Source organism: Metabacillus sp. YM-086, from assembly GCF_048059995.1.
In the GTDB taxonomy this organism is placed as follows: Bacteria; Bacillota; Bacilli; order Bacillales; family Bacillaceae; genus Metabacillus; species Metabacillus litoralis_B.
Genome location: NZ_JBLUOI010000001.1, coordinates 57,672 through 115,342, shown reverse-complemented (window position 1 = coordinate 115,342; position 57,671 = coordinate 57,672). Strand labels below are relative to the sequence as shown.

Here is a 57,671-nt window from a genome sequence, read left to right as displayed (position 1 = left end):
AAAATAAATCCAGCAAAAAACCAAACTAGGTAGTGTGATATTTAACAACATGAGCGGCTTATTAAAATATCGTTTATGATAAATGACAAAAATTAAAGCCGTTACAATTATTGCATACCACTCATTTTTAAGAATAAGAAATATAAAATTTTGTATAATCCCCCTAAATAACAGTTCCTCAAACAATACGACAAATAACATGCTAATCATAATCGTCGATAAGGATTCATGTTGAAATGTTTTATTTGTTTCATCAATAAATTTTGCAGGCATGATTACTGTTAACACGATACCAAAAATGATTAAGCCAATAGAAGTCATAATTGTGCTTGCCACTAGTTTAGAAGGGTTTTCTAAAGAAAAATAGTGTTCCACAGGTATTAGTTCTATTTTAATAAAAACAAATATTAATACTGAGAGAATAAGTGAAAATACTGCAAAAATTGGTGTAATATCTTTTAGGTTAAATTCTGCTTTAAAGTTTTTTTGATTTACAATATTAGGTGGTTCCATTTTTTACCTCTTCCTCGAAAATTTGACAGCACAAGAAGACAATTTTTTATAGAGATCGTCACCCTTTTTTCCTATAATAGATTAAAAACTCTTCCATCATAGCAGTTACTTCCTTCTTCTTTAGTGTCCTTAACCATTCAACTTGATCAATTGGAAGCTTCAATTTTAAAGTGATGTCTTCAAGAGGCATTTCCACTTTTCTTATCTCTTCTAGCGTAATTCCCTCCTCGATATCCGGAAACGAGGAATTGTTTTCGTCCAAAATTGAAAGACCTTTATATTCATTAAGATCATCAATGTCACAAAAAATATGTAATTGTGGTAACCTCCCTTGCATAACGGTCACACTCATAATCGAATTTATCATTCTTCCATCCTCTAATTCTATTTCAATAATAAGCTTGTCAACATGTTTATATTTATTGGCGACTATTTCACTAACGATGATGTTTAATTCAAGTGTAACCGTAGTATTAGTTTCAAAAAGATAAATGGCACTATTAAAAACGTGGATTTCCTCTCCGTCCAATGTCACTGATTTTACCTTTTCCATCCTTTGCTCCTCCATTATGTCGACCATTATGTATTTCTTCTTAAAATTATTATAAACTAAGAGTTTTTGAGTTGTTATAGAAAAAACAGTAATCAATAAATTTTAAAAATGATGAAACTATTTAAAGAGAATAGCGTACTAGTAAATGGGTATAGTTTCCAAGGAAGTGAGGAGAAAAAATGACGGTGTTAGAGGTAAAGCAGTTGAAAAAATCATTTGGTTCTGTTCATGCCGTTCAAGACATTAGCTTTTCGGTTCAAGCTGGTGAAGTATTCACCATTATTGGTCCAAATGGTGCAGGCAAAACAACAACATTAGAAATGATTGAAGGCTTGGTAACTCCTGATTCAGGTGAAATTATGTATGGGGAACTAAACTGGGAAAAGAACGGAACAGAAATTAAAAAGAAAATTGGTGTACAGCCACAGTCGAGTGCAATGTTTGATTTGTTAACACCTGAGGAAAATCTTAATCTTTTTGCTACTTTTTATGACAAGGCCCGATCTACAAAAGAAATTTTAGATCTTGTAAACCTTACTGATCACCGCAAAAATCATGTGAAAAAGCTATCTGGTGGACAGCGTCAAAGGCTTGCAATTGGACTTGCGATGATCAGTGATCCTGACATCATCTTTCTAGATGAACCAACAACAGGCCTAGATCCACAAGCACGACGAAATATTTGGGATATCATTTTACAGTTAAAACAACTAGGCAAAACAACCATTTTAACAACGCATTATATGGAAGAAGCTGAAAAATTAAGTGACAGAGTTTGCATTGTAGATCAAGGACGAGTTATTACATTAGACACACCATCTGCCCTTATCGAAAAGTTAACAAAAGAAAGAGAAGTAAGATTATCGTTTGTTGACGGTGAAGAAGTCGCTATAGAAGCAAATACATTTTCACAAAATCTTCAGTCAGTTTCTCGTACTGAACGTGAAGATTCATCATTAAGGATATGGACAGCAAATCCAGAAGATACACTTTATGACTTATTCGCATTTACAAAAGAAAAGAATTATCGAGTTGAACAGGTCTCCATTCGTGAAATGAGTTTAGAAGATGTATTTATTGAATTCACTGGCAAGGAATGGAGGGATTAGGATGAATCAATTCAAACAAATGTTTATTGCTCAATTAAAATTAACATTTCGAGAAAAGCAATCATGGTTTTGGGGCATCTTTTTCCCTGTTATTTTAATGGTTATTTTTATGTCTATTTTTAGTGGTAGCTCTGATGATGAATTTTCAGCAAGTGTTGCAATCGTGAATGAAAATCCTAATCCCACGTCAAACATGATGCTTGAGCAAATTACACAGCTAGATGTACTTGAACTTGAAACAGAAGACCCTGTAACACGAGAAGAAGCTGACAAATTAGTAAAGAATCAAGAAGTAGATGCAGCGATTGTCCTACCTGAATCAATTGATGCCTCCTCCCTTTTACTCGTTGTTAACAAAGAAGATGAACAAGGAGCAACAGCACAAGCACTTACAGGTATGCTAAATCAATTTGTTCAACAAACAAACCTAGTAGCTTCAGGTGTAACACCCGCTTTTGAATTACAAACAGAAGCCATTTCATCAGGTAATGCTGAATTAAGTTACACAGATTTTCTACTTACTGGAATGATTGCATTGGCAATTGCACAAGGTGGAATGTTTGGGATGGTTGGATTAGTGGAGATGCGTAGCAAAGGCTTAATCAAACGACTACAAATGACTCCGGCTAATATGAACCTTTTTGGTTTAAGCGATATGGTCATGAGGGTATTATTCAGTGTTGTTCAGATTATTCTCCTATCGCTCATTGGAGTATATATTTTTGGTGCAAACTTGTTTATCAATTTTCCAACTCTGTTAATCGTCTTTTTACTTGGTACCCTTTCTTTTACAGCTGTTGGCTATTTTATTTCCTCCTTCAGCAAAACGACAGAAGCTTATATGGGAGTAGCCAATATTGCAAACTTTCTTATGATGTTTTTAAGTGGCGTCTTTTTCCCAATCGAAACGATGCCGGAGTGGATTCGACCAATCTCAAATGTTTTACCACTTACCTATTTTGTTGAAGGCTTAAGAGAGAGTATGGTTTATGAAACGAGCCTCTTTACAGCTTCAATATGGGCTGGAATAGCTATTATGGTTCTTTGGGGAATTGTTACGTTTGTGATTGGGTCATTATTGTATAAACGGAAGTCGATTGTGGCTGTGAGATAGGGTTTTTAATAAGAACCTAGTTAAAAAAGCCAACTGAATTAGTTGGCTTTTTAGTTCTCAAATCGCACCAATAATAAGGGCGACAATTGCCATCACAATTGTTGTGCCAAATGCCCATTTAAAAATAAAGCGCTGATGATCCCCTAATTCAACCCCTGCTAAACCAATTAATAAAAAGGTTGAAGCTGTTAAAGGACTTAATGGGAAACCAGTTGTCATTTGACCTAAGATGGAAGCTCTGGCCATTTCGACCGGCGCAACTCCATATATTTCGGCTGACTGACTTAATACTGGCAATACACCAAAATAATACGCATCAGGTGTAAAAAGAAGGCTGATTGGCATGCTAATCACTGCAACAACTATAGCCATTGATCCTCCAATCCCCTCAGGAATAATATTAACCATTGCTAATGCCATAGCTTCGATCATACCTGTTCCACCTAGAATCCCAGTAAAAATTCCAGCTGAAAATATAATTGATACAACGGTTACCATTCCAAGTGCCTGACTCTTGACTTGTTCTTGTTGGTCGTTTGGTTTAGGATAATTAATAAGTAAAACAATAGCAAATGCAACCATAAACACTATTGGTAGAGGAAGCCAAACTTTTACAAGTGCGACAATTGTTAGGATGGTAATAACTAGGTTAATCCAAAATAATTTCGGCCTTCTCATTTTTCTTTCTTCATCTGAAAGCTCTTGATCATAATTGTATTCCATATCTGTAACACCTAATCGTTTTCTCTCTTTTTTACCAAGGATATAAGCAACAAAAAGCACCCAAATTATTCCTGCTATCATAGCTGGTATAAGTGGTGAAAAAATAGCCCCAGGATCTAATTCTAATGCACTGCCAGCTCTTGCTGTTGGCCCGCCCCAAGGCATAATATTCATTACTCCAGCACCTAATGCCACAACACCTGCTAGAACAAGTCGATTCATTTTTAATTTATCATATAAAGGCAAAAGAGCTGGTATTGTAATTAAAAATGTGGAAGCCCCAGATCCATCAAGATGAGTAACCATAGCAATAACCGCTGTTCCAATAACAATTTTTAATGGATCTCCTTTTACCAACTTTAATACTCTTGAAATAATAGGGTCAAATAATCCGGCATTATTCATTACACCAAAAAATAAAATAGCAAATCCTAACATAATTCCTGTTGGAGCTACACTTTGGATTCCATCTAACATAAGAGTTCCAATGTCGGAACTAAATCCTCCAATTAAAGCAAATACAAGTGGAACAACAATTAACGCGACAATAACAGATACTCTTTTCGTTAAAATCAATAATAAGAAAACGCCGATTGTTAAAAATCCTAAGGTCGCTAACATATGATTCCCCCTAACATATTTTAAGCGCTTACAAACTGTTGTTTACTGTCCTATTCATTCAATAAAGGAATTTCCATTTCCAATAAAGCGCTACTCAAACTTTTCCCGTGAGTATCTAGTGCAAGAGAGGTCGTTACCCCTCCTAGTAAACTATTTTTGCAAACAAAATTATAAGATTTAATAGATGATATGTCATAACGAATGACATCACCATCAAAAATGTCTTTAAAATGCTCCTTTACTCTTTCTACAGTTACGACCTGACCTATCCATTCGAAGTCACTTTCCTTAAATGGGATAAGTGAAAGGTTAGAGGTATTCCCCTTATCACCTGCCCTGCTATGTGCTACCTCATATAGTTTGATTCGCTTTCTGTTCATTCGTTATAACCTCCACTTGTATCTTTTTATCAACTAAATTTCTTTCTATAAAAGTTGAAACAACACCTAGACATTCTGTCGCTCTTTTTCTTGCACCACCGCCTCCATACGGTCCATTCGTGTATAGTGCTTCTACTTCATTTCCAATACTATGAGCTTCTTTTATATCTTTACAAAGAGCAGCTGCCCGTAGTCTTACTTCATAAGGTTGATCATTTCCTAAGTTTGTACGATGAACGGAGGAAATGCCAATCAGATCAATCCTTAAATCTTGAATCTTTTTACAAAGTCTATTATTTAATATACACTCCGCCATCTTAGCTCTTTGAACAGCTGTTGAACCTGCATATGAAATTTCCCCTTCTCCTAAATAACCTGCGTCATACCCAATAGATATTTTATAAGAACTAGGCTTTTTCGTGCCTTTCCCCCCCTCTACCCTTACTTCATTTTCAGCTAACTGAGTTAACTTAACATTAGAAAAATCTGCTGTTACATCTGGTGTTAGGTATTGACTTGGATCATGGACCTCGTATAGTAATTGCTCTTTAACAGTTCGTAAATTAACTACACCACCTGAGTCGGGAGTCTTGGAAATAATAGCTGTTCCATCACGTTCAATAATTGCATATGGAAAACCTATGTCTGCTAACCTATCAACTTCTTTTTCTCCTATATCTGCAAAATAGCCACCTGTAATTTGACCAGCACATTCAAGTAAATGTCCAATCACAGTACCCTGACCTATGGTTTCATAATCAGTTAGTGACCAACCATAGTAATCAATCATCGGCGCAAGAAATAATGATGGATCAGCAACACGTCCTGTAATAATAATGTCTGCTTTAGTTTGTAAAGCTGGTATAAGTGCCTTGGCTCCTAAGTAGGCATTAGCTGAGATTACTTGATAATCTTTAACCTTATTAGTGTTTTCAAGGATTTCATTTTCACTATCTAGCTCTTGTATCACATCATCACCTGTTACAACTGCAACCTTACAAGAAATATTCATTTCACTTGCAATATGAATAATCTTTTTAGCGCCAGCCATTGGATTGGCCGCTCCCATATTTGTTATGATTCGGAATCGTTTTTTATCCAATACTGGTAATAAGGCAGATATTCGATCAACAAGTAGAGGATCGTAACCCTTATTTTTATCTTTCCTTTTTTCTTTCTGGGCAATGGCAATTGTTCTTTCAGCTAAACACTCTAATACTAAATAATCCAAGTTTACTTTTTGAGCCAGTTCAACAGCGGGTTCAAGTCGATCACCTGAAAATCCAGCTCCACTTCCGATCTTTAACATTTTTTCACCCCAATAAGACTAAAAGTACACAAAATTGGTTTTTAGTACTTTTAATTAATTTGATTCTTGATGCAATTATTTATTTTCAAATATTAGACCAGATCCTTCCTGTAAATTCATGTACACCGATATATATGCAACTTCCATGCCAAAATAAAAAACGCATAATGAAAGCGTTTTTAAAATGTGAGTTTCTAAAATTTTAGAATTTCAAATAATTAATAAACCTCTTTTAATCGTCAATCAGTTGTGAATACTGTTATTCTAAATCCTTAGAACAACAAAAGTTCTTTTCTAATTTTTTAGAAATCATATAGTTGATACTTTTTCATTTTGTTATAAAGTGTTGCTAAAGACACCCCAAGCTCCTTAGCTGCTTTTTTCTTATCCTCCAGTTCAGAACCATATATTTGCAACACATCTGTAATGATTTTTTTCTCTGTCTCCTCAACAGCTGCTTTTAAAAGATTGTTAGAATTTCTTTTTGAGATACTGATATTTTCTCCATGAAAGCTACTAGGTAAATGTTCAGGTAGAATATCTCTTTCGTCTGCCATGCATACAGCATAATCAATTGTATTTTTCAATTCTCTTACATTTCCGATCCAATCGTAAGCTTTTAGTATTGTAAGGGTTGATTCGTGCAATCGATAATACCGTTCACTTTCAGAATGTACGTTGTGCTTGTATAAAATGAAATCAATAATGTCAGGAATATCCTGCTTCCTTTTACGTAGTGGTGGAATATCAAGGTGCAATACATTCAACCGAAAATACAAATCTTCACGAAATCGTTTCTTTTCAATAAGCTGTTTTAGATCACGGTTTGTTGCGGCAATTACACGAACATCAATTTGTCTTTCTCCTGCTTCACCAACTCGTCTAAGTGTTTTTTCCTGTAAAACTCGTAAAAGTTTAGCTTGAAGATCATAAGATAATTCACCTATTTCGTCTAAAAAGATTGTACCTAAATTTGCTATTTCAAATAAACCTAGCTTTCCTCCCTTTTTAGCACTTGTAAAAGTACCTTCCGTATATCCAAAAAGCTCACTTTCAATGAGCGATGCCGGAATGGACGCACAATTCACTGGGATAAATGGCTTTTCTGCACGAGAACTTGCATTATGAATTGCTTGAGCAAATAGTTCTTTTCCTGTTCCACTTTCACCTATAATTAAAACAGGTAAATTAGATTCAGCTGCTTTTCTTCCTAAGTGAACCACTTCTTTCAGTCCGCTTTCCGAACCGATAATTTGGTCGAATGTATATTTAGCTTGATATAAGGTGTCCATTCTTTCTTTCAATTGAGATAGTTTTTGTTTGTTTTTCTCTAGTTCTTTTGAAAGCTTATGAACTTCTGTTAACCCTTTACAAATTGAAACAGCCCCAATTATTTCGTTGTTTAATATAATTGGTGCCATGTCAACAACATATTCCACAGTTCCTTCTTTCCGATAAACCCCAATTCGTTCTTTTCCGTCTTTTAACGTTTCAATTAATTGAGCTTTTGGACGAACTAACCGAAGAGGTTTTCCAATAATTTCATTAGGCTGTACTCCTGTTATACGCGTATATTCAGGGTTAATTAATTTAACAATCTCTTTAGAATCTATTACTAGAACACCATCATGAATTGAGTGGAGTGTAGCTTTAAACCAGTCTAATTGATCTTCTAAGGAAAACTCCTTAAAGTTCTCATATAGCATGTCAAACCTCCTCAAATAAATCATATCTTTATCAATAAATTTTTTTGTATGTATAATCCTTATTCTAACAAGAAAAATTCACTTTTTTCACTAACATGATAAAAAGATTTATATTGACAGTTTAAAATTCTTCATAATACGATGTAACCGTTAACAAAAAATTCTGAATCTTATTTTTTGGAAATCGGAGGGGATTTTGTGTTAAAAAGAAAACTAAAATTTTTTATTAGTGCTACTGTAGTCACACTCTCTATGTTCTTCCTTTTCTCTCTTTCAGCATTTGCAGACAACGACCCAACTAATGGTGTTGTACAACCGCCATCTACCTCGCACAAATCTGGTCTATATTACAAGGAACAGCTCGTTACCTTATCAACTAGTACCCCGGCGACTAAAATCTATTACACAACAGATGGTAGTATACCAACTAAAAACAGTACTTTATATTCTGAGCCTATTTCAATCGATGAAGATGTAACGATTAAGGCTTTTGCTATTCGTGGTAACGTTAACGAAAAAGCACTTACAAGAAATAAAGGAAATACTAGTAGCAAAGTGGTCACATTCAATTACAAATTTGTAAATAGAAAGGATATTGCTGATAAGTTTCTAGAGTTTGAATATAATAACATGCCTTATCGTCTTTATATTCCAGAAAACTATGATCCTTCTGTTTCTTACCCGCTTGTCCTTTTTCTTCATGGAGGTGGTGAACGAGGAAGCGATAATCAGAAGCAATTGCTTGCAAATGATGGCGCTATCATATGGGCTGCACCTGAAAATCAATCCAAAAATCCAGCCTTTGTTCTTGCACCACAGGCAAGAAATCAACATGACGGTGGATTTGGAATTACTCGAAATTCGAATAATATTGTCGATTTGGCCAGAGTATTTGAATTTTCAGAAGACCTAGGAAAGGCCTACAATATCTTACAAAAAGTGATTAATGATTACAACATTGATCAAAATCGACTATATTCTACAGGTCTTTCTCAAGGAGGTTATGGAACATTTAATTTAAATATTGCGTACCCTAATCTTTTTGCCGCTATGGTCCCAATTGCTGGCGGTGGAAATCCTGAATCTGTACTTGTTTTAAAAGATAAACCAATTTGGGCTTTTCATGCGGAAGATGATGCAGTAATTCCTGTTTCACATACAAGAAATGCTATTGAGGTAATAAAAGAAGCGGGAGGAAACCCTATTTATACAGAGTATCCTGCAGAATTAGGCTATAATCACGGTTCATGGGTACCAGCATACAATAACAAGGATATGATTGATTGGATGTTTAGACAAGTTAAACAATAGTATAAGAAGTGCCTGACAAAAATTATCAGGCACTTCTTACCTAAACTGCTTTCCTCTGAAAATAAACCAAACCACCTATCGTAAAAATCACACACCCTCCAACAATAACAAACACCAGGGTTTCAATCGAAAATGTAAAACCGGATTGCTGCTCTAACACCATTCCTAAAAATGGTTGTGCCCAAGGGTACCATGGACCAAATTTTTCTGAGTTTGCAATTAATATGTTAGGTAGAGTTAAAATGACATTCAAAGCAACAGGTGCAGCAAAGCTGGACCATGCTGTAGAAACCCATAATTGCAAAGCGATAATGGGTAAACAGCCTAACCAGCCCATAAACAATCGAACAAGAACACCCTGCCAAGGAAAAGGGTCATTGTAACCATGTAAGTATCCTACGAGAAATAAGCCTACTAATAATAGTAGTTGAGTAAGGGCGACAAATAAGCAAACAATAATATACTTAGCACTATATACCTGAATTCGATTAACTGGTAATGCTAATAACTGTTTCCAGCCCCCCTCTGCGTGTTCGTACCTGCAGACAGCAGCGGAAAAAAGACCAGCAAGTAATGGTAAAAACAAAACAGCTTGAACCATAATCATGGTATAAAACGAGTTCATCCATTGATTACCGGGAAAATCAGTAAAAGTAAAATAAGCGGAGACAGTGGATAGAATGGGACTAATAGACAAGATTTGTAAAACCTTTGACTTTTTAAGTTTCATCCATTCTATATATAATAATTTTCCTAGCAATTACTGCACATCCTTTCGTTCAAAATGAACAACACTGGTAAGAAAAATGAGTCCGCCAACAACAATTCCTAATAACACACTAATTTCAGGTATTTCCCATTTATTTTGAAGCAACGGCCATTTCCAAATGAGCCATTCAGGACCTCCATATGAGTACATGGACACAACAGCACCAACGATGCCGACTGCTAGCGGTGTTCCTTGATTAACCGATGTGACTGAAAACCAAAGCTGTATGGCTAATATAGGCATTGCAGCGAAATACGGATAAAAGCTGTTGATTGCAACCTCTTTAAACGGTATATGTTGCTCCCAACCATAAAGGCTACCGAAAAACCATGTACCTATAAACATAAGAACTGTAGCAATAAACAATAAAATACTAATCATAATAAACTTAGAACAATACACCTTTACTCTGCTTATAGGGAGCGCTAGTACCTGCTTCCAAGCATTTGTTTCATGCTCAATATTTGCAGATAATGAGGCAAGTAGTGCTGTTCCTAAAAGTAAGGCTGGTGCGAGAAAAAGATTTATTTGCTGTAGTAGCTGCATCCAGCGATCATCTGACTGCCGAAGAAGATACTCATAACGAAGCATATAATTCAAAGTCGTTAATCCAAATATTCCAATCGGTCCTAAGAAAACAAGAATCCACATTCCAACTTTTAGCTTTTTAAAATCACTACGTAACAACCGAAGGATCATAAGCTTTTCTCCTCTTTCGTCATGTCTAAAAAAATGCTTTCTAATGACCTTTTCACTTCTTCTACTCGATAAACGTCCAAATTGTGTTGGACAAGAATACGAATAATTTCGGCGACTTCTTTGTTCTTGTTTTGCTTAAACGAAAGAAAATTCCCTTCAATTTCCCCTTTTAAGCCTTCTTTTATCAAAATGTTCCATGCAGCCTTGGAATTGTTTGTTTGAATGCGTATTTTGCTAACCGATTTCTTTCTTAGAACTTCAATAGAATCTTGAAAAATGAGTGATCCTTTTGAAATAATCCCTACTTCGGTTGCCATTTGATCGATCTCTGATAAAAGATGACTTGAAACGAGGACAGTAACCCCATATTTTTCTGGTAAACGTTTAATTAATTCTCGAATCTCGATAATACCAGAGGGATCCAGTCCATTTGTTGGTTCGTCTAGAATAAGTAATTCAGGATTTCCTAGAAGAGCTGATGCAATTCCAAGTCTTTGTTTCATTCCTAATGAAAAGCCTTTAACTGGGCGATTATCGTCTTTTTCTAAGCGGACAATAGCAAGCACTTCATCAATTCGTTCTTTTGGAACTTGTAATATCGCTTGCAATAATTGTAAATTTTCTCTGGCGGTTAAATGACCATAATACGAAGGAGATTCTACTAAAGATCCAATCTTTCTAAGAATCATTTGTTTGTCTTTTTTTAGGTCTTTTCCAAATATTTGTATTGATCCAGAAGTTTCTTTCATCAATCCTAAAAGCAGCTTAATAGCCGTTGTTTTACCTGCACCATTTGGTCCAAGAAACCCATATATAGATCCTTTTGGTATGTTTAAATTCACTGAATTAACAGCTTTTGATCCTTTAAATGTTTTTGTTAAATTGTTCGTTTCTACTATAAATTGACTCATGTTTATCACCTCTGAATAAAGAATAAACAAAGAATCTTAAAATCGGGTTGTATGGAAGGTTAAATTTTGTTTAAAAATAAAAAGAGTACGTTGATAAGATCAAACGCACTCACTATGGTTTCGATATGGTGATCGTTGTTCCTTCGTTCGAAGAATCAATAGTCCAAATCATTCCCATTTCCTTTGTCATAAGTTCAATGATCGATAATCCGATTCCAACTCCTGATTGCTCTGATTTATTTTTCATTCCAGGACCATGATCTTTAATAATGATCTTATCTTCTTCGCAAAGGATCCCAACATATTTGCCTGACTTTGCATGTCTTACGACGTTTTGAAATAAATTATCCAATATTCTTTCAAACCAATTTGGATCCATTCTCCAAGACAATGTTTTTTCAAATAACTGAATGTCTACTTCCAGCCCTTCTTTCTCAAAAATTGGATACCAGGCCGAAAGCGAAAGACGAATCGCTCGATTCACGTCAACCTCCTTTGGTTTATACGTGTACTTTCCTGAACTTAGTAAAGTATAGGATAGGAGATTTTCAATTAAGGTATGTATATGATCAATTTTCTTATCAATAATCGTAATTGATTCTTGTCCTTCTGGAGAGATATCCTCATTTTTTAGCGAATATGCATGGGCACGAATTGTTGCTAATGGAGTACGAAGATCGTGGGATAAATTCGCAATCAGCTCTTTTCGAAGCTTTTCTTCTTCTTGTTCACGCAATCTTCCAGCCTCTAAGCGTTCAATCATTTTATTAAATGAATCCTCTAATTGCCCTAATTCATCCATTTCTCCAACTGTTACTTTACTAGGAATATTCTGATTTTCTACATCCATAGTTGACTGAAGTCTCACAATTCTTTTTTGAATGGTTCGAAAAAACAACCAAAACAGAATGATAAATAGTAACAATAAAAGTCCTACAACGACTGCATAGATGATTTCGAAGTAATTCTCCAATTGCTGGATAGGGTAATCCATATACTTTCGATCAATTTGGAGCACAATAAAACCATTCTTTTCTTCACCAATAAAAGAAACAACAGTGAACAGATCGCCTCCATAGCTTTCTTTCATAAATGACACAATATCACTTGCATTCCAAACTTCAGGAACTGTGACCTCTTCATTCGAAGCAAATCGAGTTTTTCCAGTGTTATCCACCCAAAAAACAGTGGAGTGTTCAAGTTCATTCACTGTTTCTTTTAAACTATCAATAATTTCTGAATCAGTTCGATTTTGTAAATTCATAGCTTTTTCATGCCATTCTGATTCTATTTCTTCACTTTGATAAACTTCCATTTTATTGTAATTCACTAATAATGCCGGTAAATAAACTACAAATGATGCAAGAGGAAAGGCAATTGGCAAAATAAACATAGCACTAATAATTAATACTAAATATTTTGTTTGCAAACTACGACTTAGTTTCTTCATTGCTTTAACCTATAGCCAATTCCTCGAATTGTTTCAATAATAGTAGGTTTAGCAGGATCTTTTTCTATTTTTTCTCTTAAATAACGAATATGGACCATAAGCGTTTTGTCCCCTTCAAAAAAGACTTCCCCCCAATTTGATTCATAGATTTGTTCTTTTGTCATAATTTGCCCGGCATGTTTTAATAGGTAGTTAAAAATTTGTAGCTGCTTTGATGTTAAAATTATTTCTTCCTGAAGTTCATCATCAAATAGCTGAAATTGCTTAGGATAATATCGCAAATGCTGTACTTCTATCACAGCTGGCATAATTTTATCAAAGCGACGTAACAGTACACTAATTCTTGCAGCAAGCTCATCTGGATGAAACGGTTTTGTAATATAATCATCAGCAAATTGCAATCCTTCTAGCTTATCATCCACTTGTGAACGCGCTGATAGCATGATGATTGGTAGCTTAGGTGAAGCCTTTTTTAATCTCTTACCAATAGAAAAGCCATCTAAGCCAGGTAGCATAACATCAAGGATAGCAAGATCTGAGTCCTCAGCTCGCTCTAGAGCACCTTCTCCACTTTTTAACCAAGTCACTTGATAGCCTCTTTTTGTTAAATCCTGATAAACCCACGCTCCTAGCTCTTCCTCGTCTTCGACATATAAAATATTCATAACTTCCCCTGCTTTCACTCTTACATTTAAGAAATCCCATCTTAAGGTCTCCTTTTAGGATGGGATCTTTCATTAACTGCAACTTATTTATCTTCTCGTAATAAATATTCATTGTCATCTTGATCATAAAAACTAAACATTGTGCCGAACGGCATTCTTAACATGTCACCAACCTTGACTCCACTTTGCTTCATTTCTTCATAAGCCGATTCAATATCTGCTGTGCTAAAAAGAATCGATGGATGAGCAACTTTTGAAGGTTGCTGCTGCTCCATAGCTGACTTTGAATAAAGAACCAATGTGGTATATTCATCATCACTAGGCCCAACCTCGATCCACTTAGCGCTGGGTCCCATTGGTTGTTCCAACTTTAAGATAAACCCGAGTTTATTTACCCAGAATTCTTTTGCTTGTTCTTGATCTTGTACATAAACCGTTACTTTTCCAACATTATTTATCATTACGTCTTTCTCCTTTTTATTCATTGCTAAGACTGCCTCAAAATAAAGCATCCTACAAATTCACTCAATTTTTAGAATATACCAACTAACAACCTTACCATAAACCTTTTAACTCGGTCCATGTGATCAACATGGATTAATCTGCTCATACCCCTCCCTTAATAGTTTGTCCTTTCTTAGTTCATTATGTAACTTCTACACTAGTTTTGATACCCCTTGTTTTACTCTGTATTTGGCAAGACAACTTTACATTTAAAACGGAAAAAATCTCCTTATTAGGAGATTTTTTTCATAAATAATAAACTCACTATCCCCATTAATAGGTTAATTCCTTTGATTGTACAACCTCCTGGTGTTGTTCTTTAATAAGATATCCACCAAATAAACCTATTAATGAAAAAACCACGGGAATCATAAATCCATAGAAATAACCGATATTACTTTCAGAGACTTGAAAAAAGTCTAATACTTTACCAAAGATACTTGGTAACAAAACCGCACTTAAAAAACCACCCATATTGGCAAAGCCCGTTGCTACCCCTACTTCTTTAGGATCAAAAGATTGGCGAACGATGGCAAAGGTTAAGGTACTTGCACCGTTTCCATAACCAATCATAAAAAACAGGAGAACAATCATAAAAAATGGCGGTTTTCCACTAAATAAGAGAAATGACGACCAGCTAAGAAAGATCATGATATGAACAATTAAATAAGGTTTTTTAATAGAGTGAATTCTACTTGAAATCCAGGTTGTTAAAGGTGCACCAATAATTGCTCCAATAAGACCATACATGATTAATTGACTCGCACTAGAAAGCGACATATCAAATACGTTCATCCCATATGGTACGGCCCAGGAGCCAATAAAGCCCACATATGTACCAACAGCTCCAAAGTGACAGAAAAAAGCCGCCCATGCTTGACGAGTTGAAAAAATACGCTTTAATATCACCATTGTTTTTTCAGGTTTGACACCTGTTTTCTTTGCAGAAGGTTGATTTGATTGATCATTTTTCATCGTTCTATTCGGACGATGAACCAAAACCATATAAAGAAGAAGTCCACTAAAACACAAAAGGATCCCCATTGATAAAAAGGAAGTTCTCCACCCTGTTAATCCTATAAATATCGAAAATGGTACGGATGCCAGAAAAAAGCCAAGACTTCCTGCCATACCAGCCATACCAATTAATTTAACAAACTCATTTCCTTTAAACCATTGACTTAAAATTAAAACTAAATTCACCCAAATAGCCGAATCACCAGTTCCAACAATTAACCTTGCCAAAAGAAGCACAATTTCATTGGGTGCAACACTATACAGCACAGTTCCAATTCCAGTTAAAAATGTTCCAACAATGAGGAAAAAATTAGGTCCAAACCGATCTGATAAAATTCCAATCGGAACCTGTAAACCTGCGTATGCGACAAACTGAATACTTGCAATCATGCCAATTGTTGCAGCTGTTACATGAAAATCCTTCATTAATTGATCTGTAATTAAGCCCGGTGCCGTTCTTTGACTAACTATAAGAAAATAGGTGAATAGGACGGAGGCAAAAACGACCCATCTGTACTTGCTGTTATGTTTGTTCATTTGTATTTGCTCCTAGTTCTTTCATTCTTTCATTATTATAATCTATCTTCCTAGAATATTCATGAGTTAAAAGACCATCCGAATCTAACTCACCCTCAACCGAATTGACTTTACTCGTGTTTTCTACTTTTACTAAGCGACAGAGCGCTTAAAATGATGAAGAACATAGCCAAGCCAACTCCAATAATCATAGAATAACGAAATACGTCTTTTAAAGCTAAGCCTGCAGCTATTGAAGCAATAAATAAAAAGAGAAAAAAAACAGTAGCTTTGCTTTTCATAATGATCACCTGTCCTTTACATAATTTTACCATAAAAACTTCATTCCTGCGGTTTTCAGGTTTCAACGTATATAAATGGAACAATACGCAAATTTTATAAATACGATTTTATCGGAAGGAGCGTTTAGTATGAATGTTTTAAATTATAATGATCAAATTCAATTGATTGCCCATTGGTTGAAAACAAGTAAAGTGGAAGTGATTGAAGGTTCGGTAAACAAAGAAATCATTCGGTATAATTTAAGAATGGAATTTGATATTCAAGATGAAGAAGTGGTTGATGATGTATATGATTCGATTACTCAATAATTTATTGATTAAAAGGTGTAAGTTTGTATACTTACACCTCAATTACAATTAATTTATATAACGATCAACAAATTGCCACACAGTACCCCAATAAGCCTTAGGGTCCACTTTCTCCGCATCTCCATGATTAGCGCCTGAGATAACCAGCTTTTCCTTCTCCACATTTGCTGCCTTATAGACTTTATCCAGCATTTCGAACGGGACAAACGTATCAGCATCACCATGAATAAATAACATTGGTGTTACACTTTTGGAAACTTGCTCTAGAGCAGATGCATCATATAAATCATATCCGGCGCGAAACTTCGTTACCGTATTCGCTGCATTCATGACAGGAAATTCAGGTAAACCGAAAAGATCGTCTAGCTGATACACAAACACATCACTTACAGACGAGTAACCACAATCTTCTACAATTACTTTCACGTTTGATGGTAACTCTTCCCCAGATGTCATCATGACTGTTGCTCCACCCATTGATACACCGAATAAAACAATTTCTGCATCCTGATCCTTTTTAACAATTTGATCAATCCACAGTAACATATCTTTACGATCGTGCCAGCCCATGCCAATATAATCCCCTTCACTCTCTCCATGTCCGCGAAGGTCCGGTGCAAGCACATTGTAGCCTTTTTCATAAAAATTCCGAACATATCTCGTCATTGATTTTGCCTTACCATTATAACCATGAACAACAATTGCCCACTTGTGATCAGCTTGTTCATTTTCATAAACAAACGCATTTAACTTTAATTGTTCTTTATCAGTCGAAATAACGCTAAGCTCCGTAGGACTATATTTTTGCTCAAAATCATCATCAGCAAGCTCTGCTTCCTCTGCGACAGATGCAACAACTGCATCGCTTTGCTGTAAGTTTGGGTTATCTTCTAAAAATTCTTTCTCTCGATCAACATTTAAAGCAAAATTGTAAAAATAGTTTCCTACAAAAAAATAGGCAGCTACTAGTAAAATTGCACAAATTGAGCCAGTAATGATTCGTTTCTTTTTCATTTTCTTTTCTCCATCCAATTAACTATTTGTTTTATGTAAACAAAAAACCCCGACTTCTATTATACCAAGAACGGGGATTATTCTGTGAAGATATGATCCTATTTAACTAATAAACATGATAATACCCAGTCCAAGTATGGCCATAACAGTAAGATGAACTCCATTTGCACGAATTCCTGCTTCAAATCCTGATATACCAACAAGTCTGCAGACCATTAAGTTTAAACCCGAGAATGGACTTAATGCAGTTGAAATGGACCAGCAAAGTAAGAGCAACATAGCTAGTGACAGTGAACTAATTCCAAGCTGATCTGCATTAAGTTGCATCGCAAGTGCGGCAATCACGGCAATTTGGTGAATACCAATATACGTAATCATAACAACAAGTATAATTACGCATAAGGCAAATAATAAAAATGATTGATTCGCGACAACTGTTAACAGGTTACTTACCGAATTAGCTAGATTTGTTCCTTGTATGGCATGTGCTAATAATCCTGCAGAGCTAAATAACATGATTTCATTATTCATCATCGGTACGGAATGGTCTCGATAATCTTTTAACAAAGGAAGCAATTTTGACCAGCTTTTTGTGGTAACCGCCCATAATAAGGGTAGTATGCAGGATATGATACAAACAATCACAATCATTGACCATTTTGTTACATACTCAATAGCTAAGGAAAATGACATAAGTAATGAAACAAACAGGGCTAATAAAACTAACTGTTTTCTTGACTTTTCCGTCAATGGAAGTTCAGGAGCTGTTCCATGTCGAATTGGATGTTTTTTCTCCCATAAAGCAAATAACATGTTTCCGATTATTAGTGATAAAACTGATAATCCAATTCCGTATAAAATATATTTTCCAACAGACATATCCAAATAATAAAGAACTAAGGAAACAGATGCGAAGTAGGGAGACCATAGGATAGCTGAAGAGAACCCGATAAGATAGCTTTTGGCAGACATAGCTGAAGGAAGTTTTAAATCTGAAAGAAATTCACTAATTAAACGAACGGAGCCTAAGCTTAAAATAGGGCTTAAGATAAACAAAGAAGTGGTAATCCCTGCGAAAAGTCGTTTGGGGTGGTGTAATAAATTTCGCAACAGTAAATCTATGGCTTCAAAATACCCCCCTAATTTAAGAGGGATTGAGAGCAGTGGCGCAAGTGTTACTAAACAAAGTAAAGGTAGTATAAGTAACATGCCTTCACTTATTCCATTAATTCCTGCACCTTTATAGAATTCTAATATCATACCCGTTCCCATCATGATCGACCCAATAATTCGCGGAAAACCTTTTGCTTCTTTCACACTTGCAAAAAAAGCCGCTAATACTAATATGACAACAACATACCCTAACCATGTTTGTTGAACAAAGTATTGAATTAAAAACAGAAAACACATGATTAATATAAGATAACTCCGCAAGTGCTTTCATCCCCTTATGAACTTTATAAAATCTGTGACAAAAAGAGTAAGGCACCCTATAAAGGTATGCCTAAAAACCGTACATATTTATGTTACAGGAGCAGGATTAAATAATGCTAAATTATTGTACAACCCCCACTTGTCAGCCCATGTTTGCTTTCGTCCACTTGCAACATCTAAAATAAAATGAAAAAGTTCCCAACCAACTTCTTCAATAGATGCTTCACCTGTTGCAATTTGACCAGCATTCACATCAATTAAATCCTTCCACTGTTCTTGTAATGAATTCCGCGTTGATACTTTAATAACTGGAGCCATTGCTAAACCATATGGAGTACCGCGACCTGTTGTGAAAATCTGAAGATGCATTCCAGAAGCTAATTGTAGTGTACCACATACAAAATCACTTGCTGGAGTTGCCGCAAAAAGTAATCCTTTTTGCTTTGCTTTTTCTCCTGGCGGCACAACACCATTGATCGCAGAGGTACCGGATTTCACAATGGATCCTAATGATTTTTCAACCACATTGGACAATCCACCCTTTTTATTGCCTGGTGAAGGATTTGCGCTTCGGTCCGCTTCTCCTCGCTGTAAATAGTCATCATACCACTTCATTTCATGAATTAGTTCACGGCCAACTTCTGCATTCAAGGCTCTTGGAGTTAATAAATGTACAGCATCGCGTACTTCTGTAACTTCCGAAAACATAACCGTTGCCCCTGCTCTAACTAGTAAATCAGCAGCATACCCTACAGCTGGATTTGCTGTAACACCAGAAAACGCATCACTACCACCACATTGTAAACCTACAACTAGGTCAGAAACGGGACAAATGACTCTTTCACGCTCATTTAATGTTTTCAAGCGCTCCTCTGCCATATTCATGATCATTTCAATCATATTGATAAAACCATTTTGATCTTGTAATGAAAGAATTTTTTCATGATCTCCATCAGGCACTAATCGACCTGGTGCTAACTTTTCACAGCCTAAGCCAACCACCATCACTTCTCCGCCAAGGTTTGGGTGTGTGGCAATATTTTGAATCGTCCGAATCGGAATAGCTGCTTCAGGAGCATTAATTGCAACTCCACATCCATATGTATGATTAATTGCGACAACATCATGAACATTAGGATAGTTTGGAAGTATTTCCTTTTTGATTCTGTTTACTGCATAATCAAGCACGCCTGCAACACATTGAACACTTGTTGTGATACCTAGTATATTTTTAATACCAGCGGTGCCATCAGGATTGCGATATCCTAAAAACGTATATCCCTCTAAAGGTGGCTGTGGATCTGGTATCTTTGTTGCTAACGGTAATGCATCTAACTCTGGAGGGGTTGGCATCTGAATGAAAGATTCTTTCACCCAGCTGCCTTTTTTCATTGTTGATTGGGCATATCCGATGACTTCTCCATACCGAATAATCGCATCGCCAGCCTCTAAATCAGATAATGTTACTTTATGACCTTGGGGTACATAATCAACCAAGGTTAGACCACACGGAAAGGAAGTTCCTTCCGGCAGCCCTTTTGAATTAACGATAATCGCTACATTATCTTTTGAATTTACTTTTATAAAGAGTGGAATTTCGTTTGTTTTTTTAAAAGACATTGGAAGCGTCTCCTTTATTAAAAACTACTATACTCCTGCATATCTCCCTTTTTTACTTTACAAAAACTGTTTTAATAGAAGTGAAGAATTCTTTAGCTGCTTCACCTTGTTCACGAGAATGTGAGCTTGACTGTTTCATTCCACCAAATGGTGCTTGCAGCTCAACTCCAGCACTTTCAGCATTAATACGAACAAGTCCAGCTTCCATATCTTCTATAAATGAAAGCATGTTTGAAATATTTGTTGTGAAGATAGAAGCACTTAATCCATATTGAACATCATTTGCAAGTGCTAGTGCATCTTCCATTGAGTTAACTTGGATAAGAGCAATAACTGGTCCGAAAATTTCTTCTTGAGCAATTGTCATATCTGAAGTTACGTTATCAAAAATAGTTGGTTCAACATAAAAGCCTTTATCATATTCAACCCCTGTTAAACGGTTTCCACCTACAAGCAGTCGAGCACCTTCTTCTTTTCCTTTTTCAATGTAAGAAAGCACAGTGTTTAGTTGTCCTTCACTTGCAGATGGTCCCATCCAAATGCCATCTTGCAAGCCATTTCCAACTGTAATTTCTTTCGTTTTTTCAACTAGTTTTTCTTTGAATGTTTCATAAACAGCAGCCTCAACAATAACTCTACTAGTTGCTGTACATTTTTGACCTGTTGAACGGAACGCTCCACTAATTGTTGCTTCAACAGCAAGATCTATATCTGCATCAGCAGCAACGATAACAGGGTTTTTCCCACCCATTTCAAGCTGATATTTTGCTCCACGACTTAATGCTGCTTGACCAATTCCTTTACCAACACCATTTGATCCTGTGAACGTAATACCACTCACATCTGGATTCTCAGTGATTGCAGGACCAATAACAGAGCCAGAGCCAGTAACGAAATTAACAACACCTGCAGGAAAGCCTGCTTCTTCAAAGCATTCAATTACTTTTGCTGCTGTAACAGCTGTTTCTTGAGCTGGTTTTAATACAACAGAGTTACCATAAATAAGAGCTGGAGCCATTTTCCAAATCGGAATTGCGACTGGGAAATTCCAAGGTGTAATCACACCAACAACTCCTAAAGGAACTCTGCTTGTGAACATTAATGCCTTGCTATCTGTTGATGGGATCACATCTCCGACTTTACGCATGCCTTCGCCAGCATAATAACGAAGAATTGCTACACCACGAGCTGTTTCACCTTTTGCTTCTGGAAGAGTTTTTCCCATTTCACGAGTCATCGTTTCAGCAACTTCATCTAAACGTTTTTCTAAAATATCAGCAGCTTTATATAAATAGGCACCTCGTTCACTTCCAGCTAATTTACGCCATGCTTTTTGTGCTTCCTTTGCTGCAGCAACAGCTTGATCTACTTCTTCTTTGGTAGACATTTGAACATAGCCAACAACATCATCATAGTTTGCAGGATTAATACTCTTTTGAACGTCACCACTTAAAGATTCAGTCCAAGCCCCGTTTATAAAGTTTTTGTATGTTTTGTTTTTTGTTTCTACAGCCATGTTACTTCCTCCTTTAATTTCTAAATTAATCTATAGAGCTACTTACTGCGTTGTTTTGAATGGGATATTTCTCTAAAGTGTTTTCTATAATTTTCTTTAGTTGTTGATAATGTTCTTCTTCAACTGGAACACAAGGTGGTCGAACGGTGTTTTTTACTTGAAAGCCCATGATTTCCATTCCAGCCTTAATTAATGACACCGCATAACCTTTTCGTTGTTTTCTAATGTGGTTAATCGGAAGAAGAACATCTCTATAAATCTCATTGGCTATATTGTCTTTCCCTTCCAATAATGCTTCAAAATACAACCTTGAGATATGTGGAAGATAGTTTGATATAGCAGAAGAATATGAGTTAAATCCAATTCCTTTGTAAGCTGGCATCGTGATTTCTGCAAATGGCATGCCGTTTAACCATTCCACTCGATTGCCAATGGTTTGTGTTAACTCAAGGTTTAATTCCATATTTCCTTGACCATCTTTTATGCCTACAATCTGAGGAAATTCTTCTAATAACCGTTGCAATATCGGTAATTGCAAGACCGCATTATCTCTCTGATAAAGAATGGCATTTAATTGGCTGCTACTAAGAATCTTTTTGTAATAGTTGTATAATCCTTCTTGTTCCCCTTCAATTAGGTATGGAGGAAGAATTAAATACCCATCTACTCCTAAATCTTCTGACAGTGTTACTAACTCAACCGCCTCCGAAATGGATCCACCGACTCCTGAATAAACAGGAACCTTTTGATTTGTAACAGCCACAGCGACCTCAATCATTGTTTGGTACTCAGCTTTATTTAGTGCATGAAATTCACCTGAACCACACGCAATAAAGATAGATGAGAGCCCTGAATCAATTAAAAACTGAATATTTGCTGCTAACGCCTGTTCATCGATGTTACCGTTTTCGTTATATGGTGCGGTTGGAAATCCTAAAATTCCCGTTGGTGCCTTCCTATTTTCAGTCATATTACCAATCCCTTCCATCACCTTTGACTTATTATCTATTTGTCTTACAATTAATTTAAATTGTAAGACAAATAGGATTTGTTGTCAACTTAAAAAATGTGTATTCTTTCCAGTTTTTTATACTTGTGTTGAGTTACTACTCTTTATTTATCTCAATATATTTCTCTTCTGTTTTCTTCATATAATCAAATGCTTCTTCAGAATTCATATAAGTTGGTGTTACTAAGAATTTTTCTGCTTCTTTTACATATTCCTCGTCATTTACTACATTCTCAACAGCTTTTGAGAACGCGTCAACAATCTCATCGGGAGTGTCTGGATTAAAACCAAAGAAGAAGAATTTTTCAAACTCACTGTTTACACCTTGTTCAACAAATGTTGGAACATCAGACATAAGATCAACTCGGTCAGTTGCCATTATCCCAAGTGTTCTCATATCACCAGACTCAACATAGTCCTTAACTAATCCTAGTGATGTTGGAACGATATCAACATGGCCTCCAAGTAAAGCTGTTACTTTTTCAGCTGCTCCTCCAACATCTACAATGTTTAGTTCAATGCCTTGATCTTTTTGTAATGCTAGTAGCTGTAAGTGTGTAAAGCCCCCAACCTCTGTTGCAATCGATACTTCACCTGGATTTTCACGAGCATATTCAACCATATCTTGAAGATTTTCAAATTTAGAATCTCCACTAACCATAAAAGTGTTTCCTTGATCTAAAACAGCAATCCCTGCTAATTTAAAAGAATCATAACTATCTTGTGTAAGCCCCATAATTCTATTTAACAATAATGAGTTATGGAAAAATAATGCTGTATACCCATCAGGATCGGCATCTAATACTTCTTTTGCCCCTACTGTACCGCCTGCACCAGTTACGTTCGAAATTACGACCGGTTGACCTAATTCCTTTTCTAAATATTTTCCTAGTAATCTCGCATTTGCATCTGTATCTCCACCTGCGCCTGCTGGTACAACAACTGTAATTGGTTTTGATGGATAATCACTGGAATTACCGTTTTCTTGACTGCTTTCCCCTTCGTTGGTCGTAGATTGTGAACAACCAGCAAAAATACCTGCGACTAAAATAAGCATCAGAAACATTAACATACCCTTAAACGATTTTTTCATAATCAACCTCCTAAAAATTTTTATATCTATAGGATTTTCCTATAAAACAAAGTTAAGAGTGATAACTTAAGCTCCAATAGAATTTGAATCGATCTTTTTCTTTTTCTTAACATTACTTCTAATTTTGAATAGAACGGAAAGTAATGCTAGTGCTAAGAATGTTGCAGCAATTGGTTCGGTGATAAATGGTGTAAAATCACCTTTAGAATACATAAGCCCTCTTCGTAAATTGGTTTCAGCAAGTGGTCCTAAAATAAACCCTAGAATTACTGGTGTAACTGGAAAATTAAATTTCAACATCGCATAACCAAGAATCCCAAAAAATAATAGTGCGCCCGCATCAAATAAACGATTATTTACTCCGATTGCCCCAACAACACAGAGCACTAGAATAATAGGTAAAAGGATATATTGCGGAATGCTTAATACCTTTGTAAAAAGTCTCATTCCCCAGAAAAGCAGGGCAATCATAAAGAAGTTTGCAATAATTAACGCAGCAAAAATACTGTAAACAACATCCCCATTGTTCTCGATAAGAAGTGGTCCAGGACTAAGTCCGTGTAGAATTAATCCCCCCAAAAGTAAGGCAGTAACTGTATCTCCCGGAATCCCCAAAGAAATTAACGGTACAAGCGCACCACCTACAGCTGCGTTGTTTGAAGTTTCAGAGGCAACAATTCCATCAGGAATACCTTTTCCAAATTCCTCTGGTTTTTTTGATTGATTTTTCGCCGCAACATACGCGATAATATTGGCTGTTCCTCCTCCAATTCCAGGAAGGATACCAATTCCAATTCCAATTAGTGCTGAACGTAACCCATTCCATCCTTGTTTAAAAAAATCACGGATTGAAAAGCCAAACCCTTTCAATTTGTACTGAACTTTTTGGCCCTTTCCAAGTTTGGTTTCAGAGGATTTAATAATCTCCGATACAGCAAAAAGACCGATGAGTACTGGTAAAAGCTGAAAACCTGCATCAAGTTCTTTAAACCCAAACGTAAATCTTGGAAATGCATCAATTGGAGCCGATCCAACCATTGCTAATGAAATACCTAGCAATCCACTTAATAATCCTTTAATTATGGAATCGCCAGACAAGCTGGAGATCATTGTTAACGCAAAGATTGTAATTGCAAAATACTCAAACGGTCCAAATTTGAGAGCCATTTTTGCGAGTGGAGGTGAAAGCAGCATGAGTACAAAGATACTAAGTAAGCCTCCTAGGAAAGAAAAAAGAATGGCATATCCAAATGCAGGACCGGCCTGCCCTTTTTGAGCCATAGGATACCCATCAAACGTTGTTGCGATAGATGATGGTGTTCCCGGAAGATTTAATAAAATTGCTGGAATCAAGCCGCCTGATACTCCTCCAATGTATAATCCCATTAGTAGTGACATTGCAACAATTGGTTCCATCCCAAAAGTAATTGGTAAAGTAATCGCAATCGCCATAGTGGCAGTTAAACCGGGAATTGAACCAAAAATTAACCCTAGTGCAACACCCCCAAAAATATAAGCAATTGTTGAGATTGTAAAAACGGAGGAAAATCCGTCAACAAATAAATCAAACATATTGTTCCCCCCTTATCCTAAAATTCCAGCAGGAAGCATTAAATAGAAAACTGATTTAAATAAGTAATAGACAGTTACTGATGTAACAACTGATATGATAACGAACAAAGGGATTTTTCGTTCCGCTTTAGCTGCCAGTAAATACATTTGGAAAAACAGATAAACGGACGTTGTAATAAGAAACCCAATCGTTGGCATGAGAACCACATAAAGTACTAATAATCCGACTGTTAAGAGCACAGATAATGGACTGATTTTCTTCTTCTCCTCTGTACTGCTTTCTTTTTCAGATGTTTTAGTGTCTGCAAGATTGTTCATCTGTTTTTGTTTTTTTATCGAAGTAATCAAATAAAAAATACCTAGAATAAAAATTCCAACTGCTACCAATTTTGGTGCAAAGTCTGCTCCAAGCCTAGATACAGTAAGTTTAATAATGCTGTTTGAAGCAAAAAACATGGTAATCGAAAAAAAGATAAAGAAAACGCTTGCAAATATATCCTTATTGATTCTTGCCATAGTTTCCGTCCCTCCTATCATCTTCCCTCGAATTCAACCAAAGCTGCTAGCAAGGCCTTAATATATCCAACCGAATAGGCAAAACCAACACTACCATAACTCCATCCAATATTTGAATGTGCCCAATTCCCATCAAGATCAGGGTGATCTCCTTCCATCATTGGTACATGGTCAGGATTCAAGCAGCCATTGTATCCAACCTTCCTCAGCTCTAGTAAAATCTTAAACATATTCATATCTCCATCATCTAGTAATGCCTCTTCAAAAGCTCCTGCTGTTGGTAAACTTCCTCTTACATTTCTAAAATGCACAAGAAAAATTCGGTCTTTTCTGCCGTAATGATTAATTTCATTCAATACCAGCGGACTTCCACCTTCTTCTGCCCGAGTTCCAACACAATAGATATAGCCAACATTTTTACTTGGAAATTCATCCATAATCCGACGATATCCCAGCCCCCCAAAAGGTGTGTCATGATTTGGTGAATCTGAAGGATGCATCCCTAAATTCACATCATAATCTTCACATATAGGAACAAGCGTTGAATAGGCGTCACGAAAGCGACTCCACCATTGTTCATGTTCTTCAAGAGTAGGAGTTTCATAAGGTTCTTTGTTAAAACCTAAGCTTTCACCACGAGCAATTGCTCCTCCTCTTTGTCTTGCTTGATAACTTTTTGTCATGTAATTAAAGGTATCTCCAGCAAAACGCTGTCTAACAATTTTAATGCCAGCTTCTCCAAATACCTTTACAGCATTCACTGAGTTTTCTAGCTCTTGTTCGCACCCCTCTTCATTGTTCATGAATTTGCTAGATAGATTAGGTAAAGTGACACGGTTGATATCAAGTCCATATGACCTGATTTTACGTTTCATTTTTAACAACTCATCTAAATCCGGAAAGCCTTGCTCTTTTACACCTGGAAATGAAGATCCTGTTCCAAAATCAATACAATCTACCCCTAATTGACACATTTGCCTAAGCTCAGCATCAGTTAAATCAAACTTAGTCGTCGTTACTGATACTTTCATCATTTCTTACCTACCCCCTATTTTTTATTTAAGCAGAAAGTATCCGCTTACATTTACATGTGTTAAATATGAGAATTCATAGTATATTACATTTCAATTGTAAGACAATAATAATGTATAGTCAATCCAAAAATCATAAAATACAAATTTATTAGAAAACTTTCTTTCTATTAGATTCCTTTGATCATTGTTTCTGCTCTAGGCAAAAATACTATTCTGTCACTTTACTATTGAAAATGATTTTAATTCGTATGAAATAAAAGGTAATTTAACTTTCATTAAGAGGATTTTAGTAGATGGAGATAATCGTTTTTTCAAGCAGCGCAGTCACTTCCGAACAAGTATAGGCATCAAGCCTTGAGGTAAAAGGTAACTTCTATCTGTTCATAAAAAATAGGCTGCTTAGATTATTTCTCCTAAGCTGCCTATTTTCACTTCTATATATAACTCCGATCAAACTATTCAGGGTTATCTTGTTATTTCTTCAAATTTTTCAATGCCTTCTGCCTTACAAAATCAAGATGTCGATACATACTCGCGTAAGCCTCGATTGGATCTCGCTTTTCGAGTGCATTATAAATATCAAGATGATATTCAATCGTTTGCTCTAGATTTCTGTCTTCTAATGGAATTTGCTCTAGTACTTTATGGTGAAAACTTTGCAATGGATCAATAATCGCTTCAAAAAGTGGGATTTTTGCTGAAAGAGCAATTACTTTGTGAAATTCTTTATCGATTTCGGATGAGTCCTCTGTTGGGAGTGCTTTCATTTCCTCGATCAATTCTCTTAACTTTTTTAAATCTTCATCTGTTATTTTCTCTGCTGCTAATGTAATTAACCCAAGCTCTAAGGCTACACGAGAATCAATAATAGAGCTTAGGTCTGTCGCAGAAAGAGCGAGCATCATTGAAAAAGGCTTGCTTCCGATCTTGTCGGAAAAAAATGTACCATTTCTCGTTTTTCGATTCACAATACCTAATACTTCTAAAGAAGTCATCGCTTCCCTTATAACAGGTCTACTCACATTACAAATTTCCATTAATTCTAATTCAGACGGAATACGGTCGCCTGGTTTAAGTTGGCCTGTCGTAAGTAAAGAGATAATTTCATCTATCACCTGATTAGAAAGTGTTTTCCGACTAAGGGACTTTATATCCACACTTTTATTATCCATCTTCATTCCTCCTTTCTTTAAAATATTATTGTATGACAATTTTATTAAATCGTAATTCAATATAGAAAAGTTGTCAAGAAATAGAAATTATGAATTATTTTTTAATAAGTTTTTTCCTATATATTATATCAGGAAAGAATTATCGGACTCTAGTAAAAAAGCGTCACTCAATGAGTAACGCATTCAAATAATATTTTATCTTACTAAACAAGGATTTTTTGGGTCAAACTTCCAACCAGGAATTAAGTATTGCATGGCAATTGCATCATTACGTGCACCAAGGCCTTCTTTTTTATAAAGCTGATGAGCTTTTTCAATCTGATCCATATCAATTTCAACACCTAGGCCTGGTTTTGAAGGCACATCTACCATTCCTCCGACAATCTTAAACGGCTCCTTTGTTAGACGCTGGCCATCTTGCCAAATCCAGTGAGTATCAATTGCAGTAATTTTACCAGGAGCAGCTGCTGCAACATGGGTAAACATTGCCAAAGAAATATCAAAATGATTATTAGAGTGTGATCCCCATGTTAACCCCCAATCATGACACATTTGGGCAACACGAACAGAGCCTTGCATTGTCCAGAAATGAGGATCTGCTAAAGGAATATCAACTGATTGAAGCTGTATCGAGTGTCCCATTTGCCGCCAATCTGTAGCAATCATGTTTGTTGCAGTTGGCAGTCCTGTTGCACGTCTGAATTCAGCCATTACTTCACGTGCAGAATAACCGTTTTCTGCACCACATGGGTCCTCAGCATATGCTAAAACATGATGTTGATCACGACATAATCTTATCGCATCCGCTAAAAGCCAACCGCCATTCGGATCTAACGTAATACGTGAATCTGGAAAACGTTCTGCTAATGCTGTTACAGCTTCAATTTCTTCTTCTCCACGAAGAACGCCGCCTTTTAATTTAAAATCATAAAAACCATAACGAGCATGAGCTGCTTCTGCTAATTGAACAATCGCTTCTGGTGTTAACGCTTCTTCATGTCGTAAACGGAACCATTCATCCTCTGCGTCACGACCACTTACGTACGCAAGTTCAGTTTTGTTACGGTCACCAATATAGAATAGGTATCCAAGCATTTCTACTTTCTTTCTTTGTTGTCCTTCACCAAGCAGTGCTGCAACAGGAACACCTAAATATTGACCAACTAAATCAAGAAGTGCAGCCTCTAATGCGGTTACAGCATGTATCGTAATGCGAAGATCAAATGTTTGAAGACCACGTCCGGCTGAATCTCGATCTGCAAATTGTTTACGAACATTGTTTAAAATATTGTTATATGTTCCAATAGATTCTCCAAAAACTAATGATTTTGCATCTTCTAATGTTTGACGGATTTTTTCCCCGCCTGGTACTTCACCAACACCTGTGTTTCCATGGTTATCTTTTAAAATAACAATATTACGAGTAAAAAATGGAGCATGAGCACCACTTAAGTTTAAAAGCATACTGTCATGCCCTGCAACAGGAATAACAGTCATTTCTTTAATAACAGGTGCACTCGTTTTAATTGCATCTTGAACTAATTGATTTTCCATTTTTGTCTCCCCTATCTTATTATTATTAATCTATTAAGCTCTCAAATCGACACGCTTAATTTCACCTACTAGGAATAAATAACTGAAGATTGCGACAAGTGCATTTGCACCAACGAAGACAAGTGCTCCGTTAAATGAACCCGTTGTTCCGATAATATAACCAATGATAATCGGTGTTGTAATTCCAGCAATGTTACCAAACGTATTAAATAAACCACCACTTACTCCAGACATTTCCTTTGGAGATGTGTCTGAAACAACTGCCCATCCAAGAGCTCCAAAGCCTTTTCCGAAAAATGCTAATGCCATAACAAAAATAACAACCCATTGTGCTTCAACATAGTTAGCAGCAACCAAGCTCATGGACAACAGCATCCCGATAACAATCGGAGTTTTACGAGCAATCGTTAAAGAGTAACCTTTTCTAAGTAAGAAATCAGAGAACATTCCTCCAAGGATCCCGCCGAAAAAGCCACAAATCGCTGGAAGTGATGCGATAAATCCTACTTCTAATATCGTCATGCCTCTATCTTGAACAAGATAAACAGGAAACCAAGTTAAAAAGAAGTACGTTAGAGTAGTAATACAATATTGACCAAGATAAATTCCTAACAACATTCTATTGGATAATAGTTTTTTTATATTATTCCAGTTAGCTCCCTTGTCTTCCTTCTTTTGGTTTTCTACTTTTTGGTCCATATTAATTAATGCTCCGCCTGCCTCAATATAATCGAGCTCAGCTTGATTAATACGAGGATGATCCTTTGGGCTGTAAATAGCTTTTAGCCACATGAAAGCAACGATAATGCCAACAACACCCATAAAATAGAACACATATTCCCAACCAAATGTGTATGTAATATATCCCATAATTGGCGCAAAGAGAACGGTCGCAAAATATTGTGCTGAATTAAATGTCGCTGCTGCTGTACCCCTTTCATGGCTAGGAAACCATGAAGCAACAATACGACTGTTTGCAGGAAAAGATGGTGCCTCAGATAGCCCAACTAAGAAACGAAGACCAAATAACACCATAACGGCCGTGCCTGCTGTCCCAAACAAACCTATAAAACCTTGTAATAGAGTGAAAGTTGACCAGAGGAAAATACTCCAAAAGTAAACTTTCTTAGAGCCAAAACGATCAAGAAGCCATCCTCCAGGAATTTGTCCTGCCACATATGACCAAGCAAATGCAGAGAAAACATACCCCATCATAACAGAATCTAGTCCTAGTTGATTGGACATATCTGAACCGGCAATGGATAAAGTCGCGCGATCTGCATAATTTAGCGCCGTTACTAAAAATAACATAAAAACAATAAACCAACGTGTACGTGTTTTTTTCTCTGTTGTAGGCATCAATGGTGAAGTATTTATTACTCTTTCTGGTGCTCCCATATCTTCACTTCCCTTTAATCGGTTATTGACATCGCTTACATATTTAACGAATTTCCATCACCTTTATTGTCTTATTCCATTTAAAATCACACCTTTTTAAACCATTTCATATATTTTTGTCTAATAGTAAGACAAATAAATTTAATTGTCAACGCCCTAAAAAAATGAACTTATTTATAGACCAAGTATATATATAAATCAGAATAAAACGGTACTTTATCAAAATAAATTTTATTTTTCCGAAAATTATTAATCTATCATTGACCGATTTATTTAATTGTCTTACAATAAAACAAAAATACAAATCTATTGGAGGAGAGGAATAATAATGCAACCTATTCGAACAGCACCTAGAGGAATTCTTGGTTTTCCAATTGCCCCATTTACAGCTAACAACAAACTTGATGAAAAAAAGCTCGCTCACAATATTCAATTTTTGTTAGATGAAGGACTTGAAGCAATTTTTGTAGCCTGTGCAGCTGGTGAATATCCATCTTTAAGCAAAGAAGAATATGAGGCAATGGTTGATGTAGCTGTGAGTGTGACAAATAAAAAGGTACCTGTATACACAGGCGTTGGTGGGAATATTCAAACTTCGTTAGAACTTGCGAAAATTTCTCAAGATAAAGGAGCCGATGGCTATTTAATCCTACCTCCATATCTTGTCCCAGGTGAACAAGAGGGTTTGGCTAATTATTTTAAAACAATAGCTGAAAGTACTTCATTAAACGCAATCGTTTATCAAAGAGATCAGGTTGCCCTTTCAATCCCTTCATTGGAAGCGCTTGCCGATATACCTCAGGTTGTTGGCGTTAAAGATGGCCTAGGGAATATGGAATTGAATACTTTATTAACCCAAACGTTTAAGCAACGTTTCAGTTGGTTAAATGGAATGCCTTTAGCTGAAGTGACAATGCCTGCTTATGTACCACTAGGCTTTGACTCCTATTCATCAGCAATTTCAAATTATATTCCCCACATTTCTAGAAAATTCTATAACGCTGTGCTGGATAATGACCAAGTATTAATTGATGATCTTTATCAACACGTCATCTTGCCAATCAATAATATTCGCCGTCAACGAAATGGTTATGCTGTTTCTCTTATTAAAGCTGGTATGGAGATTGTGGGTATCCCAGTTGGTCAAACAGTTAGGCTGCCAATTCTACCTGTTGAAAAGGAGCATTATACTCAATTGGAAAAAATATTAGAACATGCATTAAATAGATATCCGAAGGAACTGGCTGTTCATTCGGTCTAAATTTATATGATAAATATACTTTTTATAGGCCCCTACCGTTACAAAAGATGACGATTAAAGCATAAACAATACAGTAAAAGCTAAAAATACTCTACTTGGAGGATAGCTTATGTGGGTGATCACGCGTTATGCAAAAGGAAAAATATTTATGTATGAATGTAACACAGAAAGAGAAGCAAGAGAATTGTTGAAGAATATTGAGGGAAATAAGATTCTTTCTGAAGTGATTTATTTTAATGATCCGGTTTTAAAATAAGTGTTCAAAGTTTTATAAATGGAAAGAGAGTGATCTATATTTATCGATCACTCTTTGATTTTATCATATTGTAATTTCATGTTAAGGCATCTCTCCGAATTAATAACTGTCTTCTTGGTCTAATCTCTTTGCATAATAAGACATGTTTTCTTCACCCCATTTATACATCGCATCTATAATAGGAAGAATTGTTTCCCCTCTTTCTGTTATGTGATATTCTACTCTTGGAGGAACCTCTGGATATATTTTCCGATATAAAATCCCATCCAGTTCTAGTTCCCTCAATTGCTTTGTTAAAATACGATTACTAATGCTTTTAAATAATCTTTGTAGCTGTCCAAATCGATGTGGCCCCTCAAACCCAATATGCCATAAAATAACTATTTTCCATTTACCACTAATAATGGATAATGTTAACTCCTTTTCACAATTAAATTCATTATTTCTTAATCTTGCCTTTATCTCGTCTCTTAATGGAATGGTCATGGATTAGCCTCCTAGAGAGAAAACATTAGTTATTATATAGAGGTATAGATTTTCCTTATACAGATTAATGAAACTACTTTACCTTTTTTTCCGATAAATTGAATTTATGATAAAAAGCATTGAGTATAAGTAATCTGCTCTTATCCCAATGCTTTTTGCCTATTAAAGAATATCTTAGTTATTAATCTCTGCTCTTAATATTTCTTTTCCAGATGGAGTTGATAAAACTAACTCATAGTTAGCCGACCCATCAGCTATTTTCTTAGACAACACGGAATTATTTACATGTTTTCCAGAAAACACTTTTTCTGTTACTTTCGTTGATTTTTGACCAGTCTTTTTATAGATAGTAGCCCTAACTGGTTGTTTTGGATCAGTTACATTAAATCTCGCTACAATTTCACCTTTCTCATATTCAAGATATGCAGAGGCATTTTCATTTGCAGACGTAATATCTTCTAAGCCTTTTGTTGGGAAGTAGTATTCTGTCCATTCCTTCGTTTCATTTGGCTCTAAATACGTATCTTCAAAAAACTCGGATGAATGGCCACCCCATAATTCAATATATGGTCTTGCAGAGTTACCAAACTCTAAAGGATCTGTATTATAACTATCTTCATAACCCCAAGTCCAGAATTTTAATCCAGGTGTGGCATTGGCATTATCGGCAATCCTTACTACTCCTTCGTTATTATCTGTGTTGATAACACCCCACCATTTTTCTTTTACTTCCTGCCCGTAGGCAATCCCCATGTCTTTCCAGTTAGAAAACATTGATAGTTTATCATATTTGTAGATATGATTTTCTTTATCCACTGGTTCATCTACTGTTCCCATCCAACTCCACCAATCATCCTTTACCATTACTTCCTCAATCGGAACAGCCATCTTCATATCAGAAGGATTTCCACCGGGAGCGAATGTTGTACAAGTCCAATATTCATACTTAACAGGTTCGTTCTTATTATTAATTAATTTCATATTCATTTCTAAATAAGACTTATCTTTATAAACGGTAATAGTGTTTACTGCAGTAATACCGGTTTTTCCATTGTCAAAATTCCATGGTTTATCAGAAAAATCGATATCGTCTGTGAAGCTCATTTCAACAGAAATTTTTTCACTTGTTTGTTCTACGACCTTAGCATCCCATGGTAGCATCCATGTTTTTCCATGTTCAGGTTCTGGGAATGTCGGAAAAATTCCTCCATATACCATTAACCAATCATAATAAAAGTTCCCTGCCCCCATACCATATGGTGTTCCTACAGGATTTTGATACAGAAGATCGTGTCCAGTTGATTTATCAATCATCGAGATAATTCGACCACCATATTCAGGAAGAAGTGTTACCTTAATATATTTATTTTCAATTACTTTGGTATTAAATGTCGTATTTGTTATATCATTAACGTCTTCACTCCAACTTTTCATCCCGTTGTCTTCATTTAATTCAAAGGCAAAGTGCTTAAAGTCGATTGTTGAATCATATACTTTTAAATTGTCACTTTTATCAGGCTTTCCTTTAGGTCCACCAGCAAAAGCACTTGATGCAATAGACAAGACAAATAGTAATGTTAAGAATATAATAAAACTCTTATTTTTACGTTTCATTAGTTTACCCTCCTATTTTGAATCATTATAGTAAGACATTTTTCAAAACATATGATTTTTCTTGTGTCATTTCCTCTAAAGTACAAGTAATACCCTCTCGACCTAACCCACTCATCTTATATCCACCAAATGGCATATCAACATTGCGGTAGTTTCCTGAACCATTAATAACAACTGAACCACATTCTAACTTTGCTGCTATATCAATTGCTTTCTTGAAGTCTGATGTTATAACCCCACCAGCTAAACCATATATCGAATTATTTGCTATTTCAATTGCCTCCTGATTTGACTCAAACTCAATGATTGGTAAAACCGGCCCAAAAATTTCCATATCTTTTGCGACATCCATTTCCGGTGTTACATCTACTAATATCGTAGGCTGATAATAAGTAGTAGATTCCGGAGAGCCTCCTAAAATACATTTCGCACCTTGATTCATTGTTTCATGCACCTGTCTATGAATTTCGTTTACCGCCTTGGGACTAATTAACGACCCCAATTCTGTTTGATTTTCTAACGGTCCTCCCCTTCTTACACGCTTTAACCTTTCAATGAGTTTTTCAATAAATCTGTCTTTTATTGCTTGATGAACAATAAAACGTTTAGGTGCACAGCAGGTTTGACCAGCGTTTTTTAACCTACCCTTTACTGCCTCCTCTACTGCTAATTCAAGATCTGCATCTTCTAAGATAAGTAAAGGGTCATTGCCTCCAAGCTCTAAAAACACTCTTTTTAATGTTGAAGCAGAATCTCTTGCCACAATCTTACCTACTTCAGTACTACCTGTTAAACTTATTGCGTCGATAAATGGACTTTTTGCCAATTCCCCTCCTATTAATGCTCCATCCCCTGTTAGTACTTGCACTACATTACCAGGAACACCATTTTCAAGTAAAATCTCTACTAATCTAATAATAGTTAATGGATTATCAGTTGGTGGCTTTATAATAACTGCGTTACCAGCTGCTAAAGCGGGTGCAATCTTATGACTACATAGCTCTGCAGGATAATTAAATGGTACAATACAAGCTATAACCCCTAGTGGTTCTCTCCTTGTAAAAATAATGTCACTTGCCTTGCCTGAGTCATTATTTGTTATTGTTTCTCCATACAAAGAATTAGCCTTTTCAACAAATCTTTTAAAGATAAGAGAGACGACAGAAATCTCATCTCTCGCTTCACTAATCACCTTTCCCATTTCAGTACTTAGCAATGTAGCAAGCTCTTCTTGTTGCTGCTCAATTGCTTCAGCACACCGTAATAAAATATCCCCTCTATCTTTTGGAGACATTGATCTCCAGACCTTTTTTCCTTTCTGCGCTATACTAATTGCCTGTTGAACATCCTCGATTGTTGCATTTGGTACTGTATCAATAAACTCTTGTGTCGCGGAGTTAACCACCTCTAAGTAATCATTATCCTTAGCATTGATTTTTTTGCCGCCTACTAACATCTTCATTGATCAAACCCACCTACCTTGCAATTACTTAAGATTTATATTTTATTTGTTTAAAACAGTCATTTAATTTAAAATAAAAATAAGTTTATATTTAAGTTTATATTTATCTTTAGAAACCATGAGTATATCTGGTTTCTTTTTTTTATTTTTGTATCAATTAGAAATCAGAGTCAGGATTATAATAATCATCAACATTATCAATGTGGATAACAGCAGGTTCTGTATTGATTAATTTTGGAATATTCGCTTCGCCTTGAAGGTATTTAATTGCTGTATCTACAGTTGTTTCTGCTACTAATGCGGGATTATTTAATCCTGTAGCCCCATATTTTCCTTCCTTAATTAGCTCTAATGCTTCTTTCTGACCATCAGCTGCAGCAAGCACTAAAATATCATCTTCTTTTCCTGCATTTTCAATTGCTTTTACCGCACCAAGTGCCATGCTGTCATTCTCGGCTACTAATACATTCATATCTGGACTAGCTACAAGCATATCTTCTGCTGCTGAAAGCCCGCCTTCTTGTGCCCAATCTCCCCATCCTTGTGTAACGACCTTAAAGTTAGTTTCACTAAACTGTCTTAGCTGTTCTTCAACGATTCCTTTTATAACTCCTATTCTTCTATCAACCCCAAGAAGGTTTCCTTGGTTTCCACTTAAAATACCCAGTTTGATTTCAGTTTTCCCCATTTTATTAGCTAGCCATTGACCTACTTGTTCACCGTTAGCCAAATTATTTGACTGAATCATAGATACATAGTCTGCTTCAGGAGAAATAGAGTTATCCATGATAAAAACAGGTACTCCTGCTGCTGCTGCTGATCTTGTTGCAGCTACTGCACCTTCAGGATCTGCCGGGTTAATAATCAATAAATCAATTTGTCTAGAAAGCATATCTTCTACGTCAGCTAATTGTTTTGAAAGATCTCCTTGTGCATCTGCAGAGATCAACTTAACACCAAGCTCCTCTACTTTCTTTTCTACTGCCTTTTGCTGTGCAACAAAGTATGGTGCACCTAGGGTTTGCATAGAAAGACCAATTGTGATATCTCCTAAATCTTTTTTTCCTGTGTTCGTTTGTGCGTCTGCGGTTGTTGGTTGTGTTCCTTCATTTGAACACGCTATGAGCAAACTTCCCATTAAACAAAGTGTAAATACAAGAACAAACACCCTTCTTAGTTTTTTCAAAATTCCTTCCCCTCTCATTTAAAAATATTGTTTTTTACTCATTATTTGTTTACTATCACCTCCTTTCAAGTCTCTTTATGGATCAGGATTTTAGTGTAACTATGAAGTAAATCGGGTTTAATTAGATCTTTTACTTTGAATTCCTTGTAATAAAACCGCCAGTATAATAATGATGCCCTTTATAACCTGTTGAGGATAAGCTGGTACATTCATGAGATTCATTATATTTCCAATCATCCCTAATATTAGTACACCTACTAATGTGTTTAATGCTGTACCTCTCCCACCACTAAGACTAGCTCCCCCAATAACAACTGCCGCTATAGCATCCAATTCAATTGCAGTACCTACAACTGGTGAACCTACTCCAGTTCTTGATGTACTTATAATTCCTGCAATCGCACCTAATCCTCCAGAAATGGTATAAACCATGAATTTATAACGACTAACATTAATACCAGACAACCTAACTGCATCTTCATTACTTCCAACTGCTTTGATCATTCTTCCAAAGGTTGTGTATTTTAGAACAAACGCAATAATTAAAAAGATGAATAGAGTTAGCCAAACGAGATATGGTATGCGTAAAAATGAACCTGCTCCTAACGAAAGAATGAAAGCGTTTTCCGTTACGATCGGTGTTCCTTTTGAAACCATAAAAGCAATCCCTCTAGCAATAGTCATTAAAGCTAGCGTCACAACAAATGGAGCAATATTTCTTCTAGCAACAAGGTATCCCGAACCGGCCCCTAACAATATACAACTTATCACTGTGCATATTAATGCCAGTGGGAGTGACATTGTTTGGAGTAAGTAAGCAGAAAGAACACAGCCGAGAGCTAGAGTAGATCCAACTGAAAGATCTATACCACCTGTTAAAATGACAAGAAGCATTCCTAAACTAATAATGGCTAACCCAGATAATTGTCTTAGTAGATTAAAAATATTTGTTTCAGTAAAGAAAGAGGATGATAAGAAGCTAGAAATAATTAATAGAATGGCAAATATAATTAGTGTGTTATATTTAAGAATGAAGTCCATAACTGTTGTGGAAAGCTTATTACCTGTTCCTTCCACTTTGTGTTCAAGTTGAGTATTCATGTTCTTTCCCTCCTATTGCAAGCGTCATAATGCTTTTCTCTGTCATTTCTGACTTTAATAAACTCCCTTTGATTTCAGCATTGTTCATCACTAATACTCTGTCACACAATCCAATAATTTCTAAGAGCTCTGAAGATATTACGATAACCCCTATTCCTTTACTTGCTAATTGATTAATAAGATGATAGATTTCTACCTTTGCCCCTACATCAACTCCTCTTGTTGGTTCATCGAGGATAATAATGCGACAGTCTGTATTAAACCACTTCGCCAAAACAACTTTTTGTTGATTTCCACCACTTAGGTTTTCGGTTGCCAAATCAATACTGCTAGTTTTAATTCTTAATATCTTAGATAACTCTTTAACTAGTTCTTCCTCTTCCTTATGCTTTATTAATCCTTTATATTTTGTAATTTTGTTTAAATTAGACATTGTAGCATTCATCTTGATTGACATCGGAAGCACTAGGCCTTGAGCTTTCCTATTTTCTGGTACTAGGCCTATACCATTTCGAACTGCATCCTTCGGAGATTTCACAAAAATCTCCTTTCCATCCAAAAAAAGTTTTCCGCCTTTTTTCTTATCGGCTCCAAAAATTGCTCTTGCTAACTCTGTACGTCCACTTCCTACTAGTCCAGCAATCCCTAAAACTTCTCCTTTATGAACGGAAAACGATATATTTTTACATTTAGGTGGGTTATTCATACCTTCAACCCTAAATATTTCAGTACCTATTTTTATTTCTCGCTTCGGAAAAAGCGCTTCCAAATTTCTGCCGATCATTAAACTAATGACATCTTCAACACCCACCTCATTTGGGTTTACGTTACCTGTCACCTGACCATCTCTAAGTGTTGTTATAGAATCAGCAATTTCAAAAACTTCCTCTAATCGATGAGATATATAAATGATACTCACTCCGTCAGCTTTTAGTTTTAATAAAAGTTTAAATAGTTGGCGTGTTTCAGATGGAGCAAGCACCGCAGTTGGCTCATCTAAAATAAGTACCTTTAACTCTCCTGATATGGCCTTTGCAATTTCAATTACCTGTTGATAAGCCACACTTAGATCTCTTACATAGACTTTGGAATTAATATTAAAACCAAGTGTTTTAATGATTTCATCTGCTTTTTTAAATAGATTAGACCAATTTATTAGCCCTTTATTACGGCTAATTTCGTTTAGGAATATATTCTCGGCAACTGTTAAGTCTGGTGCTAATGCAAATTCTTGATAAATAATGCCAATGCCTAGCTCCCTAGCTTCATTTGGAGAACGTACCGTTACATTTTGATCATCTATTTTAATACTTCCAGAATCCTTTTTTATAGCACCAGATAATATTTTCATTAAGGTAGACTTTCCTGCTCCATTTTCACCAACTAGCGCATGAATTTCTCCTACACCTACTTTTAGTGAAACATCGTTTAACGCAGCTGTCTTACCGTAGGTTTTAACAATATGTTGCATTTCTACCCGGTAATGATCCGGCATTTAAAACCCTCCTTAACTTTTAGGGAATTCACTATGCATGAATCTATAAAAATGTAAAAAGTATTTTTTATATTACAAGGTTAGTAAATTGGCTTCATTTTCACTATAAAATATTTAGAGTTCTCTTTAAAGTACGAACATTATTGTTCTCTAGTAACCTTTAGGTAACCAACGGAAAGCGGTTTCCATATTATGATAAATACTCCAGCCAATATTATGTAGAAATTTAATATTGGCTGTCGGGGGTATATGAAAAGCCCTGTGATTGGGCAATTCAACAATTAAATAATTTTTATATTGCTATGAATACTTGATAAATCAAGTTTACTTGCAGCTTTTTCATCTAAAATAACAATTAAGTTTGGGTGCATTTGAAGTAAAGTTGATGGACAGTATGTATCAACATATCCTTTAAATGTTTTTCTTACCGCCTCTGCCTTTTCTTCTCCACTTGCAATAAATATGATTTTTCTAGCTTTGAAAATACTCCCCACACCCATGGCTAACGCATGTTTTGGTACCTCATCTATACTACTAAAATACCTGGCATTATCTTCAATGGTCTGTTTGGTTAAGGTGGCAAGGTGTGTCCTTGCATGTAAAACCTCTCCGGGTTCATTAAAACCAATGTGGCCATTTCGACCTACCCCCAATATTTGCAAATCTATTCCACCTGCATTTTCTATTCTCTTTTCATAGTTATTTATTTCTATTTCAGCATCATCAAAGATACCAGGTGGCATATTGGTGTTAGTTTTAAGTATATTTATGTGTGAAAAAAAGTTTTCCCACATATATCGTGTATAGCATTGTACATGATTGCTAGGTAAACCAATATACTCATCAAGTCCAAAAGAAATCACATTGCTAAAATCGATTTGTCCTTGCTCATAAAGTCTCACTAACTCTTTATATGTTCCAAGAGGTGTACCTCCTGTTGCTGTACCTAGAACATATCGCGTTTTCCATCTCATGTCTTCTGCGATAGCTTTGGCTGCTTGCTTACTCATCTCACGATAGTCTTTTGTTATGATAAAGCGTAGCACCAATTCACACCTCCACTCCTAAGCTATAATTATTGTGTTTTTGCATTGATAAAATCACTAGCAATCTTCTCAATTTTAGATAGTTTTTCTTGATCTATGTTAACTTGAAATACTTCAGATATGACTTGTGTCCAACCATGGATAAAATAGACCCATCCATCCTCTACATACAGATTTTTTTGTGCTCTCTGCTCTAATGCTTGATGCATAAATAACAATTCACCACGATAATTCAACTCCCACACTAAACTATTGCAAGGGTATGTGCATTTGTTTGAGAGCGGTGATCCTGGTCGATCTTTACCTAAACCAGTTGCATTTATAATGAAAGAGTATGGTCTAAGTTTTTGAAGAATTTTGTCATTTTGCTCTTCATTTTCAGCCATAACGTATTCGATTTCTACTTCTGTAGATATTTTCTTTATTATGGCTTCCATAGATTTTAATCTTGGCTTACTTCGATTTGTTACATAAACTTTAGATGGCTTTTGTTTTGCTTCTATTAAGTTGGCGGTTATTGCAATCGCACTCCCACCCGCTCCCATTATGAATACCTCTCCTTGGTGTTCCCAAAAGCCTTCGGGGATAAATGCTTTCATCGCAAGTCCACTAGAAAGATGGTCTTTTGCATGCCCAATAAGCTTACCGTTTCTTTTGGATATACAGGATAATTCATTGAATAATTGTGCATAAGGATCTAATTCATCAAACAAATCCTTTGCTGCATTATAGAGATCAATTTTATGAGTTGTAACGAGTGCTCCCAATGATAATTCATCATTTTTCAAAAATTCTACTACTTCTCTATACACATGAGGATCTGCATGAATGCTTATATCAATTCCTTTTATTGTTTGACTAATAGATAACTCCTTCGCCCACTCAGGGAAAAGCTTCATAATAGAAGATTGAGCAGTTGTTACACCAATAAAATAAAAGGTTGGTTCTGTAGCTTTTGTTAGCTGCATCAATTTTACCCTCCTTATCTTTTTTATTTATCAATTGCTAATGCTTTGGCAGGATTCTTTTGAGTGAGTAGATGAATAATCTCTTTACTCACACCTTTTTTCTCCAATTTTGGTAGGAAGGATGTTAATAAATAAGATAATCCTATTTCACCACCATAAGCTCGCAATCTCGATTTAGTAGTGTCTAAGCTTAATAGAAGTGAGTCTTCAAATCCTTGCTTAAGCATGTTTAAAATTAGCTTTATTTCCGTTTCATCATCATGATATTTAAAACGTCCTATAGTATCATACTCAAGAAAAACGCCAGTTCGAGCGATTGCTTCGTGAAGCTGGTAATCATGATGAGTCCGGTCTAAATGACATAAAATAATTCTATTAGGAGGAATATTTAGATCTGTTAGAAAGGTAATGACTTCAAAAGGATCTGAGCCTTTTTCAATATGAACCATAATCGGTACGCCAGTACGAAAGGATGCTTCTGCAGCAGCATTAAATTTATGATTATATTTATTTGAAATTCCATCGTGATCAACTGCTGTTTTAATTAGTCCCGCTCTCGCGTCAATTGTAGAGGTTGGAAAGCAACTTTGATTTCCTATGTACATACCGTGATTAATTTCAGTTAGCATTACCTGAAGCAATTGTTCACTTGAAAAATGATGGATCCAATGATCATGATGATAAAACATCTTCTTATGAAAACCGGTAGAGGCAATGATATGCACCCCAGTTATTTTTGAAATGTTAACTAAGTCAGCTGCTTTTCTCCCTGAACCTATTGGCTGTGCATCAGCAATAACCTTCCCGCCTTGTTTTAAAAAGTCTTTCACTTCAGTTATCGTTGTATCAAGGTTATCTATACATAATGCAGGATTTATTTTTGAGGCATTGCCTGCTTCAATACTTAAATGCTCGTGAGGCTGAAAATGTCCAATCTCTTCGTTTACTTCTACTATTCCAAGAACCGTTTGGATGTAAGGCACATTTATTACCCCCAATTCCGGGTAAACTTCTATAATAGTTTTTCTTTAGACATATACTTTCCTTTACTTAAACTCTTTAATTTAACTAATATTTATCTCTTTCCTAAAGAACTCAAGTACATTTTTTGTTGATTGCATGGTCATTCGCTCTGTTGCTTCAATTGTTGCAGCCGCATTGTGAGGTGTTAAAATCACATTTTTTAACCCTTGCAATGGAGAATGTTTTAAAGGCTCCTCATAAAAAACATCTATCGCGGCACCTCCGATTACATTTTCCTGTAATGCTAAACCTAAATCATGTTCATTAACAATTCCGCCTCTTGCTGTATTTACAATCACACAATTTTTCTTCATTCTTTTTAGTAGCTGATAGTTGATGAGATTTTTGGTTTCCTTTATTAAAGGTAAATGGAGAGTTAAAAAATCACTTTGTTCAATAATTTCATCAAAGCTCCTTATTTTTACATCTAATTGTTCTGCAGTCTCATAATTAGGCATAACATCATACGCTAAAATGTTCATATTAAAGCCTTTAGCTCGTTTTGCTACCGCCTGACCAATAGCCCCAAAACCTAATATGCCAATAGTCTTTCCGAATACTTCTTGACCAATCATCTTCTGCCATCTACCCATCATAAGATTTTCATGACTCTGAGGTATATGCCGTGCAACGGCTAATAATAAAGAAAATGTATAATCTGCTACAGCTTCGGTATTGACTCCTGGTGTATTCATTACTTCAATACCATTTGAAAGTGCAAAGGCACGTGGAATATTATCGATCCCAACGCCATATTTTGAGATGATTTTTAAATTTTTAGCATGCTCTAAAGCTTTCTCTGATAAGAAATCTGTTCCGATAATTAACGCATCAGCATCTTTGATCAGTTCAATCATTCGTTCTTCGGGGACAGGACCTATTTCACGGATCACCTTAAAGTTCTCTTTTTCCCATAAAGAAAAAACTTCTTTGTTAAACTTACCGTAGGATCTAGGCGTTATAACAACCTTTCGCATGTATTCCCCCACCTATCATTATGAATTAATACTATTTACCTTTGAATCTAGGATTATCAATCATTTCTGGCTTTCCGTTCACCTCTAAACAGAGCCTTGCAAACCCTTCCACTTCAATTCCACCATAATCATGCCCAGCATCTCCAGGATATGCTGCAAAAAAGATAAATGGTTCATCCCCAGTATTTACTGTTCGATGTGCCCATTCTGGTGCAACATAAGCTATTGTACCCGGCACCATTTCCAATATTTTAAAATCTCCTTTTTTTGTCTGCATAACTAACTGTCCTTTTCCTTTTAAACAGAAATAAATTTCTGCTCGATCAATTACTTCATGATAATGTCCTTTTGTCATAAAATACTCATTTCCAATTTTTCCGGGGTATAAGATTGTTGTGCAATGCTGAATATGCTCTACCTTTTCAGGAAGCTCTACATTGTAAACTTCATAGATTAATGGATTTTCTTCTAGTCGATCATTTACTGCTTCTTGATCAACAAACATATTTTTCATATGTGATAAATTTCGGACGATTACATTTCCTTCCGGGCTCAGTTTTCCAGTCTCAAACTCATAAGTTGTTGAAAATGGCATAAACATCTCTTTCATATGAGAACTCCTTTACTTTTTTGATTTTTTAGTTTCGTAAATACAGGAATCAGCTGGTTATACGCTTCATTAAAAATGTCATATAATCCGGAATACGTCTCTTGATTTCGTTTAATAGGATCATATGTTTCTACTTTTTTAATCCATTTTTTTGCTTCTTGGAAATCTTTTATTGCTCCACAACCAACAGCACCAGCCATAGCTGCTCCCATGGAAGTGGCCTCCTCTAAATAAGAGGGAACATCGATCCTAACATCGTAAATATCTGAAAGAATTTGCCTCCATAATTCACTTTTAGCACCACCGCCAAGTACCCACATATTTTCAACATGTACACCAGCATCCCTAAAAGTATCCAAAACAATTCTAAGATTAAAAGCTACACCCTCCATCACAGATCTAGCCATATCTCCTCGAGAATGAGTGATAGATAACCCTACAAACGTGCCCCTGGCATCAGGATTCCATCTAGGGGATCTTTCACCCATTAAATAAGGCAGATAGATTAACTGATTGGCGCCCACGGGTGATTGATTTGCTTCTTGATTCATCAAGTCATACTTGTCACACTTGTTTTGATATAATAGGTTTGTTATCCATTGAACGGATCCACCACCACATTGCATCGTACCATTTGGAGAATATTTATTTTCATCCACATGAATCCATGTATACGTCTTCATTTCTGGGTCGAATACTGGGTGATTTGATGCTAATGCAATCCAGGAAGAAGAACCAATATAGTTAAATGCTTCTCCTTCATCAATAACCCCTACCCCTGCAGCTGCACAGACTCCGTCACCAGCACCAATCACCACTGGCGTACCCTCTAATAAACCAGTTTTTTCTGCTGCTTCCTTTGTCACATACCCAATGATATCTGTTGAGGCATGCAATTTCGGAAAAAGATCTTCACTCAACTCCCAAGCATAAAGAATTTCTTTTGACCAAGTTTTCTTCAAAATATCAAGACAATTTGTACCACACGCATCTGAATAATCTGTTGCATAAACACCCGTTAACTTATAGGCTAGATAATCCTTTGCCTGTAAGAATTTATACGTTTTATTAAAAATATCGGGTTTGTTGTCTTTCAGCCACTTTATTTTTGCTCCTGAGTATGAAGAACTAATTCGATGGCCTGTAGTTTTGTAAACAAATTCCATACCTAATTTTTTTTCTAATTCTATAGCTTGATTACTTGCTCGCATATCAGCCCATATAATGGCATCTTGAAGTGGATTTCCATTACGGTCTACTGGCAGACAACCAAGCATCTGCCCACTAAAACTAACAACCGCAATCTCTTCCCTCTTGACATCTTGGTGTTGTAAAAGCTCGTTCGTTGTTACACATACTGCCTCCCACCAATCAGCAGGATTTTGTTCTGCCCAATTCGATTCAGGATAGTTAGTTTCGTATCCATAAAATGCACTATGGATTAATTCTCCGTTACTAGAATATAATGTTGCTTTATTACCAGTTGTTCCCACATCATGGGCGACGATTAACTTCCTCACCAAAAACATCTCCTTTACTTCTTCAACTAATCTTCTAAATTTAAGACCTCTGGTAAATCAAAATCATCTGGATCAGGACCCCAACGTGAACCATCATTCATTGAATCGAGTATCTTTCTATCTTCTGCTTCAATAGTGAAATCAAATACATCTGCATTACTTTCAATACGATCTTTTTTACTAGTTTTAGGAATTGTCACTAGGCCGTTCTCAAGATCCCAGCGAATTAATAGTTGTGCAGGTGTTTTCCTATACTTTTTTGCAATTTGAACAATTGTTTTATCCATTAATAATTCTCCATGCATTAATGGACTCCAAGCTTCAAATTGAATCTGATGCTGTTTTGTATACTTAATTAGTTCTTTTTGATTTAATTTAGGATGACATTCAATTTGATCAACCTGAGGAATGACATCTGCTACGCTTAATATATCTTCAATATGGTTTTGGTGAAAATTGCTTAGACCTATTGAACGAACGTAGCCATCTTTATATAGTTTTTCTAATGCTTTCCATGAATCTTTATATTTACCTTCAACTGGCCAATGAATAAGATATAAATCCAAGTAATCTAGCTTTAATCGCTTTAAACTAGATTGAAAGGCTTTTAGCGTTGACTCATATCCTAAATCAGAATTCCATACTTTAGAGGTAACAAAAAGCTTTGAACGATCTATTCCTGAATCTTTTATTCCTTGCCCCACTGATTTTTCATTCTTATAAACAGCAGCTGTGTCAATACTTCGATAACCTGCCTCAACGGCCCATCTCACAGCATCACTTGCTTCCTTACCATCTTGCATCATAAAAACACCTAATCCTACCCAAGGCATTTCAACACCATTATTAAGAGTTGTAGTATCATTCAGACTTTTAGGATATGTCAACATTTTCCCCTCCAATTTCTTCGCATTTTACCCTCGTTTCTTTTGAAGTTGATCAAAAAACACAACAATCACTAACAAGGCACCGATAGCAATTTGCAGCCAAAACGGCTCTATTCCTAACAAGTTACCTGCGTTACGTAAAGTTGTCATAATGAAAGAGCCAAACACAGTTCCGATTACACTTCCTTGAGCTCCAAATAAGCTAGCTCCTCCGATAACTGCTGACGCAATCGCATCTAACTCATACATTTGACCAGCTGTTGGGACACCACTTGCTAATCGTGAGGTCATTAAAATACCTGCTAACGCGGATAACCCACCAGAAATCATATAAGCCCCATATGTCGTCATGCGAACATTTACACCGGATAATAGTGCTGCTTCATCACTACTACCAATCGCAAATAAATTTCTTCCGAAAACGGTAAATCGAAGAACACACATGAAAATAATGCAAATAGCTACCAATATTAAAATTAAATAAGGAATTCCAAATATTTCAGAATTAGCGATTCTTGTAAAACTTCTTGGCATTCCAGAGACAATTTCCCCATCACTACTTAGGAGGGTCGCACCACGAACCATTGTCATCATTCCAAGCGTCGCAATGAATGGTGTGATTTTCATATCATAAATAATTAGTCCATTTATTAACCCTATTACTATACCTATTACTGTAACGACAATAATCGTTAACATAATTGGAATGCCTGAAACTAGTAACAATGCAGAAACAACACAAGATAAACCGAGAGTTGATCCAACAGATAAATCAATCCCCTTTGTAATGATGACAAATGTCTGACCAATTGCTACGATAGCGATTATGGCTGTTTGTCTTCCTAGGTTTGTTAAATTATTAAATGAAATAAACACTGGATCTATTAAGGTAATGACTAACCACATTAATAAAAGAATTAATGGTAGTGATATCTTTAAGAGAAAATTTAAATTCAAGTTGAGCATACTCTGGCTTTTCCTTGAATTATTGACAACCACAGTTTTTTCATCCATGTTTCATCCTCCTAAACAATTTAGGCATAGGCAGCTTTCATAATGTTCCTTTCATTAAAATCATTTAATCTAGAAAACTCTCCAGTAATTTCCCCTTCACTTAGTACAAGAATTCGATCACATACTTCTAATAACTCTGGTAAATATGACGATGAGTACAATACACATTTCCCTTCTTTTGCTAACAACCTTGACACTTTGTAAATATCACGTCTAGCTCCAACATCTATTCCGGCAGTTGGTTCATCAAGTAAAAGAATTTCTATATCGGTTCCTTTCCATTTCGCTACAACTATTTTTTGCTGATTTCCTCCACTCAAATCATCAATGTTTTGATCAAGATTGCTGTATTTAACATTAAAACTCTGAATCATCTCAAGGGCACGTTTCTTTTCAGTTGAAGCGGTTATGAAACCTAAAGTAGCTGCATGTTTATATGAGGCAATGTTTACATTTTTATAAAAAGAGATTCGAGGTAGAAATCCCTCTGTTCCACGATCTTCCGCAACAAAACCAATTTTATTTTTAATAGAATCTCGAGGATGTTTAGGAGTAAAGGGTAGCCCATTTATATGTATGTTTCCTGAATGAGGTGGTATTGCACCGTAAATCCCCTTTAAAAGTTCACTCTTCCCCGCTCCAACTAATCCAAATAAACCAACTACTTCCCCTCTATGAATAGAGAATGAAATGTTTTTGTAATGAGGAAAATTCGTTAATTGCTCTATACGTAAAAGTTCTTTACCAATCTGAATTTGGTCATACACTTGATCATTACCCTGCATTTCTCCTGCAATTGCTTCTATTAACATATCACTTTGAACTTCAGAAACCGATTTCGTCCAAATTTTATTACCATCCCTCAAAACAGTAATTCTATCGGATATTTCAAAAATTTCTTCTAACCGATGTGATATATATATAATTGATACACCCTGTGCAACTAATTCCTTTAAGATTCTGAAAAGTTTTTTCACATCATCTTCAGCTAATAAGGCAGTTGGTTCATCTAAAATAAGTAACTTAGCATCCTTAGAAATTGCTTTTGCAATCGCAACGATTTCTTGCTCAGCTATTTTTAAATCTCCAACCTTAGTATCTGGATCAGTATCTCCAATCCCTACTCTATCTAAAGCAACCTTGGTTTGTTCTCTAGCTCTCCTTTTATTAACAAAAACACCAAAACGCTTAGGAAGTTTACCCATATAAATATTTTCTGCTATGGATACACCAGGAGCTAACTTTAAATCTTGATAAACAACAGCAATTCCCAGCTTTTCAAGTTCTTTAACAGGGATTGCCTTAAAGCTTTGATTTTTAACAATAATTTCACCTTCATCTGGTATATAAGCCCCTGTTAGGATCTTAATAAGTGTACTTTTACCTGCTCCATTTTCTCCTAGTAAAGCATGTATCTCTCCTGGCTGTATTTCAAGATCCACTCCTTTAAGAGCAGCAGTTCCTTTAAATTTCTTAACGATCTGTTTCATTTCTACAAGAGGTTTAGGCATTCTTTTTCCTCCTTTAATGAGGCTGGCCTTTGGCTTGAGCTTCAGGCAGCCTCAAAATCTATTTATCTTTTTTCAGGATAGAGTAGCTTTTGGATATCTTCTTCTTCAAAATTTTCCATGGACACAGCGGTTACCCCTGTATCAACTGTTTTTTCAACTTCTTTTCCTTCGATACTGTCAATGACATTTAGAACTCCTTGATATCCCATACCAAATGGATCCTGAACAATTAGTACATCTATGGCTCCAGCTTTAAGAGAATTAATTTGTTCTTCATCAGCATCATATGCTACAACCGGTATATCCTCTGCCAATCCTTGCTCTGTTACAGCACGACCAACACCAATACCAGTATGGTTATTATCAGCGAAGAAGCCTAGAACATCTGGATTACTTGTTATAATATCTTGTGCTGCACTTAATGCTTTAGATATATCATTATCTACATAGCGAGTTTTAAGCAATTCAATATCTGGTGCTATTTCTGCCATACGGTCAATAAATCCTTGATCACGATCCTCAAGCACCTTAACTCCTGCCATAGAACTAATGACTCCTACTTTTCCCTTTAGTTCTTTTCCTTGTGCTTTTAGCTGTTCAACTAATTTATCAGCTGCTAGTGCACCACCAACCAAGTTATCTGTTGCTAAAAAGCTAGTGAAATTTTCTGTATTTACTTTGTTGTCTACTAATACTACTGGAATATCTTGACTCATCGCATTTTCAATTGCAGGTACTGTTGCATCCGAACTCGTTGATGCAATGACAATACCGTCAGGCTGACGTGTAACTGTGTTTTCTAAAATCGCTACTTGCTCATCAATATCTGCTTCGGAAGGTGGACCATCTGTTGTAATTTTCACCTTGTTACCCAATTCTTCTTCTGCTGCCTTTGCACCTTGAAGTACTGTTTGCCAAAACCCAGAATCAGTTGCTTTGATAATAACAGAGATTTCTAGTGGTTCCCCTCCATCATTGGAAGCGCCTTCAGAATTACTGTCACTTTCACCTGATGTTCCTTCTGATTGGTTACAACCAACTAAACCGAATATGAGAAATAGAAATAAAGCAAAATTTCCAAATCTTTTTTTCATGAAAACTCCCCCTTATTTTTCACATAATAAATACCCCCATAGCTCCGATAAAGGTTCTCCTTCTCACCCCTTTCAAAATTATAGACAAATAAGACTTTTAATAAGTAATGTAATAAAAAGGTAATAGTTGTGCAGTTTGCATATATGGATGATCTAGAAGTTAGTAGAATTAGCTTGTAAGATGATTTCTTGGAGGATGTTTGCTAAGAAATTAGTAAGGTAAATTGGCTTAGAAAATAGAATAGAAGATGTGTTAGAGAAATTCTGATAATTGTAAACCCTTACAAAAGAAAGTTAAGGTTAAAACTTGCTCTCTTAGCAGTTCGTTTTAATTGTTCGAACTTCTGAAGAGAGACTTATGAAGTTCTTCAAGATATTGAAATATTGACAGTAAATGTACTTAAATCTCCACGGTAGCGTGCGATGGAATATTCAAAAATCTCATCATTTAGTAAATATCCTGTTGTTTTAATAAACATAATAGCTGCATCTGGCTCAATTTCTAAAAACTTAGATTCATAATCTGAGGAATTTACCGCTTCCATCACTCTAATTGCTCGATGAATCTGGAGGCCATATTTTGATTGTAAAGTTTCATATAGGGATACATTTGTAAGATCCTCACTTAATAATCCTTCTGCCAAAGACTTTGGAATATAGGTGGAAACAAGAACAACCGGATTATTATTAATATACCGCAGTCTTTCTAAGTAGAAGAAATCAGTATGGTGCTCACCAAATATCTCCTTCAAGGAACTATTTGTTTTCACTTCTTTCATGTCAATTACTTTTGTTGCATAAGGAAGACCCTTTTCTCTCATTTCATTTTGAAAACTTGTTAAATTTTCTAGGAACTGCTGTCTGATTTTTGGCTTGGCAACAAAAGTTCCTAACCCTTTCTTTTTATTTAATATCCCTTCATTCACAAGTTCGTTAACAGCTTGCCGAACAGTTGGTCTACTTACTTCAAAAAGATCAACTAATTCTCTTTCTGAGGGAATCAATTGCCCTGGCTTAAAGTTTGAGGAATTTATTTCATCTTTAATGATTTCCTTTAGCTGTGCATAAAGGGGAACAGGACTTTCTTTATCAATTTCATGTTTTAACAATGTCATCACCTCGTAGCGTCTATTGTAAGGTTATCATCATGTCAGGTTGTCATTACCAGTAACTCTATAACTAAGATATACTATTTAAAATTTTCTGTCAATAAACTTTTACATAAATTCCCTAAAATATATTTAAACTAAAGTCTTTCATAAAAAACAATTTTAGTAAAACCAGAATTACACTGTTTAAGGATATCTTTCACACTATCCATTTTTATTGCTTATTGAGAATATTAAAATATTTTAGACATTAGTAAACGTTCATCAAATTCCGAGCATCATTTTTAGGTTTTTCTAGGACGTGTGCTACAATGAGTAAAACATGAATCAATGAGGTGTAGGGTATGAAAATAGAAGTATGGTCGGATTTTGTTTGTCCGTTTTGTTATATTGGTAAGCGTCGTTTAGAAATGGCTCTAGATCAATTTCCACATAAAGACCAAGTAGAGGTTGAGTTTAAAAGCTTTGAATTGGACCCTAATGCTCCAATACAAACTGAACAAGGTATTTATCAGGCATTAGCGGCTAAATTTGGAGCAAGTGAACAACAAGTTAGAGAAATGAATAAAGGTCTTATTCAACAAGCTTCTGACCTTGGTATAACATTTAACTATGAAGATATGAAGCCAACGAATACCTTTAATGCTCACCGTTTAAATAAATTCGCCAAAACAATTGGAAAAGAAACAGAGTTAACTGAAAAACTATTGCATGCTTATTTTACAGATACAAAAAATGTCGGGGACATCAATACATTGGCTGACCTTGCAGAGTCTGCAGGAATAGATCGCAGTAAAGCTTTAGAAGTGTTAAATGACGAAACAGCCTTTGCAAATGTAGTGAGAGGCGATGAAAGAACAGCTCAACAAATCGGTGTAACAGGCGTACCTTTCTTTGTTGTGAATCAGAAGTATTCCATATCAGGTGCTCAACCACAAGAAACATTTTCACGTGCACTTACACAAATTTGGGAGGAAGAAAAACCAAAACCTAAGTTTCAGGAGCTACGCTTTGACGGTGATGAAGGTGCTATTTGCACCGACGATAGTTGTGAAGTACCAAGCAATAGTGAGAAAAACTAAGTGAAACGAAAAGACAGGGGCTAGTCCTCTGTCTTTTTTATATCAATTTAGGTTATTCCTACTCCATGTCCTCTGTAATTTGATGTCCCTCAATATGTGGTGTAGGGGCATTTTTTAAATGCATGGTACCTTTTGTTTCTTTTTCAATCTCATATGAGTTTTCCTTAAAATCCTTATGTTGATTTGATTTATTTTGTTTGTTCATAATTAAAACCTCCCTTGGAGTTATATCTTTATTGTTCCAATTTTAACTTCCATCATCCTCCCCCATCGTTAGATAGCCTTATTTTTCATATTATGGATTTGTTCACATCGGATAGTTTGTACATATTTAGATATTCTAAAAATGTACTTTACTATTTAGGGGATGATGGTGATGAAAAAAGGACTTGTTACGATCTTATCCGCAGCTTGCATTCTAAGTGCTACAGGCTGCGCAGGCGATCAAACAAATAACGCTACAAATATGGGATTGAGAAATGAACAGGCTCCAATAACAAGAGTGAACTACAACGAGAATGATTCTAACCGCAATCAAAATGCAACTGTCCAAGCACGTGCAACAAAAAATGTTGAGCGTTTAGATGAAGTATATCAAGCTAGAGTGATCATGAGAGGCAACGATGCCTTTGTTACGGTTCGTTTAAACCAAAATGGAAACAACAATAATAACAATGGTACAACTGTTGGTAATAAAAGTGCTACTAACTCTGGAACAACAGGAAATAACACGAACTTACGTGGGATGGCAAATGAATATAATAATGTGGGATTCAATAACCGTCATTCAAAAACAGCAAATTCTGCAGAACGAAATAATGGTACAGAAATGGCTGAAAGAATAAATGAAACACCTGGGACAAATAATCCTTCGACAACTAGACCTGGCTTAGGAAATAACACAAATTTCACTACTAATGTTGATACTAAAAATCGTAATACTCGTTTAGGTCACACAAAGCAAGTTTCAAGTCAGCTTAAACAAAAAATAGAGAATCAAGTTCGTGCCGCTAATCAAAATGTTCATGAGGTATTTATTGTTTCTGAAAAGTAATTGACAAAATAGAAAGAGTCTCTATTACTTATTTAGAGACTCTTATCTACATAACAAAATAATAAAATGATGCATGAGTATGAAAACGCTCCCCTTATCTCATTTTGCTTCAATTGGATATAAAATCGCGTGGAGGCATGCCTGTCATCCTTTTAAATACGGTGCGAAGTTGTTTTGGGTCATGATAATAGCCTACTAAGTATCCTACTTCACTTGTTCTTTCTAGCCCCTCATCAAAAGGTCAACCTTTAAGGCTGACCTTCTCATTATTCTTCAGTTATATTCAGTGGAATACCTTTGTTTATCCCAACATTCAATGTTAACTCTTTTACTTTTTTATCAAAATAAATAGTAGAAAGTGATTCTAGTTTATAGGAACCAGAATTAACTTGTAAGACTCTTAACGAATATTTATTTCCTTTTTCATCTTGTAAGTAAATATTAGGGACCATTTTAAAGAAAGCATCCTGTGACCCCCCTGTTAACTCAAGTTCCATTCTTGTCGGATATACCACTAGCTTTTGAACTGTAAAGGGGTCTTCTGAATTCTGTAGTTCTATCTTTTCATTCTGTACAAAATGTTTCCCTAATTGAACTTTTGTGTTTGATAATGGAATGTCAACATTTGTTTTATTTCCGTCAATTTCAACACTAAAGGACAGTGTATTTCCATCATTTTTTATAAATTCATGTACAGTATTAGGATCAATATAAAGTGTATATTTAGCCATAATGTAATACTTACCTGAAATTCGCTGAATACCCATTGATGCTCCTGCACCTTCAACAGAGTCGGGATTTCTTGCAAAACTCTTTGACTCTACATTCATTTCGGGATAGTTATCCATCATTAACATTCCTGATTCTTCTTTATATACGGAATTTGCTATGTCTCCTCCTTTAACTAAGAGAGTAAAAAAGAGTTGCTCATCTTCAAGAAAAAGATGATCCATTTCTAATTCGTAGTTTCCAACTGAAAAAGAATGTGGCCTAAAAGGTTTGTAATTGTTTTCTTCCGCTGTTTCTATTCCTTTATATTCGAATAGCAATTCCTCAAACCAGTTAACAGCCATACTAACTATCGGAATATCTTTTGCGTAGGTTCTTGCATTTGGAGATAAGATAAAACTGACCAATAGAATACTGGCAGCTATTGCTCCGATTGAAAAATGTCGAAATCTTTTTTTCTTTTTGCTTTGTTTTTTAGCAACAACCCACTTATTTATTCTATCCTCTAATTCGTCTGGGACTGGAATCAACTCTGACTTTGTTCTGTTCATGATTATATCTAATTCTTTTTCCTCTAAGCTCATTTATAAGACCTCCCCTTGAACTAGTTTTTCTCGGAGTTGTTTTAGATTCCGGTATATTTTAGTTTTTACTGTTGATAACGGCAAGTCTGTTATTTTTGAAATCTCATCAAGAGAGTATCCTAAATAATATTTCATGTAGATCATAGACCTTTCTGTTGGTTCCACTTGATTAAGTAATTCTTCAAGATCTTCTATGTGCTCAGATTTAGATTCTCCAGATAAATTCATCATCTCGTTTTCACTTAATTCAACAATTTTACTTTTTTCCCTTAGTAATTGATTACTTTCATTGATAACAATCTTTAGAAACCAGGTTTTAAAATACTTTGGTTCCCTAAGCTGATTAAGTTTTTCAAATGCCTTTTCCATAGCGTTACAAACAGCATCCATACTATCGTGTTCATGATGCAAATAACAATAGGCCATCCGATAAGCTTGATCCTTTAACAATATCATGAGTTTACCAAACGCTTCAGAATCTCCCTTTGTAGCAAGCTTTACAAGCTTTTCTTCTTTCACTTTTATCCCCCTCACACCATAGCGTAGATATTTATACAATCACTTTAAACAAAATAGATGAATTAGCTCTTCATGTATTAGATACAAAAATTACTTAAAAAGTTTTATAATTTCACTATTTTTTAAAATTAATTTATCACGAAGGGAATTTCCCTATAATTTTCCTCTAAAAATACACTCAAAGTGGATTATCAATTTCTAAATATCAATAAATAACATTTCAATATCATTTTTTGTGTTTTTATCTCAAATTGATATTTGTTTCATATCAATTTGAGATATATAATAAAAGTAAGAAATCTAAGTAAACGCTTACAACTCTATAACAACAACGTTACTTGTTATTCTTAAGGAGGAAATACCATGAGCCAATTAGCAAGAGAAATCAAAGTGAAGGATTTATTAGACAAACGCAAATTCAATGAAAAGGAAATCGCGGAAATGTCAGATCCACAAATTGAATATTTTCACTGGCTCTATTTTGAAGATTCCGTTTACGATTATATGTAAATACTATAAATGAACACGAAAAAGGCTTTGTACTTTAAGTACAAAAGCCTTTTTGTTATGTATGACTAATTATGTCGCCTAGTATATTATATATGGTGGAGCCTAGCGGGATCGAACCGCTGACCTCCTGCGTGCAAAGCAGGCGCTCTCCCAGCTGAGCTAAGGCCCCATTTAGCACCGTTGAACCTTTTATTGATATGACAACACAAGCGTTACTTATACAGCCAGCTCATTCAAAGCTACCCTTCGACACATAGATTGTCCCACTTATGGCTGCTACGTTCCCGTCCTGACCAGATTCATGGGTTTCTATTGCGAGGACTCTGAAAGTCAACACCGCTTATATAAGGCAAACCTTCCATTATCATACCGCTAAAAAGGAATTCATCCTCGCTAGAGCGGGTTGCGAGTTACAGGGCACCGCTACCTCCCCGACTATCAACGGTATGTATAAGAAAATAAATATATGTTGTTTTTAAAATCATTCCCACCTATGCCGTTTCCCCAGATGTTTTGATAACCTGTTTTCAACAGGTGGGTTTCCGCATATTAACCTGCTGCAATCCTACTAAGATAGGCGTGGCATCAGTTAATTTATATAGGAATCCCTAATAAATAGTAAGGTTTAAAACATGTAGGGGCAACGAACATTGCAGGATGACTTATCTTGTAGTCATACTATATCACGGAAAAATACTTCTGTGTAGTGGAAATTACCTGTTATTTTGGTATCTTTATCCTTAATACCCTGTTAGATAGCAAGTATTTTAAAACCCTAATTCACATTCTTTTTCAACAGGATAGTAGAAGTTAGGGCTAAATTAATTGGGGATTGATGACTGATGTTATTCATTGTTGATTTTTCGTGGAGGTGTAGGAAAGATAGGCGGAGAAACTCCGGTTAAGGTATATAGTAGATGCTTAAAAAGCTAATATTAGCGGATATATTCCGGTTAACCTATATATATATACCTAAATCTAAAGATTAGGTTCATATTAGCGTAAAAACTTCCCTTATTTTGTGGGGAATGTTGATATTTCTCAATTTAAACGGAATTTTTACGTTTATTTTTAAATTTAGTAAAAAAACAATTATATAGTGTGACACATGTTCTTCTAATCAATTATCTGTTAATTATCGTGCGAATTACCATTCGCAT

General features: G+C 35.6%; 55 protein-coding genes, 1 tRNA gene and 1 other RNA gene (1 of these 57 only partly in view). 9 read left to right on the top strand and 48 right to left on the bottom strand.

Annotated elements, in window-relative coordinates:
• Both ACEWK1_RS00600 and ACEWK1_RS00595 read right to left on the bottom strand, forming a co-directional pair.
• Positions 1 to 513: the 5' portion of a CPBP family intramembrane glutamic endopeptidase gene (locus ACEWK1_RS00600; protein ID WP_121661618.1), read on the bottom strand. It extends 99 nt beyond the left edge of the window; the window shows 513 of its 612 coding nt (coding positions 1–513); its start codon is at positions 511 to 513; its stop codon lies beyond the left edge, outside the window.
• Between the two features lie 58 nt (positions 514 to 571).
• Positions 572 to 1,066: a hypothetical protein gene (locus tag ACEWK1_RS00595; protein WP_121661617.1), complete on the bottom strand. Its 495-nt coding sequence runs from the start codon at positions 1,064 to 1,066 to the stop codon at positions 572 to 574.
• 179 nt (positions 1,067 to 1,245) lie between these two features.
• On the opposite strand from ACEWK1_RS00595, the gene ACEWK1_RS00590 reads away from it, so the two are divergent.
• Positions 1,246 to 2,175, top strand: coding sequence for an ABC transporter ATP-binding protein (locus ACEWK1_RS00590; RefSeq protein ID WP_121661616.1), 930 nt, complete (start codon positions 1,246 to 1,248; stop codon positions 2,173 to 2,175).
• A 1-nt stretch (position 2,176) separates the two neighbouring features.
• Entirely contained in the window at positions 2,177 to 3,289 is a 1,113-nt protein-coding gene (locus tag ACEWK1_RS00585; protein ID WP_257535982.1) for an ABC transporter permease, read from the top strand.
• A gap of 57 nt (positions 3,290 to 3,346) precedes the next feature.
• On the opposite strand, the gene ACEWK1_RS00580 is transcribed toward ACEWK1_RS00585, so the two are convergent.
• From ACEWK1_RS00580 to ACEWK1_RS00565, 4 genes are all read right to left on the bottom strand, one after another.
• Positions 3,347 to 4,633 carry a CitMHS family transporter gene (locus tag ACEWK1_RS00580; RefSeq protein WP_121661615.1) on the bottom strand — a complete coding sequence of 429 codons (1,287 nt, stop codon included), beginning with the start codon at positions 4,631 to 4,633 and terminating at the stop codon, positions 3,347 to 3,349.
• Between the two features lie 50 nt (positions 4,634 to 4,683).
• Positions 4,684 to 5,013, bottom strand: a complete 330-nt coding sequence (locus tag ACEWK1_RS00575) for a hypothetical protein (RefSeq protein WP_121661614.1) — start codon at positions 5,011 to 5,013, stop codon at positions 4,684 to 4,686.
• The gene (locus tag ACEWK1_RS00570) at positions 4,985 to 6,322 is read right to left on the bottom strand and encodes an acyclic terpene utilization AtuA family protein (RefSeq protein ID WP_121661613.1); all 1,338 of its coding nucleotides are present in this window, start codon (positions 6,320 to 6,322) and stop codon (positions 4,985 to 4,987) included. Before ACEWK1_RS00570 ends, ACEWK1_RS00575 begins: the two co-directional genes overlap by 29 nt.
• Positions 6,323 to 6,624: 302 nt before the next feature.
• The gene (locus ACEWK1_RS00565) at positions 6,625 to 8,028 is read right to left on the bottom strand and encodes a sigma-54 interaction domain-containing protein (protein ID WP_251403128.1); all 1,404 of its coding nucleotides are present in this window, start codon (positions 8,026 to 8,028) and stop codon (positions 6,625 to 6,627) included.
• A gap of 198 nt (positions 8,029 to 8,226) precedes the next feature.
• Here ACEWK1_RS00565 and ACEWK1_RS00560 point away from each other — a divergent pair, with 198 nt between their 5' ends.
• Positions 8,227 to 9,339, top strand: a complete 1,113-nt coding sequence (locus ACEWK1_RS00560; RefSeq protein WP_416635289.1) for a chitobiase/beta-hexosaminidase C-terminal domain-containing protein — start codon at positions 8,227 to 8,229, stop codon at positions 9,337 to 9,339.
• A gap of 40 nt (positions 9,340 to 9,379) precedes the next feature.
• Here the strand turns inward: ACEWK1_RS00560 and ACEWK1_RS00555 are convergent, their stop codons facing one another.
• From ACEWK1_RS00555 to ACEWK1_RS00520, 8 genes are all read right to left on the bottom strand, one after another.
• Positions 9,380 to 10,099 carry an ABC transporter permease gene (locus ACEWK1_RS00555; protein ID WP_285849081.1) on the bottom strand — a complete coding sequence of 240 codons (720 nt, stop codon included), beginning with the start codon at positions 10,097 to 10,099 and terminating at the stop codon, positions 9,380 to 9,382.
• The gene (locus ACEWK1_RS00550) at positions 10,100 to 10,807 is read right to left on the bottom strand and encodes an ABC transporter permease (RefSeq protein ID WP_121661611.1); all 708 of its coding nucleotides are present in this window, start codon (positions 10,805 to 10,807) and stop codon (positions 10,100 to 10,102) included. It abuts the gene before it with no gap.
• Positions 10,804 to 11,718, bottom strand: a complete 915-nt coding sequence (locus ACEWK1_RS00545) for an ABC transporter ATP-binding protein (protein WP_251403114.1) — start codon at positions 11,716 to 11,718, stop codon at positions 10,804 to 10,806. The genes ACEWK1_RS00550 and ACEWK1_RS00545 overlap by 4 nt, the downstream gene beginning before the upstream one ends.
• A gap of 112 nt (positions 11,719 to 11,830) precedes the next feature.
• A complete protein-coding gene (locus tag ACEWK1_RS00540; protein ID WP_416635285.1) occupies positions 11,831 to 13,168 on the bottom strand; it encodes a histidine kinase dimerization/phospho-acceptor domain-containing protein in 1,338 nt (445 codons plus the stop codon).
• A complete protein-coding gene (locus tag ACEWK1_RS00535) occupies positions 13,165 to 13,833 on the bottom strand; it encodes a response regulator transcription factor (protein ID WP_251403109.1) in 669 nt (222 codons plus the stop codon). Before ACEWK1_RS00535 ends, ACEWK1_RS00540 begins: the two co-directional genes overlap by 4 nt.
• An 83-nt stretch (positions 13,834 to 13,916) precedes the next feature.
• On the bottom strand, positions 13,917 to 14,294 hold the full coding sequence (locus ACEWK1_RS00530; protein ID WP_121661607.1) for a VOC family protein: 378 nt from the start codon (positions 14,292 to 14,294) through the stop codon (positions 13,917 to 13,919).
• Between the two features lie 316 nt (positions 14,295 to 14,610).
• Positions 14,611 to 15,891 carry an MFS transporter gene (locus ACEWK1_RS00525; RefSeq protein ID WP_121661606.1) on the bottom strand — a complete coding sequence of 427 codons (1,281 nt, stop codon included), beginning with the start codon at positions 15,889 to 15,891 and terminating at the stop codon, positions 14,611 to 14,613.
• Between the two features lie 110 nt (positions 15,892 to 16,001).
• A complete protein-coding gene (locus tag ACEWK1_RS00520) occupies positions 16,002 to 16,205 on the bottom strand; it encodes a hypothetical protein (protein WP_121661605.1) in 204 nt (67 codons plus the stop codon).
• A 96-nt stretch (positions 16,206 to 16,301) separates the two neighbouring features.
• On the opposite strand from ACEWK1_RS00520, the gene ACEWK1_RS00515 reads away from it, so the two are divergent.
• Positions 16,302 to 16,481: a hypothetical protein gene (locus ACEWK1_RS00515; protein WP_121661604.1), complete on the top strand. Its 180-nt coding sequence runs from the start codon at positions 16,302 to 16,304 to the stop codon at positions 16,479 to 16,481.
• 48 nt (positions 16,482 to 16,529) lie between these two features.
• On the opposite strand, the gene ACEWK1_RS00510 is transcribed toward ACEWK1_RS00515, so the two are convergent.
• From ACEWK1_RS00510 to ACEWK1_RS00455, 12 genes are all read right to left on the bottom strand, one after another.
• The gene (locus ACEWK1_RS00510; RefSeq protein WP_121661603.1) at positions 16,530 to 17,495 is read right to left on the bottom strand and encodes an alpha/beta hydrolase; all 966 of its coding nucleotides are present in this window, start codon (positions 17,493 to 17,495) and stop codon (positions 16,530 to 16,532) included.
• 102 nt (positions 17,496 to 17,597) lie between these two features.
• On the bottom strand, positions 17,598 to 18,929 hold the full coding sequence (locus ACEWK1_RS00505) for a TRAP transporter large permease subunit (protein ID WP_162987309.1): 1,332 nt from the start codon (positions 18,927 to 18,929) through the stop codon (positions 17,598 to 17,600).
• An 87-nt stretch (positions 18,930 to 19,016) separates the two neighbouring features.
• The gene (gene garD, locus ACEWK1_RS00500; RefSeq protein WP_121661601.1) at positions 19,017 to 20,549 is read right to left on the bottom strand and encodes a galactarate dehydratase; all 1,533 of its coding nucleotides are present in this window, start codon (positions 20,547 to 20,549) and stop codon (positions 19,017 to 19,019) included.
• A 52-nt stretch (positions 20,550 to 20,601) separates the two neighbouring features.
• A complete protein-coding gene (gucD, locus tag ACEWK1_RS00495) occupies positions 20,602 to 22,065 on the bottom strand; it encodes an alpha-ketoglutaric semialdehyde dehydrogenase GucD (RefSeq protein ID WP_121661600.1) in 1,464 nt (487 codons plus the stop codon).
• A 25-nt stretch (positions 22,066 to 22,090) separates the two neighbouring features.
• Entirely contained in the window at positions 22,091 to 23,035 is a 945-nt protein-coding gene (gene kdgD, locus ACEWK1_RS00490) for a 5-dehydro-4-deoxyglucarate dehydratase (protein ID WP_121661599.1), read from the bottom strand.
• A 136-nt stretch (positions 23,036 to 23,171) separates the two neighbouring features.
• Positions 23,172 to 24,167: a tripartite tricarboxylate transporter substrate binding protein gene (locus ACEWK1_RS00485; protein ID WP_121661598.1), complete on the bottom strand. Its 996-nt coding sequence runs from the start codon at positions 24,165 to 24,167 to the stop codon at positions 23,172 to 23,174.
• A 66-nt stretch (positions 24,168 to 24,233) separates the two neighbouring features.
• Complete coding sequence (locus tag ACEWK1_RS00480) at positions 24,234 to 25,739, bottom strand: tripartite tricarboxylate transporter permease (protein WP_121661597.1); 1,506 nt, start codon at positions 25,737 to 25,739, stop codon at positions 24,234 to 24,236.
• Positions 25,740 to 25,751: 12 nt separating this feature from the next.
• Positions 25,752 to 26,255, bottom strand: coding sequence for a tripartite tricarboxylate transporter TctB family protein (locus tag ACEWK1_RS00475; protein WP_162987308.1), 504 nt, complete (start codon positions 26,253 to 26,255; stop codon positions 25,752 to 25,754).
• A 17-nt stretch (positions 26,256 to 26,272) separates the two neighbouring features.
• Positions 26,273 to 27,289, bottom strand: coding sequence for a mannonate dehydratase (locus ACEWK1_RS00470; RefSeq protein ID WP_121661595.1), 1,017 nt, complete (start codon positions 27,287 to 27,289; stop codon positions 26,273 to 26,275).
• A gap of 473 nt (positions 27,290 to 27,762) precedes the next feature.
• Positions 27,763 to 28,467 carry a FadR/GntR family transcriptional regulator gene (locus tag ACEWK1_RS00465; RefSeq protein WP_121661594.1) on the bottom strand — a complete coding sequence of 235 codons (705 nt, stop codon included), beginning with the start codon at positions 28,465 to 28,467 and terminating at the stop codon, positions 27,763 to 27,765.
• Between the two features lie 189 nt (positions 28,468 to 28,656).
• Positions 28,657 to 30,015: a glucarate dehydratase gene (gene gudD, locus ACEWK1_RS00460; protein WP_121661593.1), complete on the bottom strand. Its 1,359-nt coding sequence runs from the start codon at positions 30,013 to 30,015 to the stop codon at positions 28,657 to 28,659.
• A gap of 33 nt (positions 30,016 to 30,048) precedes the next feature.
• The gene (locus ACEWK1_RS00455; protein WP_121664951.1) at positions 30,049 to 31,374 is read right to left on the bottom strand and encodes an MFS transporter; all 1,326 of its coding nucleotides are present in this window, start codon (positions 31,372 to 31,374) and stop codon (positions 30,049 to 30,051) included.
• 367 nt (positions 31,375 to 31,741) lie between these two features.
• Between ACEWK1_RS00455 and kdgD (ACEWK1_RS00450) the strand changes: the two genes are divergently transcribed.
• Both kdgD (ACEWK1_RS00450) and ACEWK1_RS00445 read left to right on the top strand, forming a co-directional pair.
• Positions 31,742 to 32,674, top strand: a complete 933-nt coding sequence (kdgD, locus tag ACEWK1_RS00450; protein ID WP_416635277.1) for a 5-dehydro-4-deoxyglucarate dehydratase — start codon at positions 31,742 to 31,744, stop codon at positions 32,672 to 32,674.
• A gap of 109 nt (positions 32,675 to 32,783) precedes the next feature.
• On the top strand, positions 32,784 to 32,930 hold the full coding sequence (locus ACEWK1_RS00445; RefSeq protein ID WP_251394005.1) for a hypothetical protein: 147 nt from the start codon (positions 32,784 to 32,786) through the stop codon (positions 32,928 to 32,930).
• A 99-nt stretch (positions 32,931 to 33,029) separates the two neighbouring features.
• On the opposite strand, the gene ACEWK1_RS00440 is transcribed toward ACEWK1_RS00445, so the two are convergent.
• From ACEWK1_RS00440 to ACEWK1_RS00360, 17 genes are all read right to left on the bottom strand, one after another.
• On the bottom strand, positions 33,030 to 33,416 hold the full coding sequence (locus ACEWK1_RS00440) for a winged helix-turn-helix transcriptional regulator (protein ID WP_121661591.1): 387 nt from the start codon (positions 33,414 to 33,416) through the stop codon (positions 33,030 to 33,032).
• 174 nt (positions 33,417 to 33,590) lie between these two features.
• Positions 33,591 to 35,030 carry a DUF5107 domain-containing protein gene (locus ACEWK1_RS00435; RefSeq protein ID WP_121661590.1) on the bottom strand — a complete coding sequence of 480 codons (1,440 nt, stop codon included), beginning with the start codon at positions 35,028 to 35,030 and terminating at the stop codon, positions 33,591 to 33,593.
• A gap of 25 nt (positions 35,031 to 35,055) precedes the next feature.
• On the bottom strand, positions 35,056 to 36,492 hold the full coding sequence (locus tag ACEWK1_RS00430) for an aldehyde dehydrogenase family protein (RefSeq protein ID WP_121661589.1): 1,437 nt from the start codon (positions 36,490 to 36,492) through the stop codon (positions 35,056 to 35,058).
• A 157-nt stretch (positions 36,493 to 36,649) separates the two neighbouring features.
• Positions 36,650 to 37,678: a substrate-binding domain-containing protein gene (locus ACEWK1_RS00425; protein WP_251403103.1), complete on the bottom strand. Its 1,029-nt coding sequence runs from the start codon at positions 37,676 to 37,678 to the stop codon at positions 36,650 to 36,652.
• Positions 37,679 to 37,795: 117 nt separating this feature from the next.
• Entirely contained in the window at positions 37,796 to 38,779 is a 984-nt protein-coding gene (locus tag ACEWK1_RS00420) for an ABC transporter permease (RefSeq protein WP_121661587.1), read from the bottom strand.
• Positions 38,763 to 40,274 carry a sugar ABC transporter ATP-binding protein gene (locus tag ACEWK1_RS00415; RefSeq protein ID WP_121661586.1) on the bottom strand — a complete coding sequence of 504 codons (1,512 nt, stop codon included), beginning with the start codon at positions 40,272 to 40,274 and terminating at the stop codon, positions 38,763 to 38,765. Before ACEWK1_RS00415 ends, ACEWK1_RS00420 begins: the two co-directional genes overlap by 17 nt.
• Before the next feature lie 281 nt (positions 40,275 to 40,555).
• Complete coding sequence (gene nagB, locus ACEWK1_RS00410) at positions 40,556 to 41,320, bottom strand: glucosamine-6-phosphate deaminase (RefSeq protein ID WP_121661585.1); 765 nt, start codon at positions 41,318 to 41,320, stop codon at positions 40,556 to 40,558.
• A gap of 29 nt (positions 41,321 to 41,349) precedes the next feature.
• Positions 41,350 to 42,288: a shikimate dehydrogenase family protein gene (locus ACEWK1_RS00405; protein WP_121661584.1), complete on the bottom strand. Its 939-nt coding sequence runs from the start codon at positions 42,286 to 42,288 to the stop codon at positions 41,350 to 41,352.
• A gap of 23 nt (positions 42,289 to 42,311) precedes the next feature.
• Positions 42,312 to 43,271: a phosphotriesterase family protein gene (locus ACEWK1_RS00400; RefSeq protein ID WP_162987305.1), complete on the bottom strand. Its 960-nt coding sequence runs from the start codon at positions 43,269 to 43,271 to the stop codon at positions 42,312 to 42,314.
• Positions 43,272 to 43,352: 81 nt separating this feature from the next.
• A complete protein-coding gene (locus ACEWK1_RS00395) occupies positions 43,353 to 44,288 on the bottom strand; it encodes a phosphoglycerate dehydrogenase (RefSeq protein ID WP_121661582.1) in 936 nt (311 codons plus the stop codon).
• A 31-nt stretch (positions 44,289 to 44,319) separates the two neighbouring features.
• On the bottom strand, positions 44,320 to 44,898 hold the full coding sequence (locus ACEWK1_RS00390; protein ID WP_251403101.1) for a glucose-6-phosphate isomerase family protein: 579 nt from the start codon (positions 44,896 to 44,898) through the stop codon (positions 44,320 to 44,322).
• Positions 44,895 to 46,418: a xylulokinase gene (gene xylB, locus ACEWK1_RS00385; RefSeq protein ID WP_251403099.1), complete on the bottom strand. Its 1,524-nt coding sequence runs from the start codon at positions 46,416 to 46,418 to the stop codon at positions 44,895 to 44,897. The genes ACEWK1_RS00390 and xylB overlap by 4 nt, the downstream gene beginning before the upstream one ends.
• A 26-nt stretch (positions 46,419 to 46,444) precedes the next feature.
• On the bottom strand, positions 46,445 to 47,251 hold the full coding sequence (locus tag ACEWK1_RS00380) for an aldo/keto reductase (RefSeq protein WP_373995119.1): 807 nt from the start codon (positions 47,249 to 47,251) through the stop codon (positions 46,445 to 46,447).
• 81 nt (positions 47,252 to 47,332) lie between these two features.
• Positions 47,333 to 48,319: an ABC transporter permease gene (locus tag ACEWK1_RS00375; RefSeq protein ID WP_218975600.1), complete on the bottom strand. Its 987-nt coding sequence runs from the start codon at positions 48,317 to 48,319 to the stop codon at positions 47,333 to 47,335.
• Positions 48,320 to 48,339: 20 nt separating this feature from the next.
• Positions 48,340 to 49,830 (bottom strand): sugar ABC transporter ATP-binding protein, encoded by a 1,491-nt coding sequence (locus tag ACEWK1_RS00370; RefSeq protein ID WP_416635270.1) that lies wholly within the window; start codon positions 49,828 to 49,830, stop codon positions 48,340 to 48,342.
• Positions 49,831 to 49,892: 62 nt separating this feature from the next.
• Positions 49,893 to 50,924, bottom strand: a complete 1,032-nt coding sequence (locus tag ACEWK1_RS00365) for an ABC transporter substrate-binding protein (protein WP_121661578.1) — start codon at positions 50,922 to 50,924, stop codon at positions 49,893 to 49,895.
• Between the two features lie 368 nt (positions 50,925 to 51,292).
• Positions 51,293 to 52,033, bottom strand: a complete 741-nt coding sequence (locus tag ACEWK1_RS00360; protein WP_162987304.1) for a GntR family transcriptional regulator — start codon at positions 52,031 to 52,033, stop codon at positions 51,293 to 51,295.
• 344 nt (positions 52,034 to 52,377) lie between these two features.
• Here ACEWK1_RS00360 and ACEWK1_RS00355 point away from each other — a divergent pair, with 344 nt between their 5' ends.
• Positions 52,378 to 53,115, top strand: a complete 738-nt coding sequence (locus ACEWK1_RS00355; RefSeq protein WP_416635267.1) for a DsbA family oxidoreductase — start codon at positions 52,378 to 52,380, stop codon at positions 53,113 to 53,115.
• Positions 53,116 to 53,173: 58 nt separating this feature from the next.
• On the opposite strand, the gene ACEWK1_RS00350 is transcribed toward ACEWK1_RS00355, so the two are convergent.
• Positions 53,174 to 53,320, bottom strand: coding sequence for a hypothetical protein (locus ACEWK1_RS00350; RefSeq protein ID WP_162987303.1), 147 nt, complete (start codon positions 53,318 to 53,320; stop codon positions 53,174 to 53,176).
• A gap of 171 nt (positions 53,321 to 53,491) precedes the next feature.
• On the opposite strand from ACEWK1_RS00350, the gene ACEWK1_RS00345 reads away from it, so the two are divergent.
• Positions 53,492 to 54,169 carry a hypothetical protein gene (locus tag ACEWK1_RS00345; RefSeq protein WP_121661575.1) on the top strand — a complete coding sequence of 226 codons (678 nt, stop codon included), beginning with the start codon at positions 53,492 to 53,494 and terminating at the stop codon, positions 54,167 to 54,169.
• 266 nt (positions 54,170 to 54,435) lie between these two features.
• Here the strand turns inward: ACEWK1_RS00345 and ACEWK1_RS00340 are convergent, their stop codons facing one another.
• Positions 54,436 to 55,482: a hypothetical protein gene (locus ACEWK1_RS00340; RefSeq protein WP_251393998.1), complete on the bottom strand. Its 1,047-nt coding sequence runs from the start codon at positions 55,480 to 55,482 to the stop codon at positions 54,436 to 54,438.
• On the bottom strand, positions 55,483 to 56,001 hold the full coding sequence (locus ACEWK1_RS00335; RefSeq protein ID WP_218975599.1) for a sigma-70 family RNA polymerase sigma factor: 519 nt from the start codon (positions 55,999 to 56,001) through the stop codon (positions 55,483 to 55,485).
• Between the two features lie 363 nt (positions 56,002 to 56,364).
• Between ACEWK1_RS00335 and ACEWK1_RS00330 the strand changes: the two genes are divergently transcribed.
• On the top strand, positions 56,365 to 56,511 hold the full coding sequence (locus ACEWK1_RS00330) for a hypothetical protein (protein ID WP_162987302.1): 147 nt from the start codon (positions 56,365 to 56,367) through the stop codon (positions 56,509 to 56,511).
• Between the two features lie 93 nt (positions 56,512 to 56,604).
• Here the strand turns inward: ACEWK1_RS00330 and ACEWK1_RS00325 are convergent.
• Both ACEWK1_RS00325 and ffs read right to left on the bottom strand, forming a co-directional pair.
• A tRNA-Ala gene (locus ACEWK1_RS00325) sits at positions 56,605 to 56,680 on the bottom strand.
• Positions 56,681 to 56,689: 9 nt separating this feature from the next.
• Positions 56,690 to 56,955, bottom strand: an RNA gene (gene ffs, locus ACEWK1_RS00320) — signal recognition particle sRNA large type.
• Positions 56,956 to 57,671 lie beyond the last annotated feature (716 nt).

Coding starts and splice junctions, on each gene's coding strand:
- ACEWK1_RS00475 (WP_162987308.1), bottom strand. CDS start 26,255: ATGGCAAGAATCAATAAGGATATATTTGCAAGCGTTTTCTTTATCTTT.
- ACEWK1_RS00340 (WP_251393998.1), bottom strand. CDS start 55,482: ATGAGCTTAGAGGAAAAAGAATTAGATATAATCATGAACAGAACAAAG.
- ACEWK1_RS00470 (WP_121661595.1), bottom strand. CDS start 27,289: ATGATGAAAGTATCAGTAACGACGACTAAGTTTGATTTAACTGATGCT.
- ACEWK1_RS00395 (WP_121661582.1), bottom strand. CDS start 44,288: ATGCGAAAGGTTGTTATAACGCCTAGATCCTACGGTAAGTTTAACAAA.
- ACEWK1_RS00540 (WP_416635285.1), bottom strand. CDS start 13,168: ATGAAGAAACTAAGTCGTAGTTTGCAAACAAAATATTTAGTATTAATT.
- ACEWK1_RS00565 (WP_251403128.1), bottom strand. CDS start 8,028: ATGCTATATGAGAACTTTAAGGAGTTTTCCTTAGAAGATCAATTAGAC.
- ACEWK1_RS00530 (WP_121661607.1), bottom strand. CDS start 14,294: ATGATAAATAATGTTGGAAAAGTAACGGTTTATGTACAAGATCAAGAA.
- ACEWK1_RS00535 (WP_251403109.1), bottom strand. CDS start 13,833: ATGAATATTTTATATGTCGAAGACGAGGAAGAGCTAGGAGCGTGGGTT.
- ACEWK1_RS00375 (WP_218975600.1), bottom strand. CDS start 48,319: ATGGATGAAAAAACTGTGGTTGTCAATAATTCAAGGAAAAGCCAGAGT.
- ACEWK1_RS00580 (WP_121661615.1), bottom strand. CDS start 4,633: ATGTTAGCGACCTTAGGATTTTTAACAATCGGCGTTTTCTTATTATTG.
- kdgD (WP_121661599.1), bottom strand. CDS start 23,035: ATGACTGAAAATAGGAAGGCACCAACGGGAATTTTAGGATTTCCAACC.
- ACEWK1_RS00445 (WP_251394005.1), top strand. CDS start 32,784: ATGTGGGTGATCACGCGTTATGCAAAAGGAAAAATATTTATGTATGAA.
- ACEWK1_RS00520 (WP_121661605.1), bottom strand. CDS start 16,205: ATGGTAAAATTATGTAAAGGACAGGTGATCATTATGAAAAGCAAAGCT.
- ACEWK1_RS00330 (WP_162987302.1), top strand. CDS start 56,365: ATGAGCCAATTAGCAAGAGAAATCAAAGTGAAGGATTTATTAGACAAA.
- ACEWK1_RS00435 (WP_121661590.1), bottom strand. CDS start 35,030: ATGAAACGTAAAAATAAGAGTTTTATTATATTCTTAACATTACTATTT.
- gudD (WP_121661593.1), bottom strand. CDS start 30,015: ATGGAAAATCAATTAGTTCAAGATGCAATTAAAACGAGTGCACCTGTT.
- ACEWK1_RS00370 (WP_416635270.1), bottom strand. CDS start 49,830: ATGCCTAAACCTCTTGTAGAAATGAAACAGATCGTTAAGAAATTTAAA.
- kdgD (WP_416635277.1), top strand. CDS start 31,742: ATGCAACCTATTCGAACAGCACCTAGAGGAATTCTTGGTTTTCCAATT.
- ACEWK1_RS00380 (WP_373995119.1), bottom strand. CDS start 47,251: ATGCCTTGGGTAGGATTAGGTGTTTTTATGATGCAAGATGGTAAGGAA.
- ACEWK1_RS00515 (WP_121661604.1), top strand. CDS start 16,302: ATGAATGTTTTAAATTATAATGATCAAATTCAATTGATTGCCCATTGG.
- garD (WP_121661601.1), bottom strand. CDS start 20,549: ATGTCTTTTAAAAAAACAAACGAAATTCCACTCTTTATAAAAGTAAAT.
- ACEWK1_RS00365 (WP_121661578.1), bottom strand. CDS start 50,924: ATGAAAAAAAGATTTGGAAATTTTGCTTTATTTCTATTTCTCATATTC.
- ACEWK1_RS00485 (WP_121661598.1), bottom strand. CDS start 24,167: ATGAAAAAATCGTTTAAGGGTATGTTAATGTTTCTGATGCTTATTTTA.
- ACEWK1_RS00345 (WP_121661575.1), top strand. CDS start 53,492: ATGAAAAAAGGACTTGTTACGATCTTATCCGCAGCTTGCATTCTAAGT.
- ACEWK1_RS00525 (WP_121661606.1), bottom strand. CDS start 15,891: ATGAACAAACATAACAGCAAGTACAGATGGGTCGTTTTTGCCTCCGTC.
- ACEWK1_RS00405 (WP_121661584.1), bottom strand. CDS start 42,288: ATGCAGCTAACAAAAGCTACAGAACCAACCTTTTATTTTATTGGTGTA.
- ACEWK1_RS00415 (WP_121661586.1), bottom strand. CDS start 40,274: ATGCCGGATCATTACCGGGTAGAAATGCAACATATTGTTAAAACCTAC.
- gucD (WP_121661600.1), bottom strand. CDS start 22,065: ATGGCTGTAGAAACAAAAAACAAAACATACAAAAACTTTATAAACGGG.
- ACEWK1_RS00465 (WP_121661594.1), bottom strand. CDS start 28,467: ATGAAGATGGATAATAAAAGTGTGGATATAAAGTCCCTTAGTCGGAAA.
- ACEWK1_RS00430 (WP_121661589.1), bottom strand. CDS start 36,492: ATGAAGATGTTAGTAGGCGGCAAAAAAATCAATGCTAAGGATAATGAT.
- ACEWK1_RS00420 (WP_121661587.1), bottom strand. CDS start 38,779: ATGAATACTCAACTTGAACACAAAGTGGAAGGAACAGGTAATAAGCTT.
- ACEWK1_RS00550 (WP_121661611.1), bottom strand. CDS start 10,807: ATGATCCTTCGGTTGTTACGTAGTGATTTTAAAAAGCTAAAAGTTGGA.
- ACEWK1_RS00390 (WP_251403101.1), bottom strand. CDS start 44,898: ATGAAAGAGATGTTTATGCCATTTTCAACAACTTATGAGTTTGAGACT.
- ACEWK1_RS00545 (WP_251403114.1), bottom strand. CDS start 11,718: ATGAGTCAATTTATAGTAGAAACGAACAATTTAACAAAAACATTTAAA.
- ACEWK1_RS00585 (WP_257535982.1), top strand. CDS start 2,177: ATGAATCAATTCAAACAAATGTTTATTGCTCAATTAAAATTAACATTT.
- ACEWK1_RS00570 (WP_121661613.1), bottom strand. CDS start 6,322: ATGTTAAAGATCGGAAGTGGAGCTGGATTTTCAGGTGATCGACTTGAA.
- ACEWK1_RS00440 (WP_121661591.1), bottom strand. CDS start 33,416: ATGACCATTCCATTAAGAGACGAGATAAAGGCAAGATTAAGAAATAAT.
- ACEWK1_RS00595 (WP_121661617.1), bottom strand. CDS start 1,066: ATGGAAAAGGTAAAATCAGTGACATTGGACGGAGAGGAAATCCACGTT.
- ACEWK1_RS00455 (WP_121664951.1), bottom strand. CDS start 31,374: ATGCCTACAACAGAGAAAAAAACACGTACACGTTGGTTTATTGTTTTT.
- ACEWK1_RS00590 (WP_121661616.1), top strand. CDS start 1,246: ATGACGGTGTTAGAGGTAAAGCAGTTGAAAAAATCATTTGGTTCTGTT.
- ACEWK1_RS00350 (WP_162987303.1), bottom strand. CDS start 53,320: ATGAACAAACAAAATAAATCAAATCAACATAAGGATTTTAAGGAAAAC.
- ACEWK1_RS00575 (WP_121661614.1), bottom strand. CDS start 5,013: ATGAACAGAAAGCGAATCAAACTATATGAGGTAGCACATAGCAGGGCA.
- ACEWK1_RS00355 (WP_416635267.1), top strand. CDS start 52,378: ATGAAAATAGAAGTATGGTCGGATTTTGTTTGTCCGTTTTGTTATATT.
- ACEWK1_RS00480 (WP_121661597.1), bottom strand. CDS start 25,739: ATGTTTGATTTATTTGTTGACGGATTTTCCTCCGTTTTTACAATCTCA.
- ACEWK1_RS00510 (WP_121661603.1), bottom strand. CDS start 17,495: ATGAAAAAGAAACGAATCATTACTGGCTCAATTTGTGCAATTTTACTA.